General features: G+C 70.7%; 54 protein-coding genes, 1 tRNA gene and 1 riboswitch (1 of these 56 only partly in view). Of the genes, 29 read left to right on the top strand and 26 right to left on the bottom strand.

What is annotated here, in order from left to right; genetic code table 11:
• A protein-coding gene (topA, locus tag ABD908_RS07355) for a type I DNA topoisomerase (RefSeq protein WP_344993077.1) crosses the window boundary here: on the top strand, nt 1-2,431 show its 3' portion. The gene continues 605 nt to the left of window position 1, outside the view; only the last 2,431 of its 3,036 coding nucleotides appear in the window; its start codon lies beyond the left edge, outside the window; its stop codon occupies nt 2,429-2,431.
• A gap of 43 nt (nt 2,432-2,474) precedes the next feature.
• Here topA and ABD908_RS07350 read toward each other — a convergent pair whose 3' ends face one another.
• Complete coding sequence (locus tag ABD908_RS07350) at nt 2,475-4,007, bottom strand: adenylate/guanylate cyclase domain-containing protein (protein ID WP_344993076.1); 1,533 nt, start codon at nt 4,005-4,007, stop codon at nt 2,475-2,477.
• A gap of 112 nt (nt 4,008-4,119) precedes the next feature.
• On the opposite strand from ABD908_RS07350, the gene ABD908_RS07345 reads away from it, so the two are divergent.
• The 4 genes from ABD908_RS07345 to ABD908_RS07330 all read left to right on the top strand — a co-directional run bounded on the left by ABD908_RS07345 (nt 4,120) and on the right by ABD908_RS07330 (nt 7,247).
• Nucleotides 4,120-5,340 carry a DNA polymerase III subunit delta' gene (locus ABD908_RS07345; RefSeq protein ID WP_344993075.1) on the top strand — a complete coding sequence of 407 codons (1,221 nt, stop codon included), beginning with the start codon at nt 4,120-4,122 and terminating at the stop codon, nt 5,338-5,340.
• A 79-nt stretch (nt 5,341-5,419) separates the two neighbouring features.
• Nucleotides 5,420-5,495, top strand: a tRNA-Thr gene (locus tag ABD908_RS07340).
• A 396-nt stretch (nt 5,496-5,891) separates the two neighbouring features.
• Entirely contained in the window at nt 5,892-6,362 is a 471-nt protein-coding gene (locus ABD908_RS07335) for a hypothetical protein (protein ID WP_344993074.1), read from the top strand.
• Between the two features lie 282 nt (nt 6,363-6,644).
• Nucleotides 6,645-7,247: a hypothetical protein gene (locus ABD908_RS07330; RefSeq protein ID WP_344993073.1), complete on the top strand. Its 603-nt coding sequence runs from the start codon at nt 6,645-6,647 to the stop codon at nt 7,245-7,247.
• Nucleotides 7,248-7,257: 10 nt separating this feature from the next.
• Here ABD908_RS07330 and ABD908_RS07325 read toward each other — a convergent pair whose 3' ends face one another.
• Nucleotides 7,258-8,496 carry a PucR family transcriptional regulator gene (locus ABD908_RS07325; protein ID WP_344993071.1) on the bottom strand — a complete coding sequence of 413 codons (1,239 nt, stop codon included), beginning with the start codon at nt 8,494-8,496 and terminating at the stop codon, nt 7,258-7,260.
• Between the two features lie 102 nt (nt 8,497-8,598).
• Between ABD908_RS07325 and ABD908_RS07320 the strand changes: the two genes are divergently transcribed.
• On the top strand, nt 8,599-10,095 hold the full coding sequence (locus ABD908_RS07320; protein ID WP_344993069.1) for a flavin-containing monooxygenase: 1,497 nt from the start codon (nt 8,599-8,601) through the stop codon (nt 10,093-10,095).
• Entirely contained in the window at nt 10,092-10,943 is an 852-nt protein-coding gene (locus ABD908_RS07315) for an SDR family NAD(P)-dependent oxidoreductase (RefSeq protein ID WP_344993066.1), read from the top strand. The genes ABD908_RS07320 and ABD908_RS07315 overlap by 4 nt, the downstream gene beginning before the upstream one ends.
• A gap of 58 nt (nt 10,944-11,001) precedes the next feature.
• Here ABD908_RS07315 and ABD908_RS07310 read toward each other — a convergent pair whose 3' ends face one another.
• The 4 genes from ABD908_RS07310 to ABD908_RS07295 form a co-directional block, all read right to left on the bottom strand.
• Nucleotides 11,002-11,319: a hypothetical protein gene (locus ABD908_RS07310; RefSeq protein WP_344993063.1), complete on the bottom strand. Its 318-nt coding sequence runs from the start codon at nt 11,317-11,319 to the stop codon at nt 11,002-11,004.
• 193 nt (nt 11,320-11,512) lie between these two features.
• Entirely contained in the window at nt 11,513-12,061 is a 549-nt protein-coding gene (locus ABD908_RS07305) for a TetR family transcriptional regulator (RefSeq protein ID WP_344993060.1), read from the bottom strand.
• Between the two features lie 43 nt (nt 12,062-12,104).
• The gene (locus ABD908_RS07300; protein WP_344993057.1) at nt 12,105-12,434 is read right to left on the bottom strand and encodes a hypothetical protein; all 330 of its coding nucleotides are present in this window, start codon (nt 12,432-12,434) and stop codon (nt 12,105-12,107) included.
• A 73-nt stretch (nt 12,435-12,507) separates the two neighbouring features.
• Complete coding sequence (locus ABD908_RS07295) at nt 12,508-12,717, bottom strand: hypothetical protein (protein WP_344993054.1); 210 nt, start codon at nt 12,715-12,717, stop codon at nt 12,508-12,510.
• Between the two features lie 173 nt (nt 12,718-12,890).
• Here ABD908_RS07295 and ABD908_RS07290 point away from each other — a divergent pair, with 173 nt between their 5' ends.
• The 4 genes from ABD908_RS07290 (at nt 12,891) to ABD908_RS07275 (ending at nt 16,131) form a co-directional block, all read left to right on the top strand.
• Nucleotides 12,891-13,118 (top strand): hypothetical protein, encoded by a 228-nt coding sequence (locus ABD908_RS07290; protein WP_344993051.1) that lies wholly within the window; start codon nt 12,891-12,893, stop codon nt 13,116-13,118.
• A gap of 336 nt (nt 13,119-13,454) precedes the next feature.
• Nucleotides 13,455-14,456 carry a methionine ABC transporter ATP-binding protein gene (locus tag ABD908_RS07285; RefSeq protein WP_344993105.1) on the top strand — a complete coding sequence of 334 codons (1,002 nt, stop codon included), beginning with the start codon at nt 13,455-13,457 and terminating at the stop codon, nt 14,454-14,456.
• Nucleotides 14,457-14,491: 35 nt separating this feature from the next.
• Nucleotides 14,492-15,187 (top strand): methionine ABC transporter permease, encoded by a 696-nt coding sequence (locus ABD908_RS07280; RefSeq protein ID WP_344993048.1) that lies wholly within the window; start codon nt 14,492-14,494, stop codon nt 15,185-15,187.
• A complete protein-coding gene (locus ABD908_RS07275) occupies nt 15,184-16,131 on the top strand; it encodes a MetQ/NlpA family ABC transporter substrate-binding protein (RefSeq protein ID WP_344993043.1) in 948 nt (315 codons plus the stop codon). The genes ABD908_RS07280 and ABD908_RS07275 overlap by 4 nt, the downstream gene beginning before the upstream one ends.
• Here ABD908_RS07275 and ABD908_RS07270 read toward each other — a convergent pair whose 3' ends face one another.
• Nucleotides 16,132-16,431: a hypothetical protein gene (locus ABD908_RS07270; protein ID WP_344993040.1), complete on the bottom strand. Its 300-nt coding sequence runs from the start codon at nt 16,429-16,431 to the stop codon at nt 16,132-16,134.
• A 63-nt stretch (nt 16,432-16,494) separates the two neighbouring features.
• On the opposite strand from ABD908_RS07270, the gene ABD908_RS07265 reads away from it, so the two are divergent.
• A complete protein-coding gene (locus ABD908_RS07265) occupies nt 16,495-17,481 on the top strand; it encodes an NAD(P)/FAD-dependent oxidoreductase (RefSeq protein ID WP_344993037.1) in 987 nt (328 codons plus the stop codon).
• Nucleotides 17,482-17,496: 15 nt separating this feature from the next.
• Here ABD908_RS07265 and ABD908_RS07260 read toward each other — a convergent pair whose 3' ends face one another.
• A complete protein-coding gene (locus ABD908_RS07260) occupies nt 17,497-18,075 on the bottom strand; it encodes a TetR/AcrR family transcriptional regulator (protein WP_344993034.1) in 579 nt (192 codons plus the stop codon).
• A gap of 103 nt (nt 18,076-18,178) precedes the next feature.
• Between ABD908_RS07260 and ABD908_RS07255 the strand changes: the two genes are divergently transcribed.
• Complete coding sequence (locus ABD908_RS07255; protein ID WP_344993031.1) at nt 18,179-19,027, top strand: crotonase/enoyl-CoA hydratase family protein; 849 nt, start codon at nt 18,179-18,181, stop codon at nt 19,025-19,027.
• An 82-nt stretch (nt 19,028-19,109) separates the two neighbouring features.
• On the top strand, nt 19,110-19,568 hold the full coding sequence (locus tag ABD908_RS07250) for an SgcJ/EcaC family oxidoreductase (protein WP_344993028.1): 459 nt from the start codon (nt 19,110-19,112) through the stop codon (nt 19,566-19,568).
• Between the two features lie 8 nt (nt 19,569-19,576).
• Here the strand turns inward: ABD908_RS07250 and ABD908_RS07245 are convergent, their stop codons facing one another.
• From ABD908_RS07245 to ABD908_RS07230, 4 genes are all read right to left on the bottom strand, one after another.
• Nucleotides 19,577-19,999: a MarR family winged helix-turn-helix transcriptional regulator gene (locus ABD908_RS07245; protein ID WP_344993025.1), complete on the bottom strand. Its 423-nt coding sequence runs from the start codon at nt 19,997-19,999 to the stop codon at nt 19,577-19,579.
• Complete coding sequence (locus tag ABD908_RS07240) at nt 19,989-21,365, bottom strand: MFS transporter (RefSeq protein ID WP_344993022.1); 1,377 nt, start codon at nt 21,363-21,365, stop codon at nt 19,989-19,991. The genes ABD908_RS07245 and ABD908_RS07240 overlap by 11 nt, the downstream gene beginning before the upstream one ends.
• 40 nt (nt 21,366-21,405) lie before the next feature.
• The gene (locus ABD908_RS07235) at nt 21,406-22,710 is read right to left on the bottom strand and encodes a M1 family metallopeptidase (protein ID WP_344993102.1); all 1,305 of its coding nucleotides are present in this window, start codon (nt 22,708-22,710) and stop codon (nt 21,406-21,408) included.
• 174 nt (nt 22,711-22,884) lie between these two features.
• Complete coding sequence (locus tag ABD908_RS07230) at nt 22,885-26,787, bottom strand: Pls/PosA family non-ribosomal peptide synthetase (RefSeq protein WP_344993019.1); 3,903 nt, start codon at nt 26,785-26,787, stop codon at nt 22,885-22,887.
• 263 nt (nt 26,788-27,050) lie between these two features.
• Here ABD908_RS07230 and ABD908_RS07225 point away from each other — a divergent pair, with 263 nt between their 5' ends.
• Together ABD908_RS07225 and fgd are read left to right on the top strand one after the other, a co-directional pair.
• Nucleotides 27,051-28,040, top strand: coding sequence for an alpha/beta hydrolase (locus ABD908_RS07225; RefSeq protein WP_344993016.1), 990 nt, complete (start codon nt 27,051-27,053; stop codon nt 28,038-28,040).
• A 168-nt stretch (nt 28,041-28,208) separates the two neighbouring features.
• Nucleotides 28,209-29,219: a glucose-6-phosphate dehydrogenase (coenzyme-F420) gene (fgd, locus tag ABD908_RS07220; protein ID WP_344993014.1), complete on the top strand. Its 1,011-nt coding sequence runs from the start codon at nt 28,209-28,211 to the stop codon at nt 29,217-29,219.
• An 83-nt stretch (nt 29,220-29,302) separates the two neighbouring features.
• On the opposite strand, the gene ABD908_RS07215 is transcribed toward fgd, so the two are convergent.
• Nucleotides 29,303-29,989 (bottom strand): NUDIX hydrolase, encoded by a 687-nt coding sequence (locus ABD908_RS07215; RefSeq protein ID WP_344993012.1) that lies wholly within the window; start codon nt 29,987-29,989, stop codon nt 29,303-29,305.
• 39 nt (nt 29,990-30,028) lie between these two features.
• Here ABD908_RS07215 and ABD908_RS07210 point away from each other — a divergent pair, with 39 nt between their 5' ends.
• Nucleotides 30,029-30,598: an AraC family transcriptional regulator gene (locus tag ABD908_RS07210; protein ID WP_344993009.1), complete on the top strand. Its 570-nt coding sequence runs from the start codon at nt 30,029-30,031 to the stop codon at nt 30,596-30,598.
• A gap of 11 nt (nt 30,599-30,609) precedes the next feature.
• Here ABD908_RS07210 and ABD908_RS07205 read toward each other — a convergent pair whose 3' ends face one another.
• Nucleotides 30,610-31,311 carry a class I SAM-dependent methyltransferase gene (locus ABD908_RS07205; RefSeq protein WP_344993006.1) on the bottom strand — a complete coding sequence of 234 codons (702 nt, stop codon included), beginning with the start codon at nt 31,309-31,311 and terminating at the stop codon, nt 30,610-30,612.
• 96 nt (nt 31,312-31,407) lie between these two features.
• Between ABD908_RS07205 and pta the strand changes: the two genes are divergently transcribed.
• Genes pta through ABD908_RS07190 form a run of 3 tightly spaced genes read left to right on the top strand, consistent with a single transcriptional unit; the run spans nt 31,408 to nt 36,208 of the window.
• Nucleotides 31,408-33,498 carry a phosphate acetyltransferase gene (pta, locus tag ABD908_RS07200; protein ID WP_344993003.1) on the top strand — a complete coding sequence of 697 codons (2,091 nt, stop codon included), beginning with the start codon at nt 31,408-31,410 and terminating at the stop codon, nt 33,496-33,498.
• Entirely contained in the window at nt 33,498-34,667 is a 1,170-nt protein-coding gene (locus ABD908_RS07195) for an acetate kinase (RefSeq protein WP_344993000.1), read from the top strand. The genes pta and ABD908_RS07195 overlap by 1 nt, the downstream gene beginning before the upstream one ends.
• Nucleotides 34,668-34,669: 2 nt before the next feature.
• Nucleotides 34,670-36,208, top strand: a complete 1,539-nt coding sequence (locus ABD908_RS07190; protein WP_344992997.1) for an adenylate/guanylate cyclase domain-containing protein — start codon at nt 34,670-34,672, stop codon at nt 36,206-36,208.
• A gap of 18 nt (nt 36,209-36,226) precedes the next feature.
• On the opposite strand, the gene ABD908_RS07185 is transcribed toward ABD908_RS07190, so the two are convergent.
• The 3 genes from ABD908_RS07185 to ABD908_RS07175 all read right to left on the bottom strand — a co-directional run bounded on the left by ABD908_RS07185 (nt 36,227) and on the right by ABD908_RS07175 (nt 38,692).
• Nucleotides 36,227-36,820, bottom strand: a complete 594-nt coding sequence (locus ABD908_RS07185) for a polyhydroxyalkanoate synthesis regulator DNA-binding domain-containing protein (RefSeq protein WP_344992994.1) — start codon at nt 36,818-36,820, stop codon at nt 36,227-36,229.
• A gap of 67 nt (nt 36,821-36,887) precedes the next feature.
• Nucleotides 36,888-37,148: a hypothetical protein gene (locus tag ABD908_RS07180; protein WP_344992991.1), complete on the bottom strand. Its 261-nt coding sequence runs from the start codon at nt 37,146-37,148 to the stop codon at nt 36,888-36,890.
• Nucleotides 37,149-37,297: 149 nt separating this feature from the next.
• Complete coding sequence (locus ABD908_RS07175; protein ID WP_344992988.1) at nt 37,298-38,692, bottom strand: DUF445 domain-containing protein; 1,395 nt, start codon at nt 38,690-38,692, stop codon at nt 37,298-37,300.
• A gap of 129 nt (nt 38,693-38,821) precedes the next feature.
• Between ABD908_RS07175 and ABD908_RS07170 the strand changes: the two genes are divergently transcribed.
• From ABD908_RS07170 to ABD908_RS07160, 3 genes are read left to right on the top strand one after another with little or no spacing between them, the layout of a single operon-like run.
• Nucleotides 38,822-39,913 (top strand): FecCD family ABC transporter permease, encoded by a 1,092-nt coding sequence (locus tag ABD908_RS07170; RefSeq protein ID WP_344992985.1) that lies wholly within the window; start codon nt 38,822-38,824, stop codon nt 39,911-39,913.
• Nucleotides 39,910-41,016 carry a FecCD family ABC transporter permease gene (locus ABD908_RS07165; protein ID WP_344992982.1) on the top strand — a complete coding sequence of 369 codons (1,107 nt, stop codon included), beginning with the start codon at nt 39,910-39,912 and terminating at the stop codon, nt 41,014-41,016. The genes ABD908_RS07170 and ABD908_RS07165 overlap by 4 nt, the downstream gene beginning before the upstream one ends.
• The gene (locus tag ABD908_RS07160; protein ID WP_344992980.1) at nt 41,013-41,864 is read left to right on the top strand and encodes an ABC transporter ATP-binding protein; all 852 of its coding nucleotides are present in this window, start codon (nt 41,013-41,015) and stop codon (nt 41,862-41,864) included. Before ABD908_RS07165 ends, ABD908_RS07160 begins: the two co-directional genes overlap by 4 nt.
• A 7-nt stretch (nt 41,865-41,871) precedes the next feature.
• Here ABD908_RS07160 and ABD908_RS07155 read toward each other — a convergent pair whose 3' ends face one another.
• From ABD908_RS07155 to ABD908_RS07145, 3 genes are read right to left on the bottom strand one after another with little or no spacing between them, the layout of a single operon-like run.
• Nucleotides 41,872-44,310 carry a serine/threonine-protein kinase gene (locus ABD908_RS07155; protein WP_425584358.1) on the bottom strand — a complete coding sequence of 813 codons (2,439 nt, stop codon included), beginning with the start codon at nt 44,308-44,310 and terminating at the stop codon, nt 41,872-41,874.
• On the bottom strand, nt 44,310-45,302 hold the full coding sequence (locus tag ABD908_RS07150; RefSeq protein ID WP_344992974.1) for a glutamate ABC transporter substrate-binding protein: 993 nt from the start codon (nt 45,300-45,302) through the stop codon (nt 44,310-44,312). Before ABD908_RS07150 ends, ABD908_RS07155 begins: the two co-directional genes overlap by 1 nt.
• Entirely contained in the window at nt 45,299-46,705 is a 1,407-nt protein-coding gene (locus tag ABD908_RS07145) for a hypothetical protein (protein ID WP_344992971.1), read from the bottom strand. Before ABD908_RS07145 ends, ABD908_RS07150 begins: the two co-directional genes overlap by 4 nt.
• A gap of 98 nt (nt 46,706-46,803) precedes the next feature.
• Between ABD908_RS07145 and ABD908_RS07140 the strand changes: the two genes are divergently transcribed.
• Nucleotides 46,804-47,298 carry an NUDIX hydrolase gene (locus tag ABD908_RS07140; protein ID WP_344992968.1) on the top strand — a complete coding sequence of 165 codons (495 nt, stop codon included), beginning with the start codon at nt 46,804-46,806 and terminating at the stop codon, nt 47,296-47,298.
• Nucleotides 47,299-47,305: 7 nt separating this feature from the next.
• Here the strand turns inward: ABD908_RS07140 and ABD908_RS07135 are convergent, their stop codons facing one another.
• On the bottom strand, nt 47,306-47,788 hold the full coding sequence (locus ABD908_RS07135; protein ID WP_344992965.1) for an alpha-isopropylmalate synthase regulatory domain-containing protein: 483 nt from the start codon (nt 47,786-47,788) through the stop codon (nt 47,306-47,308).
• Between the two features lie 316 nt (nt 47,789-48,104).
• On the bottom strand, nt 48,105-48,791 hold the full coding sequence (gene thiE, locus ABD908_RS07130) for a thiamine phosphate synthase (RefSeq protein WP_344992962.1): 687 nt from the start codon (nt 48,789-48,791) through the stop codon (nt 48,105-48,107).
• A 71-nt stretch (nt 48,792-48,862) separates the two neighbouring features.
• A riboswitch (TPP riboswitch) is annotated at nt 48,863-48,968 on the top strand.
• Here thiE and thiO point away from each other — a divergent pair.
• The 4 genes from thiO (at nt 48,963) to ABD908_RS07110 (ending at nt 51,333) form a co-directional block, all read left to right on the top strand.
• On the top strand, nt 48,963-50,030 hold the full coding sequence (thiO, locus tag ABD908_RS07125) for a glycine oxidase ThiO (protein WP_344992959.1): 1,068 nt from the start codon (nt 48,963-48,965) through the stop codon (nt 50,028-50,030). It overlaps the preceding riboswitch by 6 nt.
• Nucleotides 50,021-50,218: a sulfur carrier protein ThiS gene (thiS, locus tag ABD908_RS07120; RefSeq protein ID WP_344992956.1), complete on the top strand. Its 198-nt coding sequence runs from the start codon at nt 50,021-50,023 to the stop codon at nt 50,216-50,218. Before thiO ends, thiS begins: the two co-directional genes overlap by 10 nt.
• Complete coding sequence (gene thiG / locus ABD908_RS07115) at nt 50,211-51,014, top strand: thiazole synthase (protein WP_344992953.1); 804 nt, start codon at nt 50,211-50,213, stop codon at nt 51,012-51,014. The genes thiS and thiG overlap by 8 nt, the downstream gene beginning before the upstream one ends.
• Before the next feature lie 40 nt (nt 51,015-51,054).
• Nucleotides 51,055-51,333, top strand: a complete 279-nt coding sequence (locus tag ABD908_RS07110; RefSeq protein ID WP_344992950.1) for an Rdx family protein — start codon at nt 51,055-51,057, stop codon at nt 51,331-51,333.
• A 69-nt stretch (nt 51,334-51,402) separates the two neighbouring features.
• Here ABD908_RS07110 and ABD908_RS07105 read toward each other — a convergent pair whose 3' ends face one another.
• From ABD908_RS07105 to ABD908_RS07090, 4 genes are read right to left on the bottom strand one after another with little or no spacing between them, the layout of a single operon-like run.
• Nucleotides 51,403-52,428, bottom strand: coding sequence for a pyridoxal phosphate-dependent aminotransferase (locus tag ABD908_RS07105; protein WP_344992947.1), 1,026 nt, complete (start codon nt 52,426-52,428; stop codon nt 51,403-51,405).
• A complete protein-coding gene (locus ABD908_RS07100) occupies nt 52,425-53,435 on the bottom strand; it encodes a 3-oxoacyl-ACP synthase III family protein (RefSeq protein WP_344992944.1) in 1,011 nt (336 codons plus the stop codon). Before ABD908_RS07100 ends, ABD908_RS07105 begins: the two co-directional genes overlap by 4 nt.
• On the bottom strand, nt 53,432-54,088 hold the full coding sequence (locus ABD908_RS07095) for an SRPBCC family protein (RefSeq protein WP_344992941.1): 657 nt from the start codon (nt 54,086-54,088) through the stop codon (nt 53,432-53,434). Before ABD908_RS07095 ends, ABD908_RS07100 begins: the two co-directional genes overlap by 4 nt.
• Complete coding sequence (locus ABD908_RS07090; RefSeq protein WP_344992938.1) at nt 54,085-55,740, bottom strand: thiamine pyrophosphate-binding protein; 1,656 nt, start codon at nt 55,738-55,740, stop codon at nt 54,085-54,087. The genes ABD908_RS07095 and ABD908_RS07090 overlap by 4 nt, the downstream gene beginning before the upstream one ends.
• Before the next feature lie 180 nt (nt 55,741-55,920).
• On the opposite strand from ABD908_RS07090, the gene ABD908_RS07085 reads away from it, so the two are divergent.
• Nucleotides 55,921-56,973, top strand: a 1,053-nt coding sequence (locus ABD908_RS07085) for a sensor histidine kinase (protein ID WP_344992935.1), incomplete at its 3' end; no start/stop codon positions are given.

Raw genomic sequence — 56,973 nt, 5'->3', positions numbered from 1 at the left:
CGTCGACCGCGAGCGCGAGCGCATGGCGTTCCGGTCGGCGTCGTATTGGGACATCGCGGCGCGCATCGACGCCGGTGCGGACGCCCAGCCCCGGCAGTTCTCGGCGCGTCTCGTCGCCGTCGACGGCGCGAAGGTGGCCACCGGACGCGACTTCGACTCCGTCGGCGTGCTCAAGCGCGCGTCGGGCGTCGTGGTCCTCGACGGCGCCCGGGCCGAGGCGCTCGCCACAGGCCTGCGTGGCCGCCCGATGACGGTGACGTCGGTCGAGGAGAAGCCGTACACCCGCCGGCCGTACGCGCCGTTCATGACGTCGACGCTGCAGCAGGAGGCCGGGCGCAAGCTGCGGTTCTCGACGGACCGCACCATGCAGGTGGCGCAGCGGCTGTACGAGAACGGCTACATCACCTACATGCGTACCGACTCCACGACGCTGTCGGAGACGGCGATCAATGCCGCGCGCAGCCAGGCGCGGCAGCTGTACGGACCCGACTTCGTGCACCCGACGCCGCGGCAGTACACGCGCAAGGTGAAGAACGCGCAGGAGGCACACGAGGCGATCCGACCCGCCGGCGACACCTTCCAGACCCCCGGCCAGTTGGCGTCGGTGCTCAACTCGGACGAGTTCCGGCTCTACGAGATGATCTGGCAGCGCACGGTCGCCTCCCAGATGGCCGACGCGAAGGGCACCACCCTGAGCCTGCGTATCGAGGGGACCTCCACGAGTGGGGAGTCCGCAGAATTCTCATCGTCGGGCCGCACCATCACGTTCCCCGGTTTCCTGTCCGCGTACGTCGAGACCGTGGACGAGACCTCATCGGGCGAGGCCGACGACGCCGAGTCGCGGCTCCCGCAGCTGAGGCAGGGCCAGACGGTCACGGCGGCAGAGCTCAGCGCGGACGACCACACCACCAGCCCGCCGGCCCGCTTCAACGAGGCTTCGCTGGTGAAGACCCTCGAGGAACTCGGCATCGGCCGACCCTCGACCTACGCGTCGATCATCAAGACCATCCAGGACCGCGGGTACGTGGTGAAGAAGGGCAACGCGCTTGTGCCCTCGTGGGTCGCCTTCGCAGCGACGGGACTGCTCGAGGGGCATTTCGGCACGCTCGTCGACTACAACTTCACCGCATCGATGGAGGACGATCTCGACCAGATCGCGTCCGGCGACGAGGGGCGCACCGAATGGCTGTCGCGCTTCTACTTCGGTGGCGAGGATCCGACGGGGCACGACGAGACCGCCGAGATGACGCATGGCACGGGCCTCAAGCAGCTCGTGAGCGTGAACCTCGAGGGCATCGACGCGCGGACCGTCAACTCGATCCCGCTGTACGACGACTCGGAGGGCCGCACCGTGTTCGTGCGAGTCGGCCGCTTCGGGCCGTACCTCGAGCGCACGGTGCTCGACGAGAGCGGTGCCGAGGTCAGCCAGCGCGCCAACATCAAGGAGTCGATGACTCCCGACGAGCTCACCGAGGAGGTCGCCGAGAAGCTGTTCGCGACCCCCCAGGACGGGCGGCTGCTGGGCGTCGACCCCGAGAGCGGCCACGAGATCGTCGTGAAGGACGGGCGGTTCGGCCCCTACGTCACCGAGGTGCTTCCCGAGCCGCCGCAGGACCTCGACGAGGGCGACGGTGACGGCGACGGTAAGCCGGCCAAGAAGGCCAAGAAGCCCGACGGACCCAAGCCCCGGACCGGTTCGCTGTTCAAGTCCATGGACATCGAGACCGTGACGCTCGAGGACGCGCTGAAGCTGCTGTCGCTGCCGCGCGTCGTGGGCGTCGACCCCGCGTCGGGCGAGGAGATCACCGCCCAGAACGGCCGGTACGGGCCGTACCTCAAGAAGGGGACCGACTCCCGGTCGCTCACCGACGAGGGCCAGCTGTTCACGGTGACGCTCGATGCGGCGCTGAAGCTCTACGCCGAGCCGAAGCGTCGTGGCCGGGGTGCGGCGACGCCCCCGCTGCGGGAGCTGGGCTCCGATCCGGTGTCGGGCAATCCGATGGTGATCAAGGACGGCCGGTTCGGACCGTATGTGACCGACGGCGAGACCAACGCGTCCCTGCGCAAGGGCGACGAGGTGGCGTCGATCACCGATGAACGCGCCTCCGAGCTGCTCGCCGATCGCCGGCTGCGTGAGCCGGCCAAGAAGGCGACCAAGAAGACGGCGGCCAAGAAGGCACCTGCGAAGAAGACGGCGGCCAAGTCGACCGCCGCGAAGTCGACAGCAGCGAAGTCGACCGGGGCGAAGAAGACCACCGCCGCCAAGAAGACCACCGCGGCCACGAAGACGACCGCTGCTAAGACGACGGCCAGGAAGGCGCCCGCGAAGAAGGCGCCGGCGAAGAAGGCGCCGGCGACGAAGCCTACGGCGCCGAGGACGGGGACGGCGGGAGCGGGGACCGCCACGATCGAGATCGAACCGCCGTTCTGATCCGACCGGGTTGGTCGGGCGACCCGGCGAAGTCACCGGCGGGCTACTCGAAGGTGACCGGCCGGGCCAGCTGGGTCAGCTCCCCGCGGCCGCGTAGTTCGATCCGTTCCCCGAGCGTCCAGAGGTCCTGCTCCGCGGGGGTGGCGGCCGCCACGGCGCGGGCGGCGGCAAGCAGGCACGACGGCTCCGTCTTCGCGATCTCGGTGATCCGGGCGGCCTCGTTGACCGGGTCGCCGATCACGGTGTACTCGAACCGCGCCTTGGCGCCGATGTGGCCGGCCACCACCGTCCCCGCGGACACGCCGATGCCGAAGCCGGTGCCGCCGAGGACCTCCCTCAGCTGCACGCGCATCTCCCGGGATGCGGCGAGCGCCGCGCCGGCGTAGTCGGGGTGCGCCAGCGGGGCACCGAAGATGGCCAGCGCCGCGTCGCCCTGGAACTTGTTGACGAACCCGCCGTGCAGGTCGACGAGGTCCACCACCACCTTGAAGAAGTCGTTCAGGAGGTCCACCACGGCCGCGGGCTCCTCGGTGACCGCGAGCCGCGTCGACCCGACCAGGTCCACGAACAGCACCGCGACCTCGCGGATCTCGCCGCCCAGGTGGGTGCCGTGTTCCAGTGCCTGCCGGGCCACGTCCTCGCCGACGTACCGGCCGAACATGTCCCGCATCCGCTGGCGTTCGGCCAGGTCGTGCACCATGTCGTTGAAGCCCGCCTGCAGCAGGCCCAGCTCACTCGAGTCGTAGATCTTCACCGACGCGGTGAAGTCACCGTCGCGCACCCGCCGCTGCGCGCGGAACAGCTCCTTGATCGGATCGCCGATCGCGGACGCCACCCGCACCGTCCCCAACAAGCCCGCCGCGAGGGCGGTCAGGGAGAGCAACAGCACCGGGTCGACGAGGGGCTTCGTCCGCATGTCGAGGATGCCGGTGTGCTGGATGATGATCACCATCACGATGCCCAGCAGCGGCATCGCGGTGCCCAGAACCCAGCTCAGCACGATGCGGGTGGCCACCGACAGTCCCTCCGAGCCCTGCGGCTCCTGCGCGAGCGCGGTGACGGTGATGGGCCGCAGCACCCGCTCGGTCTGCATGTAGCTCAGCGCGCATGTGGTGCCCGCCCCGAGTAGCACAGTGAGCGCGATCACCACAGAGATCCGGCGGGAGGTGTCGAAGTTGACGAACACGAACAGGCCGCCGCCCACGAACCACAGCGCGGCCTGCAGGAGCGACATCCGCAGCGGCAGCGCCAGCGCCCGCTTGGAGATCTCCGGGTCGTACGGGGCGCTGCGGCGGTGCCAGCGGATCACCGGTGTCGTCAGATATCCACCGACCGCGAATCCCACGACGGTCGCCAGCATCAGATACCCGATGAACAGCACCAGGTTGAGCCCGCCGATCGTCTGCAACTGCACCGATTCGTCCACCGGCAGCGCGAAGCGCAGGAAGCCGAACACGAACACGGCGCCCAACACGTTGGAACGCAGGATGTCGAGCGCGAACACCGGCCACGGGGTACGAGCCAGCCAGCGCGCCAGACGCAGGGCGCTGCTCAGTCGGCTGGGCGCGTTCGACACCCACCCAACTTAGCCTGCTGTGCCCGGGATGCCCGCTCGGTCCGTGCGCGTTCGTCTCGTTCGGTCTGTGCGTCTCCGTCGGGTGTCGCGGCGGATGGCTAGGGTGGTCGGGGTGAGCGGGGTCTTCGAGCGGCTGGTGGGGCAGGAGCCGGTGGTCGACGTGCTGCGTGCCGCCGCGGCAGCGGCCCGCGACGTCGCGGCGAGCTCGGGGACGGTGGCCGACCTGTCCGGCTCGGCGATGACGCACGCCTGGCTGTTCACGGGTCCGCCCGGCTCCGGCCGGTCCATCGCCGCGCGTGCGCTCGCCGCTGCGCTCCAGTGCGAGGACCCGGCGGAGCCGGGGTGCGGACGGTGCCGGGCCTGCACGACCGTGCTCGCGGGCACCCACGCCGATGTCCGAGCGATCGCGCCCGACGGCCTGTCGATCGCCGTCAAGCGGATGCGTGAGGTGGTCGCGGACGCCTCGCGCCGGCCGTCGGTGGGCAAGTGGCAGGTCGTGTTGATCGAGGACGCCGACAGGCTCACCGAGCAGGCCGGCAACGCGCTGCTGAAGATGGTCGAGGAGCCGCCGGATCAGACGATCGTCCTGCTGTGCGCCCCCACGGTCGATCCGGAGGACATCTCGGTCACCCTGAAGTCGCGGTGCCGGCACGTGCCGCTGGTCACACCGTCGGCGACGTCGATCGCCGAGGTACTCCAGCGGGACGGCATCGACGCAGAGCGTGCGGAGTGGGCGGCGGGGGTGAGCGGCGGTCACGTGGGCCGCGCGAAGCGCCTGGCCACCGACCCGCACGCGCAGGCACAGCGCAAGCAGGCCCTGAGCGTCGCCCGTGCGGCCATGTCCGACGGGGTGTACGGCACCGTCGAACAGCTGCTGCGCGACGCCGAGGCCGCCGCTAAGGAACTGAACGCGGGACTCAACGAGCGTGAGACAGAGGAACTGCGAACGGCGCTGGGTGCGGGCGGCACCGGCCGCGGTACCGCCGGGGCGATGCGCGGCTCGGCCGGTCAGCTCAAGGATCTCGAGAAGCGCCAGAAGGCCCGCGGCACGCGCGCCGTGCGCGACACGCTGGACCGGGCGCTGATCGATCTCGCCGCGCTGCTGCGCGACGCCCTGGTGCAGTCGACGGGGGCCGCGGTGACGCTCATGCACCCCGACGAGGCCGAGCAGACCCGCAAGCTGGCCGCGTACGCCACGCCCGAGGGGCTGCTGACCTGTGTCGAGGCGGTGCTCGAGTGCCGCGAGGCGATCGATCTCAACGTCAAGCCGGTGGTGGCGCTCGACGCCATGGCGGCGGGCGTGTCCACGGCCCTGCGGACGCAGCGACGGTGACGACCACCCGGTTTGGTGCAGCGGGCGACCGTCAGTAGACTGTGCACTCGGTTCGTTCCGCCCCGGCGGACAGAGCCACGCCGCCTTAGCTCAGTCGGTAGAGCGCTTCACTCGTAATGAAAAGGTCGCGAGTTCGATTCTCGCAGGCGGCTCCATTCTTGCAGGTCAGGCGGGCTATGATGCCCAGCCTGCTGTGTTTCTTCCAATTCGGGCGGCCACTTCTCGACCGAGGCCGGCTCGCGCACCGGCGTAGTCGAGCACTACGCACTCCATGTCGTCGCACGGCGCTGCCTGCGCACAGGCTTACCGACGGTGCATCGCCTGATCGAACGTCCAGACGCTCATTGGGGAGGCGCCCGATCGTCAGCGTCCGAACCACCGGTGAGTATCTGCACTTCCCGTAGGTGGCTGTGTCGCCGGTAAGCGACTGGCCGATCGCCACAGCGGTCCGGCAGATGGCGCGCGGGTTTTCGCAGGGGTGAGCACGCACGATGACCCGGTCGGGCACAGAAGAGGTCGTGGCTCGTTCGACTGGTGAGACGGGATGTTGCATGGTCGAGTTGTTCAAGCAGGTGGCTACAGCAGCGGCGACTGCGGCATTGGTGGGTGTCGGGGCGTTGGTTCCGGCCTCGCCCGCCGCCGCCGATGGCCGGACCGATTGTGAGATCGTGCGCGAATCGGTTCCGTCTGTGATGGCTACTGCGGCGGAGTTGCAGAAGGCCGCCCGAGTGAGGGGCTGGCGGTGGACCGATCCCGACATCCAGGACGCGAGGAACAAGATGCTCGCAACGTACCCGTTTTGGCTGTACGCGGATGAACTGGCCGGGCTGCCCGGGCGTTCTATCATCTGGGATCTGCCGAACGGGGATTGGGTCGGCGACGCCGATCACCTTGTCGCCGCAATGAATGCTCAGATGAGCACGATGCGCAATGCGAACGCCCGTGCCGATGTGCTGCCCGACGCTGCCGCGACCGTGGCCGCGGCCACTGCGCTGCAGCGCGACTGCGACGGCGTGAACTGACGTTGATGGCGAAGAGCCTCTGATCGCCCTCCGGGAGCGTGTGAGTCGCCACGATTCGTCTGGTGGCCCGGGCGGTGAAAAGATGCTCGGGTGCACACCAGACTCGCGGCGGTCGTCGTCGGTATCGCGTCCCTCGCCCTGCCACTGGCCGCATGCGGGTCCGGTGGAACCACCGCCCCCACGAGCTCCGTCGCAGCCCCCTCCGCCGTGTCGCCATCGCAGGCCGAGGATGCCGCATGTAACGGGATGTCGTGGCCCCATCCGGTGCCTCCCGTCGTCGGCATGATCCTTCGGCAGGCGGAGGATCGGCTCGGGTGCTTCGACTTCGCTCACGCCATCGGGCCGGACGACACCGACGAGCTGACGGGCACGCCGACCGGTGACTTCCGGATCACGTCGGTGACCCCGTCGGCAGGCACCGCGGTGTCCCGCACCGAACCGATCTCGGTCCACGTCACCCCGGTGGATCCCGCCGAGCCGGCCGCGCTCGAGCCGTGCTCGTGGCTCACGAGCGACCAGGCCGCGAAGGCCCTCGGTAGCGGCGGCGTCACCACCGCACCGGCCGGCGACGAGCGCGGATCGGTGTCCCCGAGCTGCGGGTACAAGGCTGGGAGCAGGCTGCTGACGGTGGTCCTCGATCTGCCGGGGGCGTACCCCGTCAGCGCCGCCTCCTCGTTCGCGCTGGAGCGGACCCCGGAGGGCGGCGCGCAGGTCACCTCGGTGTCGGGCGTGGGGTCGCAGGCCGCGTGCGTGGTCGACGCCCAGAGCACCACCTTGTTCGTGCTTCTGCCCCGCGAGCGCATCCTCAGCGTCGTCGGCTGGGACGGTGCTGGCTGCGACACCCTGACCGATGTAGCGCGCACCGCGGCGAGCCGGGTGGGCTGAATCCGGTCTCCTACGCCGGATCGATCTGCCACGACAGCAGCTCCAGCGCCACCCCGACGTGCACGACGTTGTCGGCCAGCGGCCGGGGGAGCAGCTCGTCGGCGCGTGCGAGCCGCCGCAGGACGGTGTTGCGGTGCGTGTACAGCCGCTCCGCGGTGCGCGACGTGTTGCACTGCTCGCGGACGTAGGCGAGCACGATCTCGCGCAGCTCCCGCTCGGCGTGCGCCAGCGCGCCGAGCGTGTCCGCGATGAACTCGGCGGCGTCCGAGGGCTTATCGCGCAGCAGGTCGACCAGTTGGATGTCCGCGAAGAACGCGAGTCGTCGGCCCGGGGACAGCGCCGCGAGCGTTCGCTGTGCGGCTGCGGCGTCGAGGTGGCTGCGGCGGAAGCCGTCGAGCCCCGTCGCCGTCCGGCCGATGGCGACACGCACGCCGGGGCAGCTCGCGATGGCCCGCTGCGCGTCGAGGCCCGACGGTGCCGGACCCGGCAACCACAGCCACAACGTCGCGGCGCTGGCGACCACGGTCAGCCGGCGCGCGGCGCCCGATGCATGCATCAACGCCTCTGCCGCCGCTTCGAGATCGCGGGGCGCGGTGCCCGGCGGAGCCCAGACGATCGCGGCCGTGTGTGCGCCGTCGAACCGGTACCCGAGGCGGCCCTCGGCGCGGGGGCGGTCCACGGGTGCCCCTTCGAGTACCAGGGTGACCGTCGCCCGCCGCTCCGCGGGTGTGCCGGAGGTCAGGTCGTCGCGTTCCGCCTCCATGCGCGCCGAGATCGCGGAGATGGTGTCGTCGATGAACGTCGCGATGGACCGCGACGATACGACGAGCAACTCGCGCAGCTCGGTGGGCTCGTCGCTGAGATCGAAGCAGATCGGCAGCCACAGCCGCCACACCGCTTCCTGCGATGTGCGGTAGGAGTCGAGGGCGTCCCGGTCCATGCCGCGCCGTACGAGGTCGCGGGCCGTGGCCAGCGCGGTCGGGCCGAGCACCGGCACCACCCGTTCGCCGGGGTGCTCGACGTTGGCCGACGCCCAGTGCAGCAGGTTGGCAGTGGTGGTCTGCCGGATCCCTTCGGCCAGTACCGGGTCCGCGGCGACGGTGCGCATCCGCTCGCCGCTCAGTGCCGCCTCGTGGATCGCGGCCAGCACCCCCGACTGTGGAGCCAGGGCCGTGCGCACCGCCTCGCGGAACAGCTCCGCCCCCCGATTGGAGAGTGTCGGCCAGCCGTCGTGGGCATTCTGCACCATGCGCACCATGATCGTGTTGCGATCCGTGCTCGCGCAAGTGGTGCCCCTCACGCGACACTCGAATCAGTACGCAGCGGGAACCCGCCGAAAACAGGAGTTGGTATGAGCAACACGGACACAGTCGTCGAGCATCTCGATGTCGCCATCATCGGTGCCGGGATATCCGGACTGGGCGCCGCGCGGTACCTGAGCGTCGAGCATCCCGACCGCACCTTCGCGATCCTCGAGGGCCGTGCCGCCTCCGGCGGGACCTGGGACCTGTTCCGCTACCCCGGAATCCGCTCGGACTCGGACCTGCACACGTTCGGGTACGAGTTCGCGCCGTGGCGTGACCGCCAGTCGATCGCGGATGCCGACCGCATCCTGGACTATCTCCGCAGCACCGCCTGCGACGCCGGCGTCGACACCGCGGTCCGCTACCACCACAGGGTGATGGCGGCACACTGGTCCAGCGCCGACGCGCGCTGGACCCTCGACATCGAGCGCACCGACACCGGGGAGCGCACTCGCCTGACCGCGAACTGGGTGTTCGGGGCCACCGGCTACTACCGCTACGACGAGGGCTTCACCCCGGAGTTCGCCGGTCGAGAGGACTTCCAGGGCACCATCGTCCACCCTCAGCACTGGCCCGAGGACCTGGACTACGCGGGCAAGCGCGTCATCGTGATCGGCAGCGGCGCCACTGCCGTCACCCTGGTACCGGCGATGGCGCGGACCGCTGCTCACGTGATCATGCTGCAGCGGACCCCGACATACATCATGCCGGTGCCCCGCGAGGACGTGATCGCCATCGCGCTGCGCCGATTCCTCGGCGAGGAGCGGGGCTACGCCCTCACCCGGCGGAAGAACATCGCGCAGCAGCGAGGGATCTGGCTGTTCTGCCAACGCTTCCCGAAGCTCGCGCGCCGGATCATCCGCAGCGTCAACGCGAAGCGGCTGCCTGAGGGCTTCCCCGTCGACGAGCACTTCAATCCGCCGTACAACCCGTGGGACCAGCGGCTGTGCGCGGTGCCCGACGGTGACCTCTTCAAGGCCATCCGGAACGGCTCCGCCTCCGTGGTCACGGACCGGATCGCGACGTTCACCGCGGCGGGGGTCCGGCTCGAGTCCGGTCGCGAGCTCGAGGCCGACATCATCGTCACCGCAACGGGTCTCAACCTGCAGATCCTGGGTGGGATGTCGCTGACCGTCGACGGCGAGCCGGTGACGTTGTCCGACACCGTCGTCCACCGCGGCACCATGTTCAGTGGAGTGCCCAACCTGGCCATCGCGATCGGGTACACCAACTCGTCGTGGACGCTCAAGGTGGGACTGCTGTGCGAGTACTTCTGTAAGTTGCTGCGGCACATGGACGAGACGGGGGTCGACACAGCGTGGGCCGAGGCCGACCCGGGCATGGAGACGCGGCCGCTGCTGGACTTCGGCGCGGGCTACGTGCAGCGGTCGCTCGACCGGCTGCCCAAGCAGGGCACGGCTGCGCCGTGGCTCATGTCCAAGGGCTACCAGGAGGACTGCAGGCTGCTTCGCGATGGTGAGGTGGCCGACCGGCACCTGCACTTCGCCGCGTCGGCCGCCCTGAAGCAGCGGGAGCTGGTGTGAGCGCGGGCTGTTTCCGCGGCAAGGTCGCCGCGGTGACCGGTGCGGGCTCGGGGATCGGCCGCGCGCTCGCGGTGGGCCTCAGCACCCGCGGCGCCCGGGTGGCCGTGGCGGACATCGACGAGGTGGCCGCGGCGCACACCGCGTCGCTGTGCGTCGGCGAGGCGGAGCCGTACCTCGTGGACGTGGGGGATCGCGCGGCGGTCGGCGCGTTCGCGGCGGATGTCGCGGCGCGGTTCGGCGGCGTCCACCAGATATACAACAACGCCGGAATCGCGTTCAACTCCAGCGTTCTCGACCACGAGTGGGCCGACTACGAGCGTGTTCTCCGGGTGAACCTCGCCGGTGTGATCCACGGGACCCAGGCGTTCCTGCCGTACCTGATCGACTCCGGCGACGGGCACGTCGTCAACATCTCCAGCCTCAACGGCTTCACCCCACAGCCCGGCCTGTCGGCGTACTGCACGACCAAGTACGGGGTCCGCGGGTTCACGGAGGTGCTGCGCTCCGAGATGCTGCTCGACCGACATCCGGTGCGCGTCACCGTCGTCCACCCCGGCGGTGTGGCCACGTCGATCGCCGACAGCGCCGCCGCGTTGGCGCGATCGACCGGCCGTACGCTCACCACCGCACAGGAGGCGCGCAACCGTACCTACACCGAGAAGCTGCTGAAGATGCCGCCGGACAAGGCGGCCCGGATCATCCTGGACGGTGTCGCCCGCGGCCGGCCGAGGGTCCGCGTCGGCTCGGACGCCGTCGCCATGGACGTTATCGCACGGCTGGTACCGAGCCGGATCGCCGAGGTCACGGTGGCGCTCGAGCGCCGCATCCTCGCCGCGGAGCGGGTCTGATCAGCGGTTGACAGTGACCGCTGTGCGCCCCACGACGCGGCCTGTCGGCGCCGTGGTGCTACCGCGGGGCGAGCTCGATCCGGTGTGTGCGGTCCCACGGGATGTCGGGGGTCAGGGAGCCGAAGCTGTACAGGACCTCTGTGTCGGTGCTGCCGTCGGCGGCAGGCCGCCCCACCGGCACGAATCGCAGCCCGTCGAGCCGCCCGGCCGCGAGCTCCTGGCCGCTGCGACTGTAGATCCGCGCCTCGCGGCGGGTGATCGCGTCGTAGTCCTCGTGGTAGGCGTCGTACAGCTCCTGACCGGTGAAAGTGTCGACCCGGGTCCCGGGCTCGGCATCCTCTGCGAGATCGACGGTGCTGTCCATGTAGGTGTTCATCCCTCCATAGTTCACCGGGTTACCGGTCGGTAGCCACTGTTTCCGCGAGGTCGGAACGAACTTCGCAACTCTGTCGCATCCGCGTGTTGGTATCGGGTCTCGATGTCGCCTGGCCTGGGGATATGTGAAAGCTCGCTCGGGGCGGATAGGCGATCGCCTCCGGTCGGCGCGTCCCCCGGGACGCGGTGGCGGCTCAGGCCCGCAAGCCCCGGCGCAGCAGGGCCCATGCCTGCTCGGCGAGGGCTGGGCGGTCCTGCCGCGGGGCGGTGGGCAGGACTGAGGCGACCATCCCGAGCGCCAGAATCATCTCCGTGATGGTGACGTCCGGACGGATCAGACCGGCGTCGGCCGCGGCCCGCACCTTCGGGGCCAGCAACCCCGCGACCCGCGCCGTCATCGCCTCGACCCGCGGGTCCGGCGGGCTCGGCACCATCAGGGTCGGGATCAGGGCGGCGAGTTGTTCGGACATCACGGTCAGCAGTTCGTCGAGGGTCACTTCCGGGCGGGCCGCCAGCACCTCCAGGCCGCTCACGTTCTCCTCGAACACGGCCAGCGCGAGCGACTCGCGGTCCGGAAAGTGCCGGTAGAGGCTGCCCTGGCCGACGCCGGCGGCTCGTGCGATCCCGTTGAGGGGCGCCCCGTAGCCCTCGGTGGAGAACGCGATCCGGGCTGCGGCGATCAGCGCGGCGCGGTTCTCGGCGGCGGCTCGGGGACCGCGATTCGGGCGTCGCGCGGGTGTCATCGGCATAGCTTAGCGATTGGATATGACCACTTCGCGGCAGCGGCTAGCGGCCACGGACGACCGTGATCGTTCCGGTCAGCGCCGGCCAGGGCGGGCGCCGGACGACCGCGAGCGTACCGAGCAAGGCGGCCACGAATCCCGTTGCGGCGCCGATCAATGCGATCCGCTCGACGTCCATCGCCGGCGTCCAGGTCACGGCACCGTCGTGGATCGTGTACAGCCCGAGTGCCGACGTGGTGTCCTCGCCGTGGCCACTGTCGGCGCGAGCGCGCGACACGGTGATCACGGTCGTGCCGTCGGGCGTGACATGCGGCTCGCCGAAGGTGACCGTCGAGTGCCACGGTGCGGACAGTGCGAGATCGAGTGGTCGCATGTCCCCATCATGCGCGCTCGGCCGGATCCGCGGGGCCCGCCCGCCGACATGCCTCGCGATCGGCCGACCGGGGTCAGGCGCCGGCGAGGCGCGCGACCACCGGGCGCAGCGCGTCGACGCTGTGCCCACCGAGCACGATCAGCGAGAAGCCGTACTGCGCACGACGCCGGATGAGGGTCGAGCAGATCTGGTCGACGGACCTGTTCACCAGTGCGGGGGAGTCGTTGGCTGCGAGCGCATCGAGGTCGGCGCCGATGAATCGCCGCACGCAGGCGGGGGCCACGCCGTTGACGACGAAGACCGAGGTGGCCAGCTCGGCGCGGTCGCTAGCGGTGCCGTCAGGGCGGCGAGTCGGTCGGGGGTCGCCGTCGGCGGCACGGCCACGGCGATGGTGTCGGCTCGCGCGCCGGCCACGGCCAGCGCCTCGGGCCCGCCGGCCGCGACGAGTGTCGGTGTGTGCGGCCCGTCCCCGTCCTCGTCGGCGAGCGCGTCCAGGGTCTCGACGAGTCGCGCGAGACGCTGCGCCCCGGTGCCGTAGGGGACGCCGAGCGCCTCGGCGTCCGCGACGACGTCGGGCTGGCCCGTACCGATGCCGAAGCGGAACGGCCGCCGCTCATGGTCGCCAGCGAATGTGCCTGCCACGCTGCGTGCTTCGGGGAGTATAGCGGCGAGGCGACTACGTAGTTGGCGACCTCGAGCGTGGTGGTGGCGCCGACGGCCAGCGGGCGTAGGCGGCCCAGTCGCCCAGATCCGGCGTGGGGACGGCGGTGACTGCGAAGCGGAACGGTCTCGTGATACCGCCACACCTACCCCGTGCCGCGCGGCGTGCGGCGGACGCGGAGGTAGGCGAAGCGAATCAGCGTGGCCGCAATAGTTCCGCGCGGGGGCGGGAACCGCGACAGTTACGCCGAACTGCGGACCGGCCCCTGGAGCGGCCGGGACGCGCTGCGTGGGCCGTAGGAACAGCCCGGCCGGAGGAAGAACTATGACCAGAGGGACGACGATGACATGGGTACGGACGTGATCGAGGTCGAGCGCCTGACCAAGGTGTTCGGTACCGGGCCGGCTGCCACGACGGTGTTGCGCGACGTCACCTTCCGCGTGGCCCCCGGCGAGATCTTCGCCGTGGTAGGCCCCAGCGGTGCAGGCAAGTCGACTCTCGCACACTGTCTCAACCTGTTGGAACGGCCCACCAGTGGGCGGGTCGCGATCGGCGGACAGGAGTTGGCGGGGCTGCGAGCGGGCGAGCTACGGGCGGCCCGGCGGCGGATCGGCACGGTGTTCCAGTCGTCGTCGCTGCTGTTGCGGCGCACGGCGGCCCAGAACGTCGCGTTGCCGCTGAAGTACCTGGGCGTCACGCGGACCGAGTCGCGCGCGCGTGTCGCCGAGCTGCTCGATCGAGTGGGCTTGGCGGACAAGGCCGATCACTACCCATACCAGCTGTCCGGTGGGCAGCGGCAGCGCGTGGGCATCGCTCGTGCGCTTGCGTTGCGGCCCAAGGTACTGCTGTCCGACGAGGCCACGTCCGGCCTCGACCCCGACTCCACCGCGCAGTACCTCGACCTGCTGCGGAACGTGCGGGACGAGTTGGGGCTCGCCGTCGTCCTCATCACCCATGAGATGGACACCATCGTCCGGGTCGCCGACAGCGCCGCCCGACTCGACCACGGCGTATTCGCAGAGCAGGGCCGGCTGGTCGACCTGCTCGCCGATCCCGACTCGGAACTCGGTGGGGCGCTGCGGGCCTCGGGGCCGGCCGCAGTGCCGAGCCCGGGATCGGTGGCGGTACGGCTGACGTACCGGGGCACGACGGTGCCGGCCGACTGGCTCGGTCGCGTCGTCCTCGAGACGGGCGTACCCGTCTCGCTGCTGTCGGCGTCGGTGCAGGCCGTGGCCGGGGTGTCGGTGGGCACGGTCACCGTCGGGGTGAGTGACGGTGACGCCGCGCGTGTCACGGCCGCCGCGCGCCGCCTCGGCCTACAGCCCGACGATGCCGGAACCCGAGAGGCGGTGCCCGCGTGATGTTCCCGTACCCGGCGGCGGTAGGTCCGCTGCCGATGTCGTATACCGTCCCCGTCGACCAGATCCCGGGGCTGTTGATCCCGGCGTTCCGGGACACCGTGATCATGGTCGGCGTGGTCATGGCGATCGTGCTCGTGATCGGGGTGCCGCTGGGCGCACTGGTGCACAACGTCGCACCGGGTGGGCTGATCGAGAACAGTGTGGTGCATCAGCCCCTCTCGTGGGTGATCAGCATCGGGCGTTCCCTGCCGTTCCTGGTGTTGATGACGTCGATCATCCCGTTCACCCGGCTGCTCACCGGTACGAACATCGGCATCCCGGCGGCCGTGGTGCCGATGTCGATCGCGGGGATCGCGTTCTTCGCCCGCATCGTCGAGAACTCGCTGCGCGCGCTGCCCGCCGAGGTGGACACCGTCGCACGGGCGTCGGGCGGGTCGACGACCCAGATCATCTGGGGTGCACAGATACCCGAGGCGCTGCCGAACATCGTCGGTGGACTCACCATCAACACCATCGCGATGATCGAGTACTCCACCATCGCCGGCACGATCGGCGCCGGTGGGCTCGGGTACGTGGCCGTCACATACGGCTACGAGCGATTCGATCACGGCGTCATGATCGGCACGATCATCACCCTCGTGGTCACCGTGACCGCGATCCAACTGGCCGGGGATGCGCTCGTGCGTCATCTCACACCCGGACAGACCGTTCTCCGAAAGGAATTCGCATGACCGACACCGACTCCACCTCCCCCTCGGCCCCGGCCGGCGGTACCGACTCGTCGCCGCCCGCCGCCGACGATCACGGTTTCACCACCCATCGCCGTCGCCGCGGTCCTCTCATCGCCGCGATCGTCGCGCTGGTGGTGGTCATCGTCGCCGCCTTCGTCGGCTGGCGGGTATGGGGCGGCTCGGATGCCAAGACCGCCAACGAGACCGCCGGTGCCACGCTGCTGGTCGCGGATACCGAGGGCAACGCCGCCGAGCAGGCACTGATCGACTTCGTCGCGAAGAACGTCGCGCCCAAGCACGGGATCAAGGTGGCGTTCAAGGGTCTCGCCGACTCCACCACCATCAACCGCGCGGTGAGCGACGGCGAGGTGGCCGCCACGATCTATCAGCACAAGCTGTGGTTGTCGCAGGTGCTGCAGGCCAACCCGGACTTCCACGAGGAGGCCGCGACGCCGGTGTTCCGGTGGGGATTCGGGCTGTGGTCGGCGAAGTACACCGACCCCCGCCAACTTCCGGACGGCGCGAAGGTCTCGCTGTACAGCGACCCCGCCAACGAGGCGCAGGGCCTGTGGATCCTCGAGCGTGCCGGACTGATCACGCTCAAGCCGGGCGTGAACAAGTGGCAGGCGACCCTCGGAGACATCGCGAGTAACCCGAAGCACCTGCAGTTCCCGCTGCTCGACTTCGCCGCGCAGACCCGCGCCCTGCCCGATCTCGCCGCCGCGGTCGGCTACACCGAGTACTACCTCGCTGCCGGTACCGACATCAAGCAACAGATCTTCGCGCCGCCGGCGCCCGACGAGTTCGCCGGTCAGCTCACCATCGGCACGAAGTGGAAGGACACCGACAACATCCGACGATTGGTCGCGACGTTCAAAGATCCTGCGGTACAGCAGTATCTGCGCACCGACCCGCAGGTGAAGAACATCCTCCTGCCGATCTGATCAGGCGTACTCGCCGCGCGGGCCGACCTCACGCAGCGCACCCAGTAGGGCGCGCAGCGGATCGGGGGCGGCCCGCTCGGCGGGGAGTACCGCAGAGGCGGTCACGGTGAGCCGTGACCGGGCCTCGTGCAGCAGGAGGATCTCCGGCGAGGGCGGCGCCGTGCTCGCGTACAGCATCGTCCACGCGGTGGGATCGGCGACGATCTCGAGCAGTGACGACTTCTCCGGCGGCACAGGCGGGCCCAGCCGCGCCGCGAGTCCCACCGCCGCGAAGGCGTCGCCGACCACCTTGTGGATCAAGACCTGCTCGCCCCGCGACGGAAGCAACAGCGGGTAGTCCGCGAGTTCCGGAAATCGACTTCGGTGTCCGGGAACTCGCGGCGCGGGCACGACGAGTTCGCCGAGTCGTCGTTCGCGCTCAAGACGGTCGACGATGCTCTGGCGCTGCGCGATCACATCCTGCCCTCGTTCGAACTCGCCCATACCGTGACCGACCCAGCGGGACTCTCCGAGCTCCTCACCTTCGTGGTGGTGGGCGCGGGAGCCACCGGAGTGGAGTTGGCGGGTCAGATCCGCGAACTCGCGAGCCGCTACTTCGGGCGGGGGTCGAGCCACGTCGCGGCGCACTCGGTCCGGGTCGTCCTCGTCGACGGCGCCCCGGACGTGTTACCCGTGTACGGCGGCAAGCTGTCGGCCTACACACGGAAGACGTTGGTGGACGCCGGAGTCGATGTCCGCACCGGTGCGGTGGTGACGGCGGTGGACGATCGTGGCGTCACGCTGACGGAGGGCGATGCGGTGGCTCGCATCCCCGCCCGCACGGTGGTGTGGTCGGCGGGCGTGGAGGCGTCGCCGTTCGCGACCACGCTCGCGCTCGCGACGGGCTGCGAGCAGGACCGCGCCGGTCGCCTGTCGGTGAACGACGACCTCACGGTGGGCGGGCACGCCGACGTGTTCGCGATCGGCGACATGACCAGCCTGCACAAGCTGCCCGGACAGTCCCCGGTCGCGATGCAGCAGGGGCGCCACGTCGCGAAGATGATCGCCGGGAAGACGCCGTCCGGGACGCCGTTCCGCTACCGGGACAAGGGATCCATGGCTACGATCGACCGCTTCCACGCCGTCGTCGCGGTCGGTCCGGTGCGGCTGACGGGCTTCGTCGCCTGGGTCATGTGGCTGGCCGTGCACCTGATGTACCTGGTCGGCTTCCGGAACAGGTATGTCGCCGTGCTCTCCTGGCTGGGTTCGTTCGTCGGCAGCAGTCGTCCGCACTTCCACATCACGGTGCCCGAGCGGTCCGCCGCACAGCCGGTCCACCGCGAGCAGGTAGAGCAGGCCGTCTCCGTCTGAGCGCCGGCTGCGTCGTCACCGAGCCGGCGCGTCCGCCCCGAGGAGTCGGACGAGGATCGCGCCGGCATCGTCGAGCGGACGGGTCGACCGGGTCGCGCGGCTGATCGCGATCGCCCCTTCGAGTGTGCTCACGGCGACGCCCGCGAGCGCAGCAGCGTCCGCGGCGGGCGGGCCCGGTGGCTTGGAGCCGAGGGCTGCGGCGATCGATGCGGTCCAGCCCGCGAACGCGTCGGCTGCCGCAGCCAGGATCTCGGGCTCCCCCGGACCTGCCTGGGCCGCGGCGAGCACCGGGCATCCTCGCTGGAAGTCGCTGCCCACCAGCGTCTCCCGCCAGTAGTCCACCATCCCCGTCAACGCGTCGGCGGGTGCGCGCGTCGCGAGGAGATCGTCGAGCATCGCTCCCAGCCAGCGGCCCGCGACCCGCGTCGCCTCGGTCATCAGCTGGGACTTTCCGTCGGGGAAGTGTTGGTACACCGAGCCCCGGGCGGTGCCGCTGAGGTCGAGCAGATCGGTGAGAGCCGTGCCGTGCACGCCGCGCTCGCACATCAGCTCCATCGCAGCCGTCAACAGCCGCTGGCGGGGTCCGTCCGGCACGCGCGGTTCCTCCTCGATCTCTCTAGACCGAGCAGTCTATGCCGGGTACGCTCCGGGTACACATAGACCGATCGGTCTATGTCGATTCGCGAGGAGAGTACAGATGGGCGATACGACACGACCGAGCGACGAGCCGGCTCCGGACGCCGGGACGGTGACCGGCGCCGGGCTGCCGGCCCTCGACACCGTCACCCTCGAGCGTGACGGCCACGTCCTGCTGATCGGCCTCGACCGACCAGCGAAGCGGAACGCTTTCGATCGGCAGATGCTCGCGGACCTGTCCCGGGCCTACGCGCTGCTCGAGGACGACGAGAACCTCTGGTGCGGAGTGTTGTTCGGGCACGGCGACCATTTCACGGGCGGTCTGGACCTGGTGGACGTCGGCCCGGCCATCGCCTCGGGAGCATCGCCGTTCCCCGCGGACGGTCGCGACCCGTGGCGGCTGGACGGCAGGTGGACGACGCCCGTCGTCGCGGCGGTGCAGGGCTGGGTCATGACGCTCGGGATCGAGCTGCTGCTGGCGGCCGACGTGCGAGTCGCGGCGGTGGGCACCCGATTCAGCCAGCTCGAGGTGCGACGCGGGATCTACCCGTTCGGCGGGGCGACGCTCAGGTTCCCGCGCGAGACCGGGTGGGGCAACGCCATGCGGTGGATGCTCACCGGCGACGAGTTCGACGCCGCCGAGGCGCACCGGATCGGACTGATCCAAGAGGTCACGGACGCGAGCCCGGTACTCCGCGCGCGCGAGATCGCCCACACCATAGCGGATCTCGCCGCTCCCCTCGGGGTGCGGGCCGTGCTCGAGAGTGCGCACCGCGCCCGGGTCGACGGCGACGAGGCAGCGGCGGAACGCCTCGCTCCCGAGGTTGCGCGCCTGTTCGGCACGGCCGACGGTGCCGAGGGGATGCGGTCGTTCGTGGAGCGCCGCCCCGCCGCGTTCACCGGGAGCTGAGCAGGCCGCCGCTGCGGCCGGTCTCGAATCACCCTGCGTCGAACTCCCACCCCGGACTTGTCGATGAGCCACCATGGAGCCCATGGGAACCGGCATCGCTGACGCATGGGTGGAGGAGGCCGCGCGCGTCGCGGTGAGCGGCGACGGGGACGCCGCAGAGGTGGCAGCGATCAGCGACTTCGTGGCCCGGTTGCCGCAGGTGCAGCGGGCGGCGCACGGGCCGTCGTTCCGTGCGCTGTTCCGCGACGACGCGGTGTGGACCACGGCACACGGGCGGCGACTGATCGGTCGCGCGGCGATCGACGTGTTCGCGTCCGCCGTGCTGCGCCGCTCGATGGCGGAGACCACCGGGCACTACGCGATCGAGCGGATCGTGTTCGTGCGGCCCGATGTCGCGCTGGTGGCGGTGCGGGTGCGCCCGCACACGCTCGAGGGCACACGCATCTCGCACGTACCGGACACCGCGCCGCTGTACGTCCTGGCCAAGGACGACGGTGCCTGGCGGATCGCCGCCGCGCAGTCGACCGCGGTCGTGGGCTGATCCAGCGGTCAGCGGGCCAGGGCGCGCGCCAGCTCCGCCAGGGACTGCAGCTGCGCGGCCGGCAGGGCCCGTAGTGCATCCGGCGCGGGATCGTCGATCGCGTTCGCGTCGCCGAGGATCGCCCGGCCGGCGTCGGTGATGGTGACGACCTTGCATCGCCGATCGTGCGCGGCCACCGAGCGGCTGACGCAGCCGCGGTCCTCGAGTTCGTTGACGGCCACCGTCGTGGCCGGGGCGTCCATGTCCGCGACGGCGGCGAGGTCCTTGAGGCTCATCGGCCCGAGGCGGTTCAGGCGTTTGAGTACCCGGATCCGGCTGAACGGCAGGCCCGTTCGTTCCGAGACCGCGCGTCGCCAGTCGGTGCGGCTGTCGATCACGGCCTGCACCAACAGGTTCCATACTTCGTCGGGGTCGGGGCTGTCAGCGTACACCGGAGGATACCTTCTGCTCGAGCAGCGGAGCGATCCGCTGGCGCGACCGCTCGGCCGCAGCGGTATTGGACAACACCGCGAGCACGGCGACGACCACCGCGAAGCCGGCCACCGTCCACCATAGGCCGGCACCTGCGAGTCGGCCACAGAGGGCGACGCCCAGGCTGATGCCGATCTGCCGGCTCGTGGTGGCCATCGCGGCGGCCGCGCCCGCACGGTCGAGCGGCATGCCGCTCACCGCGGAGTTGGTGATCGGCGCGTTCACGAGGCCGAAGCCGATGCCGAAGGCGGCGAATGCGATTCCCAACTCGACGAGTGACGTGTCGGCGCGCACGGTGCTGAATATCGCAGCGGCCACCGTCATCAACACGCCTGCGCCGAGTAGTGACGGCCGGGTGCCGTATCGGGCCACCAGCCGGCCCGATACAGGGGACGTGACCAGGACGCACAGGGCCATCGGGAGGAACATCAGGCCCGTCTCGACGGCGGAGAAGCGGCGCGTGTTCTGTAGGTAGATCGACATGGTGAACAGGAACGCACCGAATCCCGCGAACGCGCACACCGCCGACAGCGTGGCCGCCGAGAACGGGACGCTGCGGAAGAAACGCAGGTCGATGAACGGCGACGCGTGCCGGCTCTCGTGGAACACGAAGGCCGCCAGGGTGATCGCGGTGAGCGCGAACATCAGCGGCTGGCGTTCGATCAGCCCGAACACCGCCGTGAACATGATGGCCATCGCCAGCAGCTGCCCGATGGGGTCTATGCCGCGGGCGCGCGACGCCTTCGACTCGGGCACCACGATGAACGTGAGGGTCAGTGCGACGGCGCAGATCGGGAGGTTGATCCAGAACACGGACTGCCAGCCCAGCGCGTCGATCAGGATGCCGCCCACCAGCGGGCCCAGCGCCGTCGAGATGCCCACCACTGCGCCCCACACCCCGATCGCGCGGGCACGTTCGGAGCGGTCGGTGAAGACCGCCGTGATGATCGACATGGCCACCGGGTTGAGCATCGAGCCGCCCACCGCCTGCAGCGCACGCGCTGCGATCAGGACGCCGACCGACGGCGCCAGGCTACACAGCAGTGAGCCGACGGCGAACGTCACGAGGCCGATGCGGAAGACGCGGCGCCGGCCGAATCGGTCGGCGCTGGCGCCCGCGAGGACGAGGAGGCTGGCCAGGGTCAGGGTGTAGATGTCCACGACCCACTGCAGATGGGACACGGGTGCATGCAGCTGGGTGTGGATCGCGGGCAGGGCCACGTTGACGATCGTGGTGTCCATCGACGAGATCAGCAGGCTGAGGCTGCACGTCACGAGGATGAGACGCTTCTGGCGCGCGCTGAGTCGGTCGATGGTTGTATGCACACAACGATTGTAAGCGTACAAATATTTAGGCGGCAAGCCGTCAGGACTTGGGCAGCACGGGCAGTGGTGGAAGCGCCCTCTCGTACAGCCAGGACTGCCACAGATCACGCAGCGGCCGAGGGCTGTACTTCGCGGCGAGGCTGATGAGGTTGTCGGTGCTCACCGACGCGTGCCAGTACTGCCCGGTCCAGTCGTGCAGCAGCGCGAAGAAGTTCTCGTCGCCGATCTCGGCGCGCAGCGCGTGCAGGGTGAGCGCGCCCCGCTTGTACACCCGGTCGTCGAACATCGTCGCCGCTCCCGGGTCGCCGAGCACGATGTTCTGCGGTGACGCCGCGAGCTTGCGGTAGTACCGAGCGGCCATCTGCTGCGTCGTGGCGGTGCCGCACTCCTGCGCCCACAGCCACTCGCTGTAGCAGGCGAAGCCCTCGTGCAACCAGATGTCCTTCCAGCGTGTCAGCGTCAGCGAGTTACCGAACCACTGATGGGCCAGCTCATGCGCCACCAGCCGCTCCGAGTCGCGCGTCCCGTCACAGTGATTCGCACCGAAGATCGAGACCCCCTGCGCCTCGATCGGGATCTCCAGCGTGTCGTCGGTGATCACCACCGTGTACTCGGGGAAGGGATACGGGCCGAACCAGCGGATGAACGCCCGCATGATCCGCTCCTGCCGCCCGAAGCTGCGCTCGAAGTCGCCGAACAGCCGCGCAGGCAGGGCGGCGCGGATGGGTACCGGCTTCTCGGACACCTTCAGATACTCGTACTGGCCGATCTGCAGCGTCGCGAGATACGTCGCCATGGGCGCAGCCTGCTCGTACACCCAGGTGGTGTTGCCGGCCGACGCCCGGCGGCCGACCAGTACGCCGTTCGACACCACCCGGTAGGGGGAGTCCGTGGTGACCGCGATCCGGTACGACGCCTTCGAGGCGGGGTGGTCGTCGCACGGGAACCAGCTCGCCGCGCCGTTGGGCTGTGAGGCGACCAGGACGCCGTCGTCCAGCTCCTCCCAGCCGACCTCGCCCCACGGCCCGCGGATCGGCTTGGGTGTGCCGGAGTAGCGCACCGTGACCGTCATCGCGGCGCCCGCGGGCAGCTCGGAGCCGAGTGTGATCTCGAGTTTGCCCGAGCGCTGGGTGAACCGCGCCGCCCGCGTGCCGTTGACCGATACCTTCGTGGCGTCGAGCGTGTCGGCGAGGTCGAGACTGAAACGCTTGAGCGGCTCGAGCGTGGCGGCGATGATGTCGGCCCGGCCGGAGAGCCGGTTGCTGGCCACCTTGTAGTCGACCTCGAGCTCATAGCGGGAGACGCGGTAGCCCAGGTTGCCGTTGCGCGGCAGGTAGGAGTCGATGCCCCGGACGACGCCTTGGGCGCCCTGAGTAGCGGTGACCGGTCGGCCCGCCCGGGGGGTCTTGGCCGGTTTGCGCCCCACGAAGGCACCTGTCCTCTCGTCGATCCGGTTTGCTCTGCGTCCTCGGCTCCGCAACTCTACTGGCGTGCCCGGCGGGCCGTCCGTCGCCGTCGTTCAGTCCCTGCTGCGCTTCTTGTCCGACTCGGTCCACGGCGAGATCGGGTTTCCCTGCCACCGGGTGTTGGCCGGCACGTTGTCGCCGCGCATCACCAGCGACGCGGGCCCGACGGTGGCACCGTCGCCGACGGACGAGGCCGGCAGCGCCACGCAGTGCGGCCCCAGCGTGGCACCCGTGCCGAGGACCACGGTGTCCATCGCCATGATCCGGTCGTGGAACAGGTGGGTCTGCACGACGCAGCCGCGGGAGACCGTCGCCGCGTCGCCGAGCGTCACCAGGTCGGCCTCCGGGAGCCAGTAGGTCTCGCACCACACGCCGCGCCCGATCTTCGCGCCCAGCATCCGCAGCCAGAGATTGAGTATCGGGGTGCCGGTCGCGGCGTGCGCGAACCACGGCGCCGCGACACACTCGACGAACGCGTCCGACAGCTCGTTGCGCCACACGAAGCTCGACCACAGCGGGTGTTCCTCGCGGCCGATCCGGCCCACCATCAGCCACTTCGCCGCTGCCGCGATGCAGCACGCGCAGGCGCCCGCCACCAGCAGCGTCACGCCGGACAGCAGCGCGGCCGCCCACCACGCGACGTCGATCGTGAAGTACTCCAGCGCCACCAGCACGGCCAGGCCCAGCCCGAAGCTCACGAACACCGCCAGCAGCCGGGCCGTCTCGACCACCGAGCGGGCGATCCGCAGCCCGGTGGACGGGTGATACGTCAGGGTCGAGTCGGTGCTACCGGCGGTGCGGCGCAGCCGGACCGGCGGGCTGCCCAGCCAGCTGGTGCCGCTCTTGGCCTTCGACGGCGTCGCGGACAGCACCGCGACCAGGCTGTCCTTGGGCACGCGGCGGCCCGGCCCCGTCATCCCCGAGTTGCCCAGGAACGCACGCTTGCCGATCTTCGCCTCGTCGATCCGCATCCAGCCGCCGCCCAGCTCGTAGCTGGCCACCATCGTGTCGTCGGCCAGGAACGAGCCCTCGCCGATCGAGGTGAACTTCGGGATCACCATCGCCGTCGAGATCTCGGCGTCCTTGCCCACCGCCGCACCGAGCAGGCGGAACCACACCGGCGTGAGCAGCGACGCGTACAGGGGGAACAGGAACGTGCGCGCGGCGTCCATCAGCCGCTCCGTGGCCCAGACCTGCCAGCCGATGCGACTGCGCACGGCGTGATAGCCGGGCTTCAGCCCCAGCGACAGCAGCCGGACGGCGACCAACGTGAGCCCGGCGTACCCGACCAGTGCCGCGATTGCGGCGACGGGCAGGGCGGGAACGGCCTGCTGCGCTGCCTGTTTCAGGCTGTCGGCATGGTGGACCGCCCAACCGATCAGCGCCAGCCCGGCGGCGATCGACACCATCGGCAGTGCGGCGAGCAGGATCGAGGTCACGCCGTACACCGGTACCCACAGCGAGCGACGGGGTGGACGGTGCTCGGGCCAGGGGTGCTCTGCCTTGCCGATCTTCTCGGCGGGGGAACCGGCCCAGTGCTGCTTGGCCTTGACCTTGCCGAAGACCGCGGATCCCGGGCCGATCTCGGCGAGCCGGCCGATCTTGGCGCCGGGCAGCAGGGTCGATCGGGCGCCGATCGACGCACCGTCGCCGATCCGGATCTCGCCGATGTGCAGCTCGTCGCCGTCCAGGTAGTGGCCCGCGAGGTCCACCTCGGGCTCGACGGAGCAGCCGTCGCCGAGTTCGAGCATGCCGGTGACCGGGGGCAGCGTGTGTAGGTCCACGCCGCGGCCGACGGACGCACCGAGCGCACGGGCGTAGTAGATCATCCACGGCGCGCCGGACAGCGACGCGGCGCCGGACGCCTCGGTGAACCGCTCGGCGATCCACAGCCGCAGGTGCTCGGGGCCACCACGGCGGTAGACGCCGGGCTCGAGCCCGGACAGCAGCAGCCGGCAGGCGATCACCGACATCGTCATCCGCCCGATCGGGGTGATGAACACGACGAACATGGCCAGCACCACCCACCAATTCAGGGTGGGCACCCACGCCGGATGCGCGACGGCCGCGAAGACGTCGTTCGCGATCGCCAGCCACGTCAACCATTGCAGGCCGGTGAGCGTGGTGAGGGGGACCGACAGCAGCATCTGCGCGACGCCGGTTCGGCGCGGGGTGGGCCGCACCACGCGTGGCACCGCCACCGCAGCGGGACGCAGCGAGTCCAGTCGAGCGACCAGCGAACCCAGCCGCGGGTGGTCGTAGAGGTCGGCGACGGTGACCTCCGGGTACCGCTCGCGCAGCGCAGTCACCAGCTGGGCCGCGCTCAGCGACCCCCCGCCCTCCGCGAAGAAGTCGGCGTCCTCGCTGCTGATCGCCGCACCGAGGATCCCGGCCCACTTCTCGGCGACCCACGCGGCCGTGCCCTCGAGGCCGCCGGAGTCCGCCGAATCGGTGCCGGGTCCGTTTCCCGAGGGTAGCGGCCAGGGCAGCGCGTTCCGGTCGACCTTGCCCGACGTGCGGGTGGGCAGCTCGTCGACCAGCGCCAGGCGCGGCACGAGCGCCGCGGGGAGCTGTTCGGCGAGCTGGGCGCGCGCGGCCCGGATGTCGAAGTCGGGATCGGTGGACGCGATGTAGCCGACCAGCATCGATGTCCCGGCCGCGTTCTTGCGCACGGCAGCGGCCGCACCCGAGACGCCGGACAGGGCCTGCAGCGCGTTGTCCACCTCGCCGAGCTCGATGCGGCGCCCGCCCACCTTCACCTGATCGTCAGCGCGCCCCTCGAACAGCAGGCCCGCGGGCTCGAGCCGGACCAGGTCACCCGATCGGTAGGCCCGCGCCCACCCCAGCGTCGGCATCGGCGCGTACTTCTCCGCGTCCTTGACGGGGTCGAGGTAGCGGGCCAGCCCGACACCGCCGATCACCAGCTCGCCGGACTCGCCCTCGGCGACGGGGTCGCCGGCGCCGTCGACGACGGCCAGATCCCAGCCCTGGAGTGGGAGGCCGATGCGCACGGGGCCGTGCCCGTCGAGCATGGCGGCACAGGCGACGACGGTGGCCTCCGTCGGCCCGTAGGTGTTCCACACCTCGCGGTCGTCGACGGCGAGCCGCGCCGCCAGCTCGGGTGGGCAGGCCTCGCCGCCGAAGATCAGCAGCCGCACCGCCTCGAGGGCCTCGGCGGGCCACATCGCCGCGAGGGTCGGCACCGTCGACACCACCGAGATGTCCCGCGCCACCAGCCACGGGCCCAGGTCCATGCCGGACCGGACCAACGATCGGGGCGCCGGAACAAGACACGCGCCGTGCCGCCAGGCGAGCCACATCTCCTCGCACGACGCGTCGAAGGCGACGGACAGCCCGGCCAGCACCCGGTCCCCGGGCCGCAGCGGCCTGCCCTGCAGGAAGATCCGAGCCTCGGCGTCGACGAAGGCCGCCGAGTTGCGGTGCGTGACGGCGACGCCCTTCGGCGTGCCGGTGGAGCCCGATGTGAAGATGATCCAGGAGTCGTCTGCCGGCGTGGGCGGTCGGTTGCCGGGCCGCCCGGTGTCGCGCGCCTTCGCCCGCTCGGAGCGCCACAGGCCGGTCCCGGTGAACACCGCGGCCACGTCGGCCTCGCCGAACACCAGGTCGGCGCGCTCCTGCGGGTCGTCGGCGTCGACCGGTACGTAGGCGGCTCCCGCGGCGAGGGTGGACAGGATCGCGACATACAGGGAGCGGTGACCGGACGGCATCCGCACGCCCACCCGATCGCCCGCGACGACCCCGTTGTCACCGAGCCACGCGGCGCCGTCGATCACCTCCTCCCACAGCTCGGAGTAGGTGAGTATCAGATCGCCGTCGTCGATGGCGGGTTCTTCGGGGTGCGCGTCGACGGTGGCGCGAAGGATGTCGATCAGGGTGCGTGGTTCCGGTGCCAGCCCGGATAGTAGGTACTGCTCGGGGATGGGGTGTCGTCCCACTGGGGCGGTTCCTCCGGTGTGTGAACGAACGAGCTGGGGATGTTCGGTGCTGCCGGGTCGATTGTGTCAGGTCAGCTCGCCGCGTGGCGGGTGCGGTGTCGGTCGGTCGGTCCGTGCCCCGGCGATGTGACCGGCGTCGCTGTCGGCACGTGACGATCGTCAACTTCGCTTCGATCTCGGTAATGATTGGCAGAGTGGGGACGTTGTCCGCTACAGAGTGAAGCCGTGGGGCATCGATGCCGCGCGGGAGAGGAGACACCGTCATGCCGATCATCGCGCACCGCGGGCGAAGCGTCCGCGCGCTCATCGTGTTCTGGATCACGCGGATCGTGATGAAGGGGTTCATGAGCGTGTTCCCGGTCCGTGACCGCACCCTCGCCCTGCTGCGCGCGCTGGAGCCGTGGATGGCGAGGGTCCCGCAATCGGTGCGCGGCGTCGAGATCGAGCAGATCACGATCGCAGGCGTCCGGGGCGAGCGGATCGTCCCGATCGGCGTCGACCTCCGGCCGCGGACCGCGCTCGCCTACTACCACGGCGGCGCGTTCATCGGCTGCAACCTGGACACCCACCGGAGGATCGCCGCGATGCTCGCGCGCGGGCTGCGGGTCCCGGTCTACAACGTGGAGTACCGGCAGTTCCCCGACGGTGGCGTCGGCACGTCCGTGCACGACGGTTACCTCGCCTACCGCGAGCTGCTGGACGCCGGTGAGTACGACCGCCTCGTGGTCGCGGGGGACTCGGCGGGCGGGTTCGTGAGCGCGAAGGTGATCGAATACGCCGCGCGCGACGGCGTCGTCCGGCCCGCCGCGTTCATCGGCTTCTCGCCGTTCCTCAACATAGCGGTCGATCCGCGCCGCAGCAGTCGGCACGATGCGATGTTGCCGATCCGCAAGATCGCGAAGCTGCGCGACATCTTCGAGCGCGGGCCGGAGGAGCTGTACGGCCCCGAGGACATGACCGGCGACGACGTCGCGCCCGACTTCCCGCCCACGGTCATCACCTGCGCGCACCGCGAGGCGCTCGAGCTGGACTCCCGCAACCTGGTGGCCTCGCTCGACCGCGCCGGGGTGCCCAACGAGCTGCACATCTACGACGGGCAGGTGCACGCCTTCCCCGTCGCGATCGGATCGACGCCGGAATCGCTGGACGCGTACCGCACCGTCGTCGGGTTCGTCGGGAGGCATCTCGATGAGGCCGCATCGGCCCGCGCGGCGGAGCCGGAAGAGCAGCGGGCCGACAGCGGCGCGGCGTGACGGATCGGGCCGCCTGGTCGGCGCACCGGGTGCGATACAGCTCGGCGTAGCGGCCACCGCGGGCCGGGGGTTACCGGAGGTGCCGATGCCTGCCGATGGTTCGGGTCGCGTGCGCGATCACCGTCGCGGCCCGGACCGGACGGGGCGGCCTGAACTAGGGTGGATCGCATGGCCGATCTGAAGTTGGGTTACAAAGCATCCGCCGAACAGTTCGCCCCGCGTGAGCTGGTAGAGATCGCGGTCGCGGCCGAGGCCGCCGGCATGGATTCGGTGGCGGTGAGCGACCACTTCCAACCCTGGCGGGTCCACGGTGGCCACGCCCCGTTCTCGTTGGCCTGGATGGCCGCGGTGGGCGAGCGGACGAAGCGCGTGCAGATCGGCACGTCGGTGATGACGCCGACGTTCCGATACAACCCCGCCGTCATCGCGCAGGCCTTCGCCACGATGGCCTGCCTGTACCCCGATCGCATCTTCCTCGGCGCCGGGACCGGCGAGGCGCTCAACGAGTTCGCCACCGGATTCCAGGGCGAATGGCCGGAGTTCAAGGAGCGGTTCGCCCGGCTGCGCGAGGCGGTGCGCCTCATGCGCGAGTTGTGGAGCGGTGACGTGGTGAACTTCGACGGCGAGTACTACCACACCCAGAACGCCTACCTGTTCGACATCCCGGAGAAGCCGGTGCCGGTGTACATCGCGGCGGGCGGCCCGGTGGTGGCACGGTACGGCGGACGGGCCGGCGACGGGGTGATCTGCACGTCCGGCAAGGGTATGGACCTGTACACGGAGAAGCTCATGCCGGCCGTCGCGGAGGGAGCGGAGAAAGCCGGCCGCGACCTCGCGACTATCGACAAGATGATCGAGATCAAGATCAGCTACGACCCGGATCCCGAACTGGCGCTGGAGAACACACGTTTCTGGGCGCCGCTGTCGCTGACCGCGGAGCAGAAGCACAGCGTCAACAGCTCCGCGGAGATGGAGCGGCTCGCCGACGAGCTGCCGATCGAGCAGGTCGCCAAGCGGTGGATCGTCGCGTCCGACCCCGATGAGGCCGTCGCCGCCGTGCAGCAGTACACGGACGCCGGGCTCAACCACCTGGTGTTCCACGCACCCGGGCACGACCAGCGTCGGTTCCTCGACCTGTTCGCCTCCGACCTCGAGCCGCGTCTGCGCAAGCTGGGCTGACACTCGGTAGTTCGGACCTGTCGAATGGGGCGAGCCGTGCGGCTCGGCACTCTCGGTAAGCGTGTGACAGGTCTGTCAGACGGTCAGGTCCAGGTGAAGCGCGGCTGGCCGAGGTGGCCGACACGGGTGGTACGGCCGTGCAGGACCACCTCGCGGAACTGGTGCACCATCGCGGCGGTCGGTGCGTGCACGACGGTGCCGCGGAACGGCCACTGGAAGATCGGCCCGACCTCGCTGGGCACGGTCTGGCACTCGACATCCACCTCGGCGAGACCCACGTCGTACACGAGGGCGACCTCGTCCGGGTTCGGGCGCACCGGCCCGGCGGCACCCGCCCACGCGACGACCGGCGTGATGATGTGCCCTGAGCGGGCCACGAAGTCGTCGAGCACACCGAGTACCGCCGACGGTGGCAACAGCAGCCCGAGCTCCTCGTGCAGCTCCCGCAGCGCGGCCTGCTCGGGCGTCTCGCCGGGGTCGAGCCTGCCGCCGGGCAGCGCGTACTGCGCCGGGTTGCCGCGCAGCCGCGGGCTGCGGAACGTGAGCAGGATGCCGATGCCGATCGTGGAGTCACCGGTGATCGCCACGCACACCGCGGCCCGGCGCAGTCCCTGCGCCTCTGGTCCGTCGGCGGTGACGCGCTCGAACGCGGCGAGCCGCTCCGTGGCGTCGGCGATGGTGACCGAGACGCCGCGCGCCGGTGGGACGCTCGGATGCGTCGGAGCGGGCGTGTCGCCGTCGTAAGGGTTCTCGTCGGCCCGCTCGGTCATGACGAACCTCCGTCGGCGTCTTCCTGGCATCGTTGGGGCGTGGATGCCCCGCCCGCCTCGTTGTCGGACCCTACGCCGTTCCTCGCGATCCGCACGGGGTACGCGGTGTACCGCGGACCGGTCGCCGACGGGGTGATCCACCGCCACGCGGCGTTCCAGATCGCCGTCGCGCCTCGGGGCGAGGTCACGATGGTCGACGCCGGCGGCGCGCGACACTCGTCGGCGGCGCTGGTGGTCGCGCCCATGACGCCGCATCGGCTTCTCGGCGCGGCCGACCTGCTCACGTTCTACGTGGAACCGCACTGCGTGTTCGCGGACGGGCTGCGTTCGCGGTACCCCGTCGGCATCGCCGCCGCGCCAGAGCTGCGGAACCTCCGTGAGGACGACGTCGCGCCGACGGGTGGCGGGCCGTCGCGCACCGTCGACGCCCGCGTGGCGGCGGCCCTCGACGTGCTCCGTGGGGGCGACACGGCGATGCCGGATCTCGCTGCGTTCGTCGGCCTCTCGCCGCAGCGGCTGCGCGCCCTGACGCGGCAGATGCGGGAGATGATGGGGCTCACTCCGGCGGTCGTGCTGCCTGCGCTGCGGTCGCCCGAGCCACGCGGGTGATCACCGCACGGTCACTCCTTCAGCGCCACGTACACGGAGATCGACCCGGTCACCGTCGTCACGACCTCCACCTCGCGGACGTCACCGAAACCCGCCTCCGCGATCAGGGTCGGCAGGACGCCGTCTGCGTTGGGCTGGGTGTCGGCGTGCCCGTCGATGCACTGCACCAACCGGAACGCGGCCCGCATCAGCGTCGTGCGCTGCCGCCCGTAATCGGCGATGACGAGCCGGCCACCCGGCCGCAGCACCGCGTGCGCCGCCGCGAGCATGGCGCGCTTCACCGCAAGGGGACACTGGTGCAGCACGAGCGTCGACACCACCGTGTCCGCGGACTCCGCCCCCAGCCGCTCGACCAGGGCGTCGCCGCGCCCGACGTGCCACACGACACCGTCGGCCTTGCGCCGCGCCACCGTGAGCACGTCCGGGTCGGGGTCCACGCCGACCACGTGCGCGCCGGGCTCGATGCTTCGTAGCAGCGCGGCCAGCGACCCGGTCCCGCAGCCCACGTCGACGATCACCTCGTCCGGCCGTGGTGCGACGTAGGCGACGGTCAGGGCGCGCCAGAGTCGCTCGCGGGTCATGGCGACCGCGAGGTCGAGGTATCGGGCGGGCACGAGGCGCCCGAGGGCGGGGGTGAACGCCGCGTCGGCCTGGGGGAGGTCGGACGTGGGGGAGCGGGACGGCAGGCCCCTGGTCGGGTTCGCATCGGTCATGTCCGCAGTCTCGCGGCCGGCGGTGCGCCCGTCTTGAACGAAACGCTCGGGGCGCGGTGTGGTCCGGGTGTATACGGGGCTGGAATAGTGAACGCCATGGTCGCGCGCCCGAAGACGAGCAGCATCTACATCGCATCCTCCGAGGGGGACACCGGCAAGTCCACGATCGCACTGGGTGCGATGAACCTCCTGACGTCCACCGGATGGAACATCGGCGTGTTCCGACCCATCCCGCGGGTCACGCAACCGGGACAGCGGGACTACATCCTCGAGCTGCTCCTCGAGCAGGCGACCGCCGAGCTCGAGTACGACGAGTGCGTGGGCGTCACGTACGAACAGGTGCACGCCGACCCCGAGGCGGCGCTCGCCGACATCGTCACCCGCTTCCACGCGGTGGAGGACGAGTGCGACTTCGTGCTGGTCCTCGGCTCCGACTACACCGATGTGACGACGCCCACCGAGTTCGCCTTCAACGCGCGGATCGCCGTCAACCTCGGGTCGTCGATCCTGTTGGCGGTCAAGGCCCTCGGGCGTACCCCCGAGCAGGTCCGCGCCGTCGCCGAGACCGCGATGACGGAGATCCGTCACAACCACGCACACACGGCCGCCATCGTGGCCAATCGCTGTGACCCCGAGCAGATCCCCGCTGTGGTGGCCGCGTTGCGCGCCGAGGGACGCCCGGCCTGGGCGCTGCCCGAGGAGCCGATCCTGGTGGCGCCCATGATGAGCGAGCTGATGGATGCGCTCGGCGGCCGGTTGCTGTGGGGTGACGAGGAGCTGCTGTCACGGGAGGCGATGTCGGTGCTGGTCGGCGGCATGACCGCCGAGCACATCCTGGAGAGGCTGACCGAGGGCGTGGCGGTGGTGGCGCCCGGCGATCGGTCGGACGTGCTTCTGGCCCTGGTCAATTCGCATCGCGCCACGAACTTCCCGTCGTTGGCCGGCATCCTGCTCAACGGCGGCTACACGCCGCACCCCATGATCGGCGCGCTGGTCGACGGCCTGGAGCCGACGGTGCCCATCGTCACCGTCCCACAGGGCACGTACGACGCGGCCCGGATCGCGGCGGAGACCCGCGGCCGGGTCGGACCCGCGTCCGTCCGCAAGATCGACGTCGCCCTGGCCCTGGTGGAGAAGTACATCGACCCGGACGAGTTGCTCGAGACGCTGCAGGTGTCGAACCCGGATGTGGTGACGCCCCAGATGTTCGAGTACCAGCTGATCGCGCGTGCGCGCTCGCAACGCAAGCACATCGTGTTGCCGGAGGGCGACGACGACCGCATCCTGCGGGCGGCCGGCCGGCTGCTGCGCCGCGACGTCGCCGACCTGACGATCCTGGGCCAGGAGTCACGCGTGCGCGCCCGCGCCGCCGAGCTCGGCGTGGAGCTGGAGGCGGCCACCGTCGTCGACCCACGCCGCGCGGCCGACCTGATCGAGCGGTTCGCGCAGGCCTACTACGAGCTGCGCAAGCACAAGGGCATGACGCTCGAGCGGGCACACGAGACCGTGCAGGACGTCTCGTACTTCGGGACGATGATGGTGCACCTCGGTCTGGCCGACGGCATGGTGTCCGGTGCCGCGCACACCACCGCACACACGATCCGGCCGTCGTTCGAGATCATCAAGACCAAGCCCGGGGTGTCGACGGTGTCGTCGATCTTCCTGATGTGCCTGTCGGACAAGGTACTCGCGTACGGCGACTGCGCCGTGGTCCCCGACCCGACGGCGACGCAGCTCGCGGACATCGCCATCAGCTCGGCCGAGACCGCGGCCCAGTTCGGCATCGACCCGCGCGTCGCGCTGCTGTCGTACTCGACCGGGGAGTCCGGCACGGGCGTCGACGTGGACAAGGTGCGTGAGGCGACGCGGCTGGTGCACCAGCGAGCGCCGGAACTGCTGGCGGAGGGGCCGATCCAGTACGACGCGGCGGTGGACCCGGCCGTGGCGGCGGCCAAGATGCCCGACTCGCCCGTGGCGGGGCAGGCGACGGTGCTCGTCTTCCCGGATCTCAACACCGGTAACAACACCTACAAGGCGGTGCAGCGGTCGGCCGGGGCGGTCGCGATCGGCCCGGTGCTGCAGGGTCTGAACGCCCCGATCAACGATCTCTCGCGCGGTGCTCTGGTAGAAGACATCGTGAACACCGTGGCGATCACCGCCATCCAGGCGCAGGCGATGGGAGCGTGATGACCGGCACGACCGACACCACCGCCGGATCGCGAGGCGGCGCTGTACTCGTCCTCAACTCCGGCTCGTCGTCGCTGAAATACCAACTGCTGTACCCGGATACGGGCGAGGTGGTGGTGTCCGGCATCATCGAGCGGATCGGTGAGACGGACGTACCCGACCACGGTACGGCGCTGCGCCGGGTATTCGATGAGTTCGCGTCCGCCGGGATCGACCTGAGTTCGATCGCGGCGGTGGGGCACCGTGTGGTGCACGGCGGCCGGACGTTCCACGAGCCCACGCTGATCGACGACGACGTGCTGGCCGAGATCCGCCGGTTGTCCAGCCTTGCGCCCCTGCACAACCCGGCCAACGTGGCGGGGATCGAGGTGGCGCGCGAGCTACTGCCCGGGGTCGATCAGGTGGCCGTGTTCGACACGGCGTTCTTCTTCCACCTACCCGACGCCGCGGCGACGTACGCGATCGACTCCGCCGTCGCCGAGCAACACGCCCTGCGTCGCTACGGGTTCCACGGAACCTCCCATCGATACGTCTCGGAGCGCGTCGCGGAGTTTCTGGGGCGGCCGTACTCGGAGGTGAACCAGATCGTCCTGCACCTCGGCAACGGTGCGTCCGCGTCCGCGATCCGCGGCGGCCGCGCGATCGACACCTCGATGGGCCTGACCCCGCTGGAGGGTCTCGTCATGGGCACCCGATCCGGTGACATCGACCCCGGACTGGTGCTTCACCTCAACCGCGCCTTGGGGATGGGGGTCGACGAGATCGACGACCTGCTCAACCGCCGGTCCGGCCTACGGGGGCTGTGCGGCGAGAACGATTTCCGGTCCGTGCGAGGCCTGATCGACGCCGGGGACGCGGCAGCACGGCTCGCCTACGACGTGTACGTGCACCGGCTGCGCAGATACATCGGCGCGTATCTCGTGGAACTCGGCCGTGTCGACGCCATCACCTTCACCGCCGGGGTCGGGGAGAACGACCCCGGGATCCGCGCAGACGCCCTGGCGGGGCTCGAGCGGTTCGGGATCGCCGTCGACCCCGAGCGGAACGCAGGGCGCGCCGCCGTGCCGACCCGGATATCGCCCGACGGGGCGGAGGTGGCCGTGCTGGCCGTGCCGACCAATGAGGAGCTCGCGATCGCGCGCGACACCATCGCGCTGAGCGGCGGGTGACGATGTCGGGTAGGCGCGGCGACTACGGTTCCCTCCTCCTCGGTGGGCGGTTCGAGAGCCGCCGTCGGCGGCGGATCCGCACCACGATCCTGCTCGCGGTCGGTAGCTACGGCGCCAACCTCGTCGCGCTGGGCCTCGCGCTCCTGTTGGTCACCGTCGGCATCCCGGAGCCGTCGATCTTCGAGCCGAGCCTGCGGACCGTCAACGAGGTCCTGCTTCCGACGGCGCTGGGGGTGGGCTTCGTCATGGGCCACGTGCGCGGCGTGTACGTCGTGTGGTCGCGGCTGCGCTGGGTCACCCGTTCCGAGCTGCCGCCGACGGAGGCCGAGGCCCGGCGCACGCTCTCGTTGCCGGGATGGCTGACCTTCATGCAGCTGAGTATCTGGCTACTGGGTGCCGCCCTGTTCGGGATCCTGTACGGGGCACACGAGCTGCGGCTGGTGCCCAAGATCGTCGGCGTCATCACCCTCTCCGGTTTCGTGGTGTGCGGCGTGGTGTTCCAGCTGGCGGAGCTGAGCATGCGGCCGATCACCGCGATCGTGCTCCGCTCGTACGTGCCGCCCAAGCGGCAGCACGGCCTGCTGGTCCGCTCGGTGGGATCCTGGCTGCTCGGATCGGGCCTGCCGCTGATCGGGATGATCCTGATCATGGTCTTCGCGGTGACCATCGGCGACGTCACCATCGTCCAGCTCGCCGTGAGCGTGCTGGTGCTCTCGGCGATGTCGGTCGCCACCGGGCTGACGCTCACCCTGCTCAACCTGTCCCGGATCACGGGGCCGTTGCGCAGCGTCATCGACGGGATGCGTGAGGTGGAGCAGGGCCGGTTCGATGCCGAGGTGTCCGTGTACGACCCGTCGACGCTCGGGGCGCTGCAGGCGGGCTTCAACGCAATGGCGGCGGGCCTGCGCGAGCGTGAGCTCGTGCGGGACCTGTACAACCGGCAGGTCGGTGAACAGGTGGCGAGGGCGACCATCGAGTCGCGGCCGGAGCTGGGCGGCGTCGAGCGGACCGTGGCAGTGGTGTTCATCGACCTCGTCGGCTCCACGACCCTCGCCGCGACTCGACGTGCGAGCGAGGTGGTCACCATCCTCAACCGGTTCTGCGGGGTGGTGGTCGAGGAGGTGAACCAGCGCGGCGGCCTGGTCAACAAGTTCGAGGGCGACGCGGTGCTGGCGATATTCGGGGCGCCCACCGAGCTGCCCGACCCGGCCGGCGCGGCGCTGGAGGCGGCCCGGGTGATGACAGCGCGGGTCGCGGTGGAGGTCGAGGAGATCCGGGCCGGGTGCGGCGTGTCGTTCGGCGTCGTGGTGGCCGGGTACGTCGGCGCCGCGGATCGGTTCGAATACACGGTGATCGGCGACCCGGTCAACGAGGCGGCACGCCTCTCCTCGGCCGCCAAGGAGGATCCGACGGTGCCGTGGGTCTCGCAGACCGTCGTCGACGCGGCGTCCCCGGCGGAGGCGCAGCACTGGCACCGCGGGCCCGTCCGGGTGCTGCGCGGCCGCGTCGCACGGACCCAGATCTACCTGGCGCGGAGCTGACCCCCAGCGTGGCCGACGTCAGTCCTCGTCGTCGGCGGTGGCCGCGCTGCCGGTCTTCTCCTGTAGCAGCAGCGTCACGGCCTGGGTCAGCTGTGACACCTGCTGGCGCAGCTCCTGGATCTCGGCCTGCTGCTGCTCGCTGGTAGACGGTGCCCCTGAGCGTGCGTTCTCCGCGCTCTTGGCCTTCCCCTTCGGCTTCGCGTTCGACTTCTTCTTGGCCTTCGGCGACTTGGCCTTCGGCGACGACGCGTCGTCCGGCTGGTCAGCGCTGCCCTGTCTGCCGCCCGGCTTGTCACCGTCGTTGCCACCGAGCGGTGAGAGCCGCCCGAAATCGGCGATCCCGACGACGTTCTGTGCCACGTCCGCGGGGGCCCGCAGCAGGTCGGAGAGCAGGTTCGAGCCGCCGGGTCGGCTCTGGGCGCGCCGCCGAAGCAACTGGGCGAGGACCTCGTCGGTGCGGTCGATGCCGCTGTCGTGGTCGCGGACCACGACCCGGGTGCCGAGGTCGAGAAGTCCGGCGATCTCGTCGAGCGTGGTGAACCTGCGGCGGACCGAGTCGTAGAGCTTGCGGTTCGAATAGCGCTTGATCAGGTATGGATCGTCGTCTGCCATCGGTCCTCCTAGTACGGCCCAGCGGACCCCAGGGTACCGCCGGGCCGCGGAGAGGACGGGCGGCGGATCACTTGCCCTTACGGACCTTGGTGAGCTTCTCGACCTGCTCGTTCAGCGCCTTCGTCTGCTTCTTCAAGGTCTTGCGCAGATCCTTGTCGGCGACCGCGTTGACGCGCTTGCGGGCACCGCTCTCGGCGTTCTTCGCGTTCTCGAGCAGGTCGTCGACGAGCACCTTGGTCGAGTCGACCACCGACGTGAGGTAGTTGGTCAGCGTCGTCTCGGCGGTGATCGTCTTGCTGGACTTCTTCTTCGAGTTCTTGTCGGCCATGGTTCGACTCCTTTGTCGGTGGGGTCGTCCGCGGGGAGCGGGACGAATCAGTTACGCGATTGCGTAAGAAAAGGCTACGCCAGCGCGTAAAAATTACGCAACGTGGTGTGGCGTACATCACAATACATCGCGAGAGGTGTCGAACCGGATCACCGGGAGAGATGTTCCACGAGCTGGACCTGCAGCTCGCCCACCAGGAAGCCGAGGATCGCGCCGACTGCGATGAGGGTCTTCTCGTCCGCGCGGAATGCCGGGCGCAGCACGCCCTCGAACTCGTCGGGCGTCATCGCCGCCATCTTCTCGGACATCGTCGACTGCACCTGGAGCGCGCGCGTCAGGTAGTCCTCGGCCAGGGTCAAGACGTCGGGCAGCACCGCCACCAGGTCCTGGGCGGCCGCCTGGCACATGGGCTCGACCCGGGCCATGTCGAGACCCGCCCCGGTGATCCCGCCCAGCGGTCCACCGACCACGCCCGATACGACGTCCAGCAGGCCGCCGATCGAGAGGTCGCCCACACCGACGTCGAACAGGCCGACGTCGGGGAGGCCGAGTTCCTTCAAGATGGGCAGCGCGGCGGTGCCGAAGTCGAGTCGTTTCTGGACGTCTCCGAGTTCGTCGCGCAGCGCCCGCTCGATGACGTCGGCCGTCACCGCCACCATCCGATCGACACATGTTCCGGTGCACAGCGCCCGCACGAGTCGGTCGGCGGTGAGCACCCTGGTCGCGATGAGAGCGCCGTACTCCTTGGCGACGGGGATCCGGTGCTTGAGGAACAGTCCCTGCCAGGTGATGACTCCGAGGTAACGGGTGCGCTCCTTGGGATTGAAGATCAGCCGTAGCGCGGCCCAGTCCGTGAACCAGCCGGTGAACAGGCCGAACAGCGGCATCAGCCACGGGTTGTGGAAGACGGCCCACGCGCACGCCTGCACCAGGCCGATACCGAAGCCGAACACCAGGCCGCTGAGGCGGATGAACCGGAACTCACGCCGTCCGACGTCGAGGAACATCGACTCGAGGGTGTCGGGATCGGCGAGGAACTCCCGGGTGACCATGGACTGCAGGTCGAATACCTCGTCGATGTGGTCGATCACCGCCTCGGTCAGCGACACCACCACGTCGGGCGCCGCCTCCTGTACCCGCTGGACCACCACATCCTGTGCGACGGGCGGCAGGACGTGCCACAGTGCCGGCTGGTACTCGGGCAGCACACCCCGGGCGATCCGCCCGATCTCCGTGCGCAGGGGGCGTTCGACGAGGGCGGCGATCTCGGCACCGTCGAGCCGCTCCGCGATCTCGCGCGCGGTGATGAGCCGACCGGTCAGGGTCTCGCACAGCACCTCGACCATCTGTGTGGACCGTCGGGGGATGATCCCCTGCCAGCCGAGCTTTCCGAATCCCTTGAACCGCTGCGGCCGGAACATCATCTTGATCGCCACCAGCTTGGTCCCGAATCCGACGAGTGAGGCGATGACGGGCATGGTGACGTAGATCAGCCAATTGGCACGAACGTCTGAGACGATCTCGGGCCATGACTGAATGTGCACGAACGCCCTCCTCGATGGCGACCGACCGGGTGTCGACTGCTGGCATTGTCGCCTGCGGGCACGTCGCGGGAGGCTGAATCGCAGTGGCTGCCGTGAGGATCAGGCAAGGCAACCCTTATCATCGATCGGGTGAGCCTGAGTTCCCCGCCGGCAGGCGACCCCGTCGCGGCGCACCGCCCGGTCCCGGGGGCCCGCCTCCGGAGGCGTCGACTGATCGGGCTCGGCGCCCTGGCGGTACTCCTGGTGGCGGCTGTGGTCGCATCCCTCGCGATCGGCACCCGGTCGATCGCCCCCGGCATGGTGTGGGACGCGCTGGTGCATCGGTACACGGCGGGCTCGGGCGTCGCGGATCAGCCGCTCGACGACGCGGCGATCATCGTGCAGACGCTGCGGCTGCCCCGGACCGTCCTCGCCACAGTGGTCGGCGCTGCGCTCGCCGTGGCGGGGGCCCTCATGCAGGGGCACACGCGCAACCCGATCGCCGACCCGGGGCTGCTCGGCATCACGCAGGGCGCCGCGTTCGCGGTGGTGCTCACCGTGTATCTCGGCGACCTCGACCATCCCATCGAATACGTGTGGTTCGCCTTCCTGGGCGCCGCGGTCGCGGCGGTCACCGTCTTCGGTCTCGCGAGTGTCGGCGCCGGCGGGGCGTCGCCGCTGACACTGGTGCTCGCCGGCACCGGTGTCTCGGTGTTCCTCTCGGCGATCACATCGGCGGTCGCGCTGTCCGATCAACAGACCCTGGACGCACTGCGGTTCTGGAACGCCGGCGCCGTCGCGGGCCGCGGCTACGACGTGATCGCCAGCACCGCCCCGTTCCTGCTGGTGGGGCTCGTGATCGCGCTGGCGAACGCCCCGGCGATCAACCTGCTGGGACTCGGCGAGGACGTCGCGAAGGGGCTCGGGCTGAACGTGACGCGGGCGCGGGTGACGGGGATCGTGGCCGTGACCGTCCTCGCTGGCGCGGGGACCGCGGCGTGCGGCAGCATCGCCTTCCTCGGGTTGATGGCCCCGCACATCGCGCGATACATCACCGGCCCCGACTACAGGTGGTTGCTGCCGATCGCGGGCCTGCTCGGCGCGATCCTGCTGTTGGTGGCCGATGTCGTCGGCCGCGTGGTCGCGCGGCCGGGCGAGCTCCAGGTGGGCATCGTGCTGGCACTGATCGGCGCGCCGTTCTTCGTGGCGCTGGTGTGGTGGCGGAAGGCGGCCCGGCTGTGACCCGCGCGGAGCTGACCGGCACCGTCGATGCCGGCCCGGCACCGTCGCACCCGCCGCTGCCGCGCGCCCTGCGCATCGGCCCTGTCGTCTCGATGGTGTTCCGGCCGCGCCCGGTGGCCGTGAGCGGCGTGCTCGCCTGCGCGACGTTCGTCGTGGTATGCCTCAGCATCCGGCTCGGCGACCTGCCGATCTCGCTGCCGGACGTGGTCCGTGCGATGTTCGGCTCGGGGGACTCGGTGACCGTGTACATCGTCCACGACCTGCGGATGCCGCGGGCCCTGGTCGGCGTGATCGTGGGTGCCGCGCTGGGGATGTCCGGCGCGATCGTGCAGTCGATCGCCCGGAACCCGCTGGCCAGCCCCGACATCCTCGGCATCACCGGCGGCGCCGGCGTCGCCGCGGTGTTCCTGGTGACCTCGGGGACGTCGGTCGCGCGCAGCCTCGACGCCGGTGTCGGGATCCCCGCGGCGTCGCTGATCGGCGGCCTCGCGACCGGGATGGTGGTGTATCTGCTCGCATTCCGCGGCGGCGTCGACGGGATGCGGCTGATCCTGATCGGTGTCGCCATCACGTCGCTCACCACTGCGCTCACGACGTGGATGATCGTGCGCGCGCAGCTGACCGACGCCGCCCGGGCCCAGACCTGGCTGGTGGGGTCGCTCGACGCACGCACGTGGTCGCAGGTCGGCTCGAGCGCGACGGTGGCGGCGGTCGCCGCGCTACTCGCGCTCGGTTCGGCCTTCGCGCTCCGGGCGATCGCGCTGGGTGACGACGTTGCGCGGGGGCTCGGTGTCCGGCTCACCCTGACGAGGGGACTGCTGCTGCTCGCGGCCGTGCTCCTCGCCGGCGTCGGTGTCTCGGCGGCGGGGCCGATCGCGTTCGTCGCGTTCGTCTCGCCGCAGGTGGCGATGCGACTGACCGGGCTGCCGACACCGCCGCTGATCCCCGCGGCCCTGACCGGCGCCCTTCTGCTGACGGGCGCCGACCTCGTGTCCCGCCTGCTGCCGACGCCGCTGCCGGTCGGCATCGTCACCGCCGCGGTGGGCGGCCCGTTCCTCGTGTACCTGCTGGTCCGCGCCAACCTGAAGGTGTCCAAGCGATGAGCCGAATCACGGACCAGGGGTCGATCGCCGAGCAGCGCCCGGACCGGGGCGATGTCGCTCCGTCCCGGCTCGGCGCCCGGTCGCTGGTGGTGGGCTACGGCGCGGAACCGGTGATCGACGGCCTCGACATCGACATCCCCACCGGTGGGGTCACCACCGTGATCGGGCCCAACGGCTGCGGCAAGTCGACGCTGCTGCGCACCCTGTCGCGCCTGCTGAAGCCGCAGTCGGGCACCGTCGTCCTGGACGGGCACGACATCGCAAGGCTGGGGACCCGCGACGTGGCGACCCGACTGGGGCTGCTGCCCCAGTCACCGTCGGCGCCCGAAGGGCTCACGGTGGCCGATCTGGTGGCCCGCGGCCGGCACCCGCATCAGTCGTGGCTGCGGCAGTGGTCGTCGGACGATGCCGACGTGGTGGACGACGCGCTGACCCGCACCGGTGTGCGGGATCTCGCGGACCGTCCGATCGATGCGCTCTCCGGCGGGCAGCGGCAGCGGGTGTGGATATCGATGACTCTCGCGCAGGGCACCGACCTGCTGCTGCTCGACGAGCCCACCACGTACCTCGATCTGGCGCACGCGCTGGACGTGCTGGACCTGGTCGGCGAGCTGTCCGACGGGGGCCGGACCGTGGTGATGGTGCTGCACGACCTCAACCTGGCGGTCCGCTACAGCGACCATCTGATCGTGATGAAGGCGGGCGCGATCGTGGCGCAGGGGCATCCACGCGATGTGATCAGCGAGCGGCTGCTGCGTGCGGTCTTCGGCCTCGCGTCGCAGGTGATCGACGACCCCGTGTCCGACCGCCCCCTGATCGTGCCGATCGGCCGCCGCCACACTGCGTGACCACCGATCACCACAGGGTGCGTGGGCGGATGGCGTTCGCCAGGTCGACCAGCGCGTGCCGCTGCCGCTTGCGCTCGGCGAGCGCGGCGAGGTCGCGGAGCGCCTGCTCGGTGGCGGCGCGCAGCCCGCGTTCGGTCATATCGTGTTCCAGGAACAGGGGCTTGTCGTCGAGCCGGCCGTGCTGGTTGCGGTGCTGCACCCAGCCGAGCGTCACCCCCAGCACCAGACCGCGCAGCTGTAGCCGTCGCCACTCCGACTTGGGCAGCGTCTTGAGCCGCCGCGCGGCCTCGCGCAGTTGGTCCTCGGTCACCTCGCCGAGGTCGCGGCCGTGCACCAGGGTGACCACCGTGGAGCAGAGTGCCGCCGTGTAGTGCCGGCTCGTGGACGGCACCTGGTCGAGGACCTCGACGGTGCCGACCACGTCGCCCGCCGCCCGCCGCATGCGTGCGGCACCGAACGCCGCCGACACGATGCCGCGGTCGGTGCGCCACACCAGCTCGTACCGCTCGCGCGCTCGCATGAGCCACGCCGCATGGTCGGATTCGCCGTTCTCGAAACAGAACTCGGCCGCGACGGCGGCCGCCAGCTTGGGTGCGGCCTCGCCCGGGGTCTGGTCGGTGACCGCCTCGAAGTAGTCGTAGGCCTCGGGATATCGCCCCTGCATCAAGGCGGTCTCGCCGCGATACCAGTCCACCTGCCAGCGGTGCGGTTCGCGATCCGCGAGTCGGGCGAGCATGTCGGCGGCCTGGTCGACCTCCCCCAGCTCGAGGTGGGCGCGGGCCTCGGCCAGGTCGATCTCGACTGTGCTCTTCATGGTCGACCGCAGCTCGGCGAGGGAATCGAGGATCTGCGTCGGGTCGCTGCGCATCGTCAGCGCCAGCACCCCGGCGGCCGGATCGGCGGGGTTGGCGATCGGAATAGGCAGCGCCGCAAGAACTTCCGCGGCCACTAGGCGGTCGTCGTGGAATTCCGGATCGGGGTCCACCGCGCGCAGGATCCGCTCGATGCCGAACGTCGAGCGCTGCGGCGTGAACACCACCGACAGGCCCGGCCTCGGCTCGCCCGATTTGGTGGACAGGCACTCTCGCAGCACGCCGAGCAGTTGGTCGGTGAGCTCGGCCGCCGAGGCGAACCGCCGCGCGGGCATAGGGTCGATCGCCTTGACCAGCAGGCGGTACAGCGAGTTGTATCGCGCGAGGTTGGGCTCCTCGGCGGGCGTGGGCAGCCCGTCGGTGTACCGGCCGCCCTTCATCGGGATGTGCGCTACCAGCACCGCGAGTGTACGACCCACCGTATACACGTCGGAGGCCACCGTCGGGCCCGTCGTGGCGATCTCGGGCGCCTGGAAACCCGGTGTCCCGTAGATGTATCCGTATCCGCCCAGCGGCGCGACCGCACCGAGGTCGATCAGCTTGACGTCCTCCTCGCTGATCATGATGTTGTCCGGCTTGAGGTCGTTGTATGCCAGGCCCAGCGAGTGCAGGTAGCTCAGCGCCGGCAGGATCTCCAACACGTAGGCGATGGCCTGCTCCACCTCGACCTGGGTATCCGTTTGCGCCAGAATGTCTTTCAAGGTCTTGCCGGGGACGTACTCCATCACGATGTACCCGATCAGGGTGCCGTCCGGGTCGGGGTGCTCCACGAAGTTGTAGATCTTCACGATCGACGGGTGGGTCATCTCGGCCAGGAACCGGCGCTCCGCTACCGCGACCGCCTGGGCCTGCGCGTCCCCCGTGTTGAGCAAGCCCTTGAGTACCACCGGCCGGTCGACCACATTGAGATCGGTGGCGAGGTAGATCCAGCCCATGCCGCCGTGCGCGATGGCGCCTTGGATCTCGTACTGGTCGGCGACGATATCGCCCGGCTGCAGCGCCGGCGCGAACGAGAACCGTGCGCCGCAGTGGGGACAGTTGCCCAACAGCCTGCCGGACGCCCCGTCCTCCGTGCGCCCCACGGGCTTGCGGCAGTTCCAGCAGAACCGCCTTCCCTCGTCGACGATCGGGTTGGTCTTGATGGCCTCCGACGGGTCCACCGCGTCGATCCGGGGCACCTCGACGAGGCCTCCGCCGACGCGCCGGCGCCCCGACAGCCGCGTCGTGGGCATGCCCAGCGACGCCATCCGATTGGTCGCCAGCGTCCGCCCGGTCGCGATCCCGCGATCCGTCTCGCGGGTGGCGCTCGGCCCGGCGGGACGGGGAGGTTGCGGGCGCGGCTCGGGCCTGGGCTGCGGCGCCTCGGGCGGGGCGACGACCGTGACCTGCGTCCCGACCGGTGGCAGCCCGTCGTCGGTCTCATCAGGCGCCTCGATCCCGGTGGCTTCACTCTCCGTCGCGGCGGGCTCCCGGGTCTCGGTGGCATCGGTCCACACCGGGACGTACGCGGCGGCTTGGGTCGGCACGTCCGGGACCTGCGCACCGTCGTCTCGGCGGTCGTCCTGCGCGCCCATCAGGGCGCGCTCGTGTAGGTGGCCGCCGGGGGCGACCACACGGGCCCCAGGGTCGCGCCGAACCACTGGTTGTACAACTGCATCCAGGTGCCGTCCCGTTCGATCTGCAAAAGCACTGCATTGACGAAACGCACCAGATCGACGTTCTGTTTCCCGACCCCCACGGCGTACGGGTCCTGCCCGAGTACCGGCCCCGTGATCGTCACGTTGGGGTCCTGCGAGACGAGGCCGGCGAGCACGGCGTCGTCGCTCGACACGGCATCCGCCTGGCCCTGCTGCAGCAGCACCAGGCAGTCGGGCCAGGAGTCCACCGCGATCACCCGCGCGCTCGGCACGGCGCGGCGGATCCGCACGAGCGAGGTGGTGCCGCGCATCTCGCACACCCGCCGACCCGACAGGTCGCCCACCGTGTTGACCGGCTGGCTGCGGGGCGTCAGCACCCGCTGATTCGCGAGGTAGTACGTGGCCGAGAACGCGATGTCCTTCGCGCGGTCACACGTCGCCGCCATCGTCTTCACCACGATGTCCACCGCGCCGGACTGGAGCGCCGAGACGCGATCGTCGTCGCCCGCGAGGATCTGGAACTGGATGTGGGTGTCGTCGCCGAAGATCGCCTGGGCGATCTGCCGTGCGATGGACACGTCGAAGCCGTTGATCGTCCCGGTGATCGGGTCGCGGTACGCCAGCAGGTTGGAGCCGATGTCGATGCCCACGATCAGCCGCCCGCGCTGCAGGATCCTCGCCATCGTGCTGCCGGCAGGCATCTGTCCGGGCGGGGGCAGCGCGCTCGGGAGCGGGCTGGCGGGGCACATCGTCACGTCCGCCGGGAGCGGGGTGTTCTGCGGGATCTGCGATGCGTTCCCCGGCTCGGGCAGGGAGAGCGAGGTGACCAGGTCGTCGGGGGAGTCGGGTGCGGGCACCACACAGGCGCCGACGGTGACCGCCACCCCGGTCAACAGGGCGGCGAAGCGGGCTCGGGCCGGGCGGGTCACCGGTACTCCCGGATCCGCGGGTAGTACCCCACCCCGATGCCCGCGACGGCGACGCAGGACAGGACGAACGCGCCGGGGCCGGAGTACGCGATCGACGCCCGCGCGGTGTTCACATTGTCGCGATACAGGGTCCGGGCCCGATCGATGGCGGTGGTGAGGTGTGTGTCGAGGGACTGGTAGGCGAGCGCCGCGGACCCGGGATCGGTGCCGACCGCCAGCCGGGTCGCACCGACGTAGTCGCCGGAGTTCTCGTGTTGGAGGATCTGTCGGTGTGCGCTCGCCCAGAGCGTCGCGGCGGACCGTGCGGCGTCGACCTCGGTGGCCACGGACTGGTCGGACCGGCCGACCTTGGACAGGCTCGCCAGCGCATCGTCCAACGCCCCGCTGAACGAGCCGGACGCGGCGGAGGTGTCGCCGCCCCGCTGCACCAGCGCCATCGTCTCCATCGAGCGGGCCTTCTGGGTCAGCGTGCGGGCGTTCGTCAGGCTGTCGACCGCGTCGGCGCCCTTGCTCTGCGCGAGCGCCGAGAACGACACGGACGTGAGGCTCGCGATCGCGACCCACAGCAGCGCCACCGTCATCGCCGCCCCGGCCACGAGCAGTCCGAGGTTGAGGGTGCGCCGGGTCCGCCGGGCCAGCTGCCGGTGCGCGAGCAGCAGCGACCCGAGCGTCACGATCAGCGCACCGTAGAGCGCGTAGGGCGGGTCGGCGAACTTCTCGTGCGACGCCCGTAGACCCGCGTCCTCCTGGTGGTAGAACTGCTCGGCGGCGGGCAGCATCGTGTTCTGCATCAGCGTCGATGCGGACGCGAGGTAGGCCGCGCCGACCGCGTTGTCCTGTCGGTTGTTCGCGCGGGCGGTCTCGACCAGCCCGGTGTACACCGGCAGGGTGGTGGCGATGGTGTTGAGGTCGTCGTGCGCCTGCTGCTCGGCGGGCGGCAGGCTGGTGGCCGACGTGACCACGGCGCGCCCGGCGGTGGCGATGGCTGCGAGATACGAGCTGAGTAGTGCGTCGTTGTTGATCCCGCCCGCGATGAACGCCGCGTTCGCGGAGGCGTTGGCCGTGGACAGCGAGCTGTACAAGACCTGGGACGCGTTGGCGCGCGGCTCGAAGTCCGCGAGGTTGCTGCGCAGGACGTCGGTGCGGCCCAGCTGACCCGCTGCCGCGAACCACCCCACGAAGAGGCACATCGCCGCCAGCACGAGTGCCGACGAGACGAGCTTGCCGGGGCTCGACACCAGGAACTCACGGAGTTCCGCCAGCACCGAGGACTCGCCGATGGTCCGCCGGAACGGATACATCCGCCGGATCGGGTACAGCTGACGGTACCTGGACGTCTCGGCCGTCACGGTCGCGCCAGCCCTTTCCTCGTTCTCGTCCTCGTGCATCTCTCGGACCCGCACGGGTGCAGGTCACCTCCGACCATATCGCCATCGCTCACCGCGGGCGCGGCATTACACGTCGGGTCTCGGCGTGGCGACCGTGCCGGTACGGTTGACCCATGATCGGGGACGGGAACGGCTGGGTTCGGGACCCGGACGGGTCCCGCTACTGGGGCCGGTTCGGGGCCGCGGGCCTGCTGGTGACGGCGGGCGCCGTCGCCGACGGGACGGCGGAGGACGGGCCGGTCGTACTGCTCCAGCACCGCGCGGCCTGGAGCCACCAGGGTGGCACGTGGTCGGTGCCCGGCGGGGCGCGCGACTCGCATGAATCGGCCTCCGACGCCGCCCTGCGGGAAGCGGGCGAGGAGGCCGGGTTGGACCCCGCCGCCGTGCAGATCATGTCGGAACTGGTCACCGCCCGGTCGGTGGCCGGGTGGACGTACACGACGGTGCTCGCGCGGGTCGAGGGCCGACCGGCGTTGATCCCCAACGCCGAGTCCCTCGAACTGGCGTGGGTGCCGCTCGACACCGTCGACACCCTCCCGCTGCACCCCGCGTTCGCGGCGGCGTGGCCGCGGCTGCGTCCCATGGTGGCTGGCGCGCAGCCGGGTTGAGCCCGAGTCAGGCGTGCGCTGGACGCCGGTGCATGGCCGCGCCGGCGACGAGCGCCCGCACGGCGGACTGCCCCGGGTCGGGCGCGATCGCGAACGACCAGCGGGCCGCCGTGTCGCGGGTCGCGGACACGCTGCGGATGAACGTCGCGACACCCTCGGCGATGTGGATCTGATGGAACTCGACGGCTTCCACGTCCAGCCCGCTCTGGTACAGCAGGTCGGTGGCGGCGCTGATAGGGCCGGTACCCCGGCCGGTGGCGGTGGTGCGGGCACCGTCGGCGGTGAGGGTGACGGTGACCTCGACGGCGCCGCCCGGCCGCGGCCGGCAGGTGAGCGACTCGAGGGTCACGTCGGCGGGCAGCGAGTATGCGTCGCGGAACGCAGGCCAGGTGAGGCCGCGCGCAGACTGGCGCAGGCCGCACGGCAGGGATTCGCCGAAGCGGTCGGCGAACGGGTCGGTGGAGGTCAGCTCGGTGACGGTGATGGTCATGGCGATTCCCGGTCTTTCAGGGGGAGACGAAGGAGCGCAACCGATGGGAGGTTGGAGGCTACGGCGACGGGGCCGACTGCACACGCGAGGATCCCGCAGCAGGGGATCGGTCGCGGTCAGCCCCTGCTACGGCGCTTTACGAGAAGAAGTCGGGCCGTGTGCTTCATCGCCGCCGAGATTAGACGTCCGTTCGTGGGCGTGCAACCACCTTCGCGGGGCGGCGCGGGGAAGTTCGCGAATCGTCACCCCGCTGCCACCGAATAGTCCCCTGCGCGTTGCCTGTTCGCCTGTCGTAGACCCCGCTGTGAGCCTGTTGTCAGGTCGTCGTCAGCCCGGCTCGGAGGGCGTCTGCGAGCTCGCGGGCCGCGGCCTGCGGGTCTGCGGCGGCGGTGATCGCCCGGACCACCACCACCCGCCGCGCGCCCGCAGCCAGTACCTCCGGCAGCCGCGCGAGGTCGACGCCGCCGATCGCGAACCACGGCCGCGTGGGCGTCGCTGCGGCGGTCGCGCGCACGAGATCGAGCCCGGGCGCGGGGCGGCCCGGCTTGGTGGGGGTGGGCCAGCACGGGCCGGTGCAGAAGTAATCGACGCCGGGTTCGACGCCGGCCGCCTGTGCTTCGGTGACGGCGTGCGTGGACCGGCCGATCACCACGTCGGGGCCCACGAACTCGCGTGCGTGGCGGACGGGCAGATCGTCCTGGCCGAGGTGCAGCACGTCGGCGCGCGCCGCGCGTGCGATGTCGGCGCGGTCGTTGACGGCGACGAGCGCGCCGTGCTCGTGGGCCAGCTCGCGCAGCGCGCCGACCAGCTCCACCTCGGCGCGCGCCTCCAGCGGCCCGAACCGCCGCTCCCCGGCCGAGCCCTTGTCGCGCAGCTGCACGATGTCCACACCGCCGCGCAGTGCAGCGGCGACGAACTCGAGCAGGTCGCCGCGTTCGCGGCGGGCGTCGGTACACAGGTAGAGGGCGGCGCGCGCGAGGCGCTCGCGGGGATCGGGTGCCATGGGCCCCGACAGTAGCCGTGCGCTCCGCCCCGGGGAGTAGGCTGACCCCCGGAAACACACGGGAGCCGCGGCCCGCCCCTCGGGGGCGCCCTCGGGGCTGAGAGTGGGGCGGGCGTGTCCCTGACCGTCAGACCTGATCCGGGTAATGCCGGCGCAGGAAGGGGGAGTGGAATGACTACTGTCGCCGTCGTCGGCGCGGGCACCGTCGGCCTGTCCGTGGCGTGGGTGCTGGCGCAGTCGGGCTGCGATGTCACGGTGCGCGATCCTGCGCCCGGATCCGGAGCGTCGTGGGTGGCAGGCGGGATGATCGCCCCGTACTCGGAGGCGTGGCCCGGCGAGGACGAGCTGGTGCACCTGGGTGTCCGCTCGCTGCGGCTGTGGGAGGGGTTCGCGGACGCGCTGGCACCGTACGCGGACGGTGCCATCGTGACCGCCCGCGGGACCGTCTGGCTCGCAATGGACGACGGTGACGCGCAAGATCTTTCGACGATGATCGCGTGCGCGGTCGGGGTGGGTGAGTCGGGCGGACTCGTGGCCGCCCCGCCGTCGGTCGCCCTGCGCGACGTCCCCGGTGCAGCGCGTCGGGTCAGGGCGGCGGCGCGCGCGCCGCAGGAGATCGCCGTCGACAACCGGATCGTGCACCGCGCGCTGGTGGCGGCGTGCGCTGCGGCCGGGGTCACGACGGTGGCGCAGCGCGTCGGTGCGCTCGACGACCTCACCGCGGACCGCGTGGTGCTGTGCGCGGGTGCGGCGTCCGACGAGCTGTGGCCGGGGCTCGGCGTGCGGCCCGTCAAGGGAGAGGCGGTGCGCCTTACCGCGCGCCGCATGTGCCTGCCCCCGCCGCCGGTCACGGTGCGTGCCAAGGTGAACGGGCGTGCGGTGTATGTGGTGCCGCGGGCCGACGGGGTGGTCGTGGGGGCCACCCAGTACGAGTCCGACGACGACACGACCCCGCTGGCCGGTCCCGTCGTGGACCTGCTGGCCGACGCCTTCGCCGTGCTGCCCTACCTTCGGGAGTACGACCTCGCCGAGGTGCGTGCCGGGCTGCGACCGGCGACCGCGTCGAACCTGCCGGTGATCCGCGAGCTGGACGAGCGGGTGATCGCCGCGACCGGGCACGGCCGTAACGGCATCCTGCTCAGTCCGGTGACGGCACAGATCGTGCGGGATCTGATCGTGGGCGAACGTGATACGGCCGGCGTGGAACCGATCGGAGAGGGAGTGACGGCGTGGAGCTGACGGTGAACGGTGAGGACCGGCAGGTCCCGGAGGGGACGACGGTGTCGGGCCTCCTCGCGGCCCTGGGGCTGCCGGAGGACGGTATCGCGGTGGCCGTGGCGGGCGAGGTACACCCGCGGTCGCGCTGGTGCGAGGTGCTGCCCGCATACGCCGACGTCGACGTGCTGACGGCGGTTCAGGGTGGCTGATCCGGTGGTCTCCGACGTCGCCGACCGGCTGAGGATCGCCGGCCGCGAGTTCACGTCGCGGCTCGTGACGGGTACCGGCGGCGCTGCCAACCTCGAGCATCTCCGGGCCGCGCTCGTCGCATCCGGCACCGAGCTGACCACTGTCTCGCTGCGCCGCACCAGCATTGCGGCCGGGGGTGGGGTCCTGGAACTGATCCGCGACCTGGCGATCACCCCGCTCCCCAACACCGCCGGTTGCCTCACCGCCGCCGAGGCGGTACTCACAGCGCGCCTCGCGCGCGAGGCGCTGGGCACCGAGTGGATCAAGCTCGAGGTGATCGGCGACGATCGCACCCTGCTCCCCGATGGCCCCGAACTGCTCACCGCCGCAGAAGAACTGGTCGCGGACGGGTTCGTCGTGCTCCCGTACACCAACGATGATCCGATCCTGGCGCGCCGCCTCGCCGATGTCGGCTGCGCCGCCGTGATGCCGGCGGGCTCCCCGATCGGTACGGGCCTCGGGATCCTCAACCCACACAACATCGAGATGATCGTCGCCGCAGCGGAGGTGCCGGTGATTCTCGACGCCGGGATCGGTACCGCCAGCGACGCCGCACTCGCCATGGAGCTCGGCTGCGACGCGGTGCTGCTCGCATCCGCGGTCACCCGGGCGGCCGACCCCGCGGCGATGGCGCGGGCCATGCGGCTCGCGGTGGAGGCGGGGCGCTTGGCGTGCGGCGCGGGCCGGATCCCCACGCGGCGCTGGGCGCAGGCGTCGTCGCCCGTGGACGGACGACTGGGCACGCCGGTCTGCTGACCGCAGGTCGCCGTGCGGGATCGCCGGTAGGATCGGCGGCATGCCAGGCCGCGTGACGATCGAGTACTGCACCCAGTGCAACTGGTTGGCGCGGGCCGCATGGGTCGCCCAGGAACTGCTCACCACGTTCGCGACCGATCTGACGGAGGTCGCGCTGGTGCCCGGCACGGGCGGCGTGTTCCGGATCGGCGTCGACGGCGATCCGGTGTGGGATCGCAAGGCGGACGGCGGCTTTCCCGAGCCCTCGCAGCTCAAACGCCTGGTCCGCGACCGGGTCGCGCCGGGCCGTGACCTGGGCCATGCCGACCGGGCGCAGTGATTCGCCGCTGGATCGCCATCTGCGGGCAGCTGACGCAGGGGATAGCCGGGAACACTCCCATGGGGAACGTCAGGCCCGGCGCACCCACTCCAGCACCGCGTCGGTCTCAGCCGTCGACCCGATCGACATGCGCACCCCGGCGGCGCACGCCTTCACCGCGATCCCGCCCTGCGCGAATCGCTCGGTGAGGGCCACCGGGTCGTGGGTCGGGAGGTACAGGAAGTTGGCGTGCGACTTCAGCGGCGGTAGGCCGACCTCGCGCAGTCCCGCCGCGAGCCGCTCCCGGTCGGCGACGATCCGTGCCACGCGCCGCCGGGTCTCGGCCACGGCGGCCAGTGCCACCGGCACGGCGACTTCGGCGGCCGCCCCCACCGCGAACGGCAACTCGACCGCGCGGATCTCCTCGATCGGCCGGCCGGCGCCGAAGGCGTAGCCGACCCGCAGCCCCGCGAGGCCGAACGCCTTCGAGAACGATCGCACCACTACCAGGTTCGGGTGCGTGGCCGCGAGTACCCCGGACCGTAGCGGATCGGGACCCGAGGCGGCCTCGGCGAACTCGAGGTACGCCTCGTCGAGGATCACTCGGACGTGCTCGGGGATCGCTGCGACGAACCGCGCGAGGGCGGCGGCGTCGACCACCGACCCCGTCGGATTGTGCGGTGAGCAGACGATCACCGCGAACGTGCTCGGCGTGACCCCCGCGGCGAGGGAATCGAGGTCGACGCCACCGTCGGACCCGACGCGGATCCCGCGATACCGCAGCCCGCGCGCGGCGGCGAGTAGCGGATAGCCGTCGAATGTCGGGGTGGCGCCGACGATCTCGTCGCCTGGGGTGGCGGCCTGGAACAGCTGGTCGAGCACCCCGGTAGCGCCGGCGCCCACCGCGACCCAGTCCGCGGGCATCCCCGCGTGGACCGCGATCGCGGCACGCAGGCGGTCCGTTCGGAACCCCGGGTAGCGGTTGGCGGTCGCCGCCCACGAACGCAGCGCGCGCGCCACCGTCGGCGTCGGGCCGTACGAGGACTCGTTGAGCGCCAGTCGGATCGAGGGGCGCCGCAGGTCTGCTGGGCGACCGGCGCCCAGCAGACCGGTCACGGTCGCCCGCCGAACCGGAGTAATGCCGCCGCGGCGAAATCACCGGCGTGAGCGAACGCGCTGAGCATGACGGTCTGGCCGGCCTTGATGCGGCCGTCCGTGATCGCGACGTCGAGGTTGTGGGGTACGCCGACCGAGAACAGGTTGCCGCACTCGTCGAAGGTGTCCGCGTGCTGCTCGGCGGGCAGCTCCAGCGCCTCGCGCCAGTTGCGGAGGAAGATCCGGTTGGGCTGGTTGGTGATCAGCCAGTCGATCTCGGGGCCGCGCAAGCCCCGGCGGGCAGCGGCTTCGAGTGCCATCTCGGGTACCAGCCGGTTGCCGCGCGCCAACACCTTGGAGATCTTCGACTCGGTGAAGCCGACGCTCATCTGTCCCTCGCCGGGTTCCCAGTATCGGCGGTGCGGCTCGATCGCGGCTGTCATGTCGCCCGCGTACTCGCTGTGCTGGCGGCACACGACCTCGAGTATCTCGGTGGGGCCATCGGTGGTGATCAGTGCAGCGCTGGCACCGTCGCCGGGGATCGAGGCCTGGGACAGGCTGCGCACCCGGTCCTGCGTGAAGATGTTCACACCGGTGTTGACGCCGTTGAGTAGCAACGCCTTCGACGCCGACCCGGCGGCGAACAGGCCACGGGTGATCTCGAGCATGAGCATGAACGCTGCGCAGCCGCCGTTGTGCAGGTCGATGGCGAGCGCCGGGTCGAGCCCGAGCCGACGGGCCACGTCTCCGCCGCAGCCGACCACCGCGACGTCGGGCAGCTGGGAGTGGCTGATCACCAGATCGACCCCGTCCAGGATGGAATCACCATGGCGTGCTGTCAGTTCCGCGATCGCCGAGCACATCATGTCGGTGTTGGTCTCGTCCTTGCCCGCGTGGTGGCGGTACTTCGGCGCCGAGAACATCCGATTGCCGGCGAGCGCGTCGTCGCCCTGGAACTGCGCGAAATACTCTGCAGGAACCCGGTTCTCGGGTAGGTATGACGCGATGTCGAACAGGGTGAGGGTCATTTCCGCATCCAATCGGGGGTGAGGGGGAGATCGTGGGAGTGGCGGTACTCGGCGATCGCCTTGAGGTTGTCGAGCTCGAGCTGGTGGCCGGCGGAGAACATGTCCCAGAAGTCGCCGACCCAGACGGGCCGCCCGGCAGGGGCCTTGTCGGGGAACGGGTTCTCCTCGTAGAACGGGTGGTGGCAGTTGGTCCACAGCACCACGGATCCGGGACGGTCGAACACGACCTGCGCATCGACGACGCGCATCAGATAGACCATCCAGAGGTGCTCGCCCTGGTCCCACGCGCAGTGGTAGTCGACGGTCATCGCGTCTGCGTTAGTGACCGTGCGCGTGTAGATCTCGGTGGCCGGCCCCAGCCGGTCCTGCGCGACCCACAGGCCGGGCTCGTCGGTCTCGCGGAATCCGCGCAGGCTGTAGGTCCACTCCTCCAGTGACCGCGTGTCGGAGAGCCAGTCGAAGAGCTCGCGCGGGGGTGCGTCGACGTAGCCCTGCACGGTGCAGAACTCGCCGAACACCTGGTGGTGCGGGTACACGGAGCGCAGGCGATCCATGATGATCGGCGTCGCAACCGGGCGGGGGTGGGACTCGATGCGGATGGTGCCGTCGATGTGGGCGAGGTCCGGCACGGGTGTCGGCTCTGCTGCAGTCACTTCTGCTCCTGGGTGGGTGGTGCCATGGGGGCGTGGTCCTGGATCAATGGCGCGAACGGAGGGATCTCGAGCGGGTCGGTGTCGATGACGAGGGCACTCGGACCGCGCGGCGCCGAGCCGAGCAGGTCGGCGGCGGTGGCCGCGACGGCGGCGGGGTCGCTCGCCGAGCGGACGTCCAGGCCGGGGAACATCGCCCGCAGGCCGGCTCCGATGTCGGTGTGCCGAAACCGGTTCACGCCCTCCACGCCCGGGAAGAAGGCGTTCTCGCGGGTCACGCACATGCCGTGGGCGTCGTTGTTGAGCACCACCAGCGTAACCGGTGCATCGTATTCGATCGCGGTGTGGATCTCCATGCCGTGCATGTAGAACGCGCCGTCGCCGGCGATGATCACGGTGTGGCTCCCGGTTGCGATGGCGGCCCCGATCCCGCCGGCGATCCCGTAACCCATGCCGCCCATGCCCAATGCCACGACGAATCGGGCACCGGTGCCGATCGGCAGGCGGTGGATGGCGGCCGCGCCCGCATTGCCGGCGTCCGCGAACACCAGCGCGTCGGGCGGGATCGCCGCAGCGAGCGCGTCGGTCGCGTCGGCGCAGGTGGTCCCGACACCGTCTGGTTGCCGTGGCTGCAGCAGCGTCGGCTGCGCGTCACTCCACGGAGGTGCCGCGCAGCCCGCGAGCTCGGCGGCCAGAGCCGCGGTCCAGCCTGCCAGGTCGAGGGTGCGCACATCGGAGTCCACCGGGCGCAGCGGCGCGTCGGCGCCGACACTCACGGTCGTCGCGCGGCCGAGGTGCGGGTCGAGGCCTGCGCGGTCGGTGGCGGACAGGCGGCTGCCCAGCACCAGGATCAGGTCGGCGTCTGCGGCCACCGCGGCCGAGCTCGGGTGGCCCATCACCCCTGTGACGCCGACGAACGGGGCGTTGGGCGGGCACGCATCGCGGCCGTTCGGCGTCGTGGCGACCACGGCCCCCGTCGCGGCCACGAGATCGCACACGGCCTTCGCGAGTCCGGCGCGCGAGGCTCCCTCGCCGAGCAGGATCAGCGGCCGCTGCGCGCCACGGAGCAGATCGACGACGGCCGCCGGGACGACGGGTACCGAGCGTGTCCCCGCGAGCGCGGGCGCCCCGGATGGATCCGGGGCGGGCGCGGTCTGCACGTCCTTGGGGATCAGCAGTGCGGCGGGGAGGCCGCGGTCGAGTGTGGCCAGGGCACCGTCGAGCGCGGGCCCCAGCAGCTCGGGTGCCGTGATGCGGGCGGCGTACCCCGTCACGGCTTGGAACACGCCCAGCGCGTCGACGGTCCCGGGCGGCGTCAGCATGTCCTGGAAGCCGCCGCGGCCCTCGCCGGGGCGGGCGGCGCAGCCGATCAGCGCCAGCACCGGGACCCGCGACTCGTAGGACTCTGCCAGCGCTGCAACGGCGTTCATCGCACCGCCACCGGACGTCGTGAGCACCACCGACGGGATGCCCGTGATTCGCGCGGCACCGTCGGCCATCGCCCCCGCGCCGAACTCGTGCTTGGCCACCGTCACCGTCAGGTCCCCCTCGCGCCGGGGTTCCGATCGCAACGCCGCAGCGAAGATGTCCTCCGAATTGGCGCCGTGCACGCCGAACACTGAGCGGATTCCGTACTCGTACAGTCTGTCGACCATTCGGTCCGCGATCGATGCTCTCATACTGCAAGCTTTACCGGCGTTCCTGAAGATCGCCTGAATCCGGAGGCTGGTGTCGGCCGTGTCGCGGGAAATATGCTGGTGGGCATCATGATGCCCCCAAGAAGATGGTGTCGCGTCCGGTGGGGCGTTCGTCTGAGTTCGACCATTGTTGCCACCGTGATCGTGGCATGCGCGATGGTGATCGGCGCGGGCGTCATGCTGCTGATGTTGTACAAGTCGCAGAACGCGGTGATGTACTCGGCGACGTCGTCGAAGGCGTATGGGATCGCCGAACAGATCGAGGAGCACGGCCTGCCGGGGGTGAGCCGCTCGAGCATGGACCCGACCTCGGGCGTGGACATCATCCAGGTGCTCGACGGGTCGAACCGGGTCGTGTACGCGTCACCCGATCCGAACGAGACGCCGATCTCGCAGGTCCGCCCCGCGCCGGGCGAGGTCGCCCGATTCGAGACGCGGGTACCTGGGCGGGGTGGCAGCTTCTGCGGGGCCGCCGCGGGTACCGAGCACGACGGCGAGAAGTACGTGGTGATCGCGGTGGTGGGGGCGTCGACCTACCGGCACGGCGTGCTGATCACCGGCACGATCCTCGCGTTGGAGTTCCCGGTGGTGCTGGCCGTGGCCGGCCTCGCGATCTACATCTTCGTCGGCCGCACGCTGCGCCCGGTGCACCGCATCACCAGCGAGGTGTCGGCGATCTCCTCGACGGATCTGGCCTGCCGGGTGCCGGTGCCCGATTCGGACGACGAGATCCACACGCTCGCGGTCACGATGAACGGCATGCTCGCGCGGCTCGAGCGCAGCCGTGACACGCAGATTCAGTTCCTGGGGGATGCGTCGCACGAACTGCGCGGGCCACTCACGACGCTGTCGGGGATCCTCGACCTGGCCGACCACACCGGGACCGACATCACCGTCGACACGGTGCGCAGCGTGTTGCTGCCGGAGGCGACGCGGATGGGGGCCGTGGTCGACGACCTGCTGTTGCTGGCCCGCGTCGACGAGCGTGGGCTGCCGTTGGTGCTGTCGGACGTGGATGTGGACGACCTGGTGCTCGCGGAGGTCGCGGCGGCGCGCGCGACCGGGGGCGTGACGGTCCGGACCCGGATCCAGCCGGTCCGGGTGACGGGCGACGCGACGCAGCTCGCGCGGTGCCTGCGCAACCTGGTGGACAACGCCCGGCGGCACGCCCGCGGCACCGTCGTACTCGAC

It is taken from the genome of Tsukamurella soli, from assembly GCF_039541155.1.
GTDB lineage: Bacteria > Actinomycetota > Actinomycetes > Mycobacteriales > Mycobacteriaceae > Tsukamurella > Tsukamurella soli.
This window is presented reverse-complemented; position numbering and strand designations above follow the sequence as displayed.

Bases quoted from the DNA above. Each gene is read 5' to 3' on its own strand.
- ABD908_RS07180 (WP_344992991.1), bottom strand. From the start codon at position 37,148: ATGGCCGACAAGAACTCGAAGAAGAAGTCCAGCAAGACGATCACCGCC.
- ABD908_RS07275 (WP_344993043.1), top strand. From the start codon at position 15,184: ATGACCGACACCGACTCCACCTCCCCCTCGGCCCCGGCCGGCGGTACC.
- fgd (WP_344993014.1), top strand. From the start codon at position 28,209: ATGGCCGATCTGAAGTTGGGTTACAAAGCATCCGCCGAACAGTTCGCC.
- pta (WP_344993003.1), top strand. From the start codon at position 31,408: ATGGTCGCGCGCCCGAAGACGAGCAGCATCTACATCGCATCCTCCGAG.
- thiE (WP_344992962.1), bottom strand. From the start codon at position 48,791: ATGGCACCCGATCCCCGCGAGCGCCTCGCGCGCGCCGCCCTCTACCTG.
- ABD908_RS07100 (WP_344992944.1), bottom strand. From the start codon at position 53,435: ATGACCCTCACCCTGTTCGACATCGCGTCATACCTACCCGAGAACCGG.
- ABD908_RS07205 (WP_344993006.1), bottom strand. From the start codon at position 31,311: ATGACCGATGCGAACCCGACCAGGGGCCTGCCGTCCCGCTCCCCCACG.
- ABD908_RS07195 (WP_344993000.1), top strand. From the start codon at position 33,498: ATGACCGGCACGACCGACACCACCGCCGGATCGCGAGGCGGCGCTGTA.
- ABD908_RS07185 (WP_344992994.1), bottom strand. From the start codon at position 36,820: ATGGCAGACGACGATCCATACCTGATCAAGCGCTATTCGAACCGCAAG.
- ABD908_RS07310 (WP_344993063.1), bottom strand. From the start codon at position 11,319: ATGAACACCTACATGGACAGCACCGTCGATCTCGCAGAGGATGCCGAG.
- ABD908_RS07320 (WP_344993069.1), top strand. From the start codon at position 8,599: ATGAGCAACACGGACACAGTCGTCGAGCATCTCGATGTCGCCATCATC.
- ABD908_RS07305 (WP_344993060.1), bottom strand. From the start codon at position 12,061: ATGACACCCGCGCGACGCCCGAATCGCGGTCCCCGAGCCGCCGCCGAG.
- ABD908_RS07255 (WP_344993031.1), top strand. From the start codon at position 18,179: ATGGGCGATACGACACGACCGAGCGACGAGCCGGCTCCGGACGCCGGG.
- ABD908_RS07330 (WP_344993073.1), top strand. From the start codon at position 6,645: ATGATCCTTCGGCAGGCGGAGGATCGGCTCGGGTGCTTCGACTTCGCT.
- ABD908_RS07110 (WP_344992950.1), top strand. From the start codon at position 51,055: ATGCCAGGCCGCGTGACGATCGAGTACTGCACCCAGTGCAACTGGTTG.
- ABD908_RS07250 (WP_344993028.1), top strand. From the start codon at position 19,110: ATGGGAACCGGCATCGCTGACGCATGGGTGGAGGAGGCCGCGCGCGTC.
- ABD908_RS07215 (WP_344993012.1), bottom strand. From the start codon at position 29,989: ATGACCGAGCGGGCCGACGAGAACCCTTACGACGGCGACACGCCCGCT.
- ABD908_RS07140 (WP_344992968.1), top strand. From the start codon at position 46,804: ATGATCGGGGACGGGAACGGCTGGGTTCGGGACCCGGACGGGTCCCGC.
- thiO (WP_344992959.1), top strand. From the start codon at position 48,963: ATGACTACTGTCGCCGTCGTCGGCGCGGGCACCGTCGGCCTGTCCGTG.
- ABD908_RS07090 (WP_344992938.1), bottom strand. From the start codon at position 55,740: ATGGTCGACAGACTGTACGAGTACGGAATCCGCTCAGTGTTCGGCGTG.
- ABD908_RS07335 (WP_344993074.1), top strand. From the start codon at position 5,892: ATGGTCGAGTTGTTCAAGCAGGTGGCTACAGCAGCGGCGACTGCGGCA.
- ABD908_RS07135 (WP_344992965.1), bottom strand. From the start codon at position 47,788: ATGACCATCACCGTCACCGAGCTGACCTCCACCGACCCGTTCGCCGAC.
- ABD908_RS07325 (WP_344993071.1), bottom strand. From the start codon at position 8,496: ATGGTGCAGAATGCCCACGACGGCTGGCCGACACTCTCCAATCGGGGG.
- ABD908_RS07190 (WP_344992997.1), top strand. From the start codon at position 34,670: ATGTCGGGTAGGCGCGGCGACTACGGTTCCCTCCTCCTCGGTGGGCGG.
- ABD908_RS07280 (WP_344993048.1), top strand. From the start codon at position 14,492: ATGTCGTATACCGTCCCCGTCGACCAGATCCCGGGGCTGTTGATCCCG.
- ABD908_RS07225 (WP_344993016.1), top strand. From the start codon at position 27,051: ATGCCGATCATCGCGCACCGCGGGCGAAGCGTCCGCGCGCTCATCGTG.
- ABD908_RS07155 (WP_425584358.1), bottom strand. From the start codon at position 44,310: ATGGGCGCGCAGGACGACCGCCGAGACGACGGTGCGCAGGTCCCGGAC.
- ABD908_RS07160 (WP_344992980.1), top strand. From the start codon at position 41,013: ATGAGCCGAATCACGGACCAGGGGTCGATCGCCGAGCAGCGCCCGGAC.
- ABD908_RS07300 (WP_344993057.1), bottom strand. From the start codon at position 12,434: ATGCGACCACTCGATCTCGCACTGTCCGCACCGTGGCACTCGACGGTC.